Annotated in this window: 53 protein-coding genes (1 of these 53 running past the window's edge); 13 read left to right on the top strand and 40 right to left on the bottom strand. The window is 60.1% G+C overall.

Features of this window, described 5'->3' with window-relative positions:
* From mreC to BSP75_RS07470, 19 genes are all read right to left on the bottom strand, one after another.
* A protein-coding gene (mreC, locus tag BSP75_RS07560; RefSeq protein WP_042057160.1) for a rod shape-determining protein MreC crosses the window boundary here: on the bottom strand, positions 1-169 show its 5' end (the start). The gene continues 722 nt to the left of window position 1, outside the view; the window shows 169 of its 891 coding nt (coding positions 1-169); its start codon is at positions 167-169; its stop codon lies off the left edge, out of view.
* 42 nt (positions 170-211) lie between these two features.
* On the bottom strand, positions 212-1,252 hold the full coding sequence (locus tag BSP75_RS07555) for a rod shape-determining protein (protein ID WP_005340051.1): 1,041 nt from the start codon (positions 1,250-1,252) through the stop codon (positions 212-214).
* 204 nt (positions 1,253-1,456) lie between these two features.
* Positions 1,457-5,701, bottom strand: coding sequence for a DUF6701 domain-containing protein (locus BSP75_RS07550; RefSeq protein WP_253186617.1), 4,245 nt, complete (start codon positions 5,699-5,701; stop codon positions 1,457-1,459).
* Between the two features lie 173 nt (positions 5,702-5,874).
* Positions 5,875-6,285, bottom strand: coding sequence for an MSHA biogenesis protein MshP (locus BSP75_RS07545; RefSeq protein WP_148140652.1), 411 nt, complete (start codon positions 6,283-6,285; stop codon positions 5,875-5,877).
* Between the two features lie 37 nt (positions 6,286-6,322).
* Positions 6,323-7,252 carry a type II secretion system protein gene (locus BSP75_RS07540; protein WP_171971584.1) on the bottom strand — a complete coding sequence of 310 codons (930 nt, stop codon included), beginning with the start codon at positions 7,250-7,252 and terminating at the stop codon, positions 6,323-6,325.
* The gene (locus BSP75_RS07535; RefSeq protein WP_075112769.1) at positions 7,252-7,821 is read right to left on the bottom strand and encodes a prepilin-type N-terminal cleavage/methylation domain-containing protein; all 570 of its coding nucleotides are present in this window, start codon (positions 7,819-7,821) and stop codon (positions 7,252-7,254) included. Before BSP75_RS07535 ends, BSP75_RS07540 begins: the two co-directional genes overlap by 1 nt.
* Positions 7,808-8,305, bottom strand: a complete 498-nt coding sequence (locus BSP75_RS07530) for a prepilin-type N-terminal cleavage/methylation domain-containing protein (protein WP_075112768.1) — start codon at positions 8,303-8,305, stop codon at positions 7,808-7,810. The genes BSP75_RS07535 and BSP75_RS07530 overlap by 14 nt, the downstream gene beginning before the upstream one ends.
* Before the next feature lie 60 nt (positions 8,306-8,365).
* Positions 8,366-8,824 carry a prepilin-type N-terminal cleavage/methylation domain-containing protein gene (locus BSP75_RS07525; protein ID WP_075112767.1) on the bottom strand — a complete coding sequence of 153 codons (459 nt, stop codon included), beginning with the start codon at positions 8,822-8,824 and terminating at the stop codon, positions 8,366-8,368.
* Positions 8,825-8,838: 14 nt separating this feature from the next.
* On the bottom strand, positions 8,839-9,510 hold the full coding sequence (locus tag BSP75_RS07520; protein WP_042057142.1) for a prepilin-type N-terminal cleavage/methylation domain-containing protein: 672 nt from the start codon (positions 9,508-9,510) through the stop codon (positions 8,839-8,841).
* A 77-nt stretch (positions 9,511-9,587) separates the two neighbouring features.
* Complete coding sequence (locus BSP75_RS07515; RefSeq protein WP_058054206.1) at positions 9,588-10,049, bottom strand: hypothetical protein; 462 nt, start codon at positions 10,047-10,049, stop codon at positions 9,588-9,590.
* Positions 10,050-10,182: 133 nt separating this feature from the next.
* Complete coding sequence (locus BSP75_RS07510; protein ID WP_042057137.1) at positions 10,183-11,403, bottom strand: type II secretion system F family protein; 1,221 nt, start codon at positions 11,401-11,403, stop codon at positions 10,183-10,185.
* 3 nt (positions 11,404-11,406) lie between these two features.
* On the bottom strand, positions 11,407-13,116 hold the full coding sequence (gene mshE, locus BSP75_RS07505) for an MSHA fimbrial ATPase MshE (RefSeq protein ID WP_042057133.1): 1,710 nt from the start codon (positions 13,114-13,116) through the stop codon (positions 11,407-11,409).
* 74 nt (positions 13,117-13,190) lie between these two features.
* Positions 13,191-14,285, bottom strand: a complete 1,095-nt coding sequence (locus tag BSP75_RS07500; protein WP_075112766.1) for a tetratricopeptide repeat protein — start codon at positions 14,283-14,285, stop codon at positions 13,191-13,193.
* Between the two features lie 100 nt (positions 14,286-14,385).
* Positions 14,386-15,276, bottom strand: a complete 891-nt coding sequence (gene mshM, locus BSP75_RS07495; RefSeq protein WP_075112765.1) for an MSHA fimbrial biogenesis protein MshM — start codon at positions 15,274-15,276, stop codon at positions 14,386-14,388.
* A gap of 92 nt (positions 15,277-15,368) precedes the next feature.
* The gene (mshL, locus tag BSP75_RS07490; RefSeq protein ID WP_075112764.1) at positions 15,369-17,042 is read right to left on the bottom strand and encodes a pilus (MSHA type) biogenesis protein MshL; all 1,674 of its coding nucleotides are present in this window, start codon (positions 17,040-17,042) and stop codon (positions 15,369-15,371) included.
* 70 nt (positions 17,043-17,112) lie between these two features.
* The gene (locus BSP75_RS07485) at positions 17,113-17,442 is read right to left on the bottom strand and encodes an MSHA biogenesis protein MshK (RefSeq protein WP_005342886.1); all 330 of its coding nucleotides are present in this window, start codon (positions 17,440-17,442) and stop codon (positions 17,113-17,115) included.
* Entirely contained in the window at positions 17,435-18,082 is a 648-nt protein-coding gene (locus BSP75_RS07480; RefSeq protein WP_075112763.1) for an MSHA biogenesis protein MshJ, read from the bottom strand. The genes BSP75_RS07485 and BSP75_RS07480 overlap by 8 nt, the downstream gene beginning before the upstream one ends.
* A complete protein-coding gene (locus BSP75_RS07475; protein WP_042057115.1) occupies positions 18,082-18,675 on the bottom strand; it encodes a PilN domain-containing protein in 594 nt (197 codons plus the stop codon). Before BSP75_RS07475 ends, BSP75_RS07480 begins: the two co-directional genes overlap by 1 nt.
* The gene (locus BSP75_RS07470) at positions 18,675-19,538 is read right to left on the bottom strand and encodes a hypothetical protein (protein WP_058054213.1); all 864 of its coding nucleotides are present in this window, start codon (positions 19,536-19,538) and stop codon (positions 18,675-18,677) included. Before BSP75_RS07470 ends, BSP75_RS07475 begins: the two co-directional genes overlap by 1 nt.
* An 86-nt stretch (positions 19,539-19,624) precedes the next feature.
* On the opposite strand from BSP75_RS07470, the gene BSP75_RS07465 reads away from it, so the two are divergent.
* A complete protein-coding gene (locus tag BSP75_RS07465; RefSeq protein WP_075112762.1) occupies positions 19,625-20,548 on the top strand; it encodes a pyridoxal-phosphate dependent enzyme in 924 nt (307 codons plus the stop codon).
* 64 nt (positions 20,549-20,612) lie between these two features.
* Here BSP75_RS07465 and BSP75_RS07460 read toward each other — a convergent pair whose 3' ends face one another.
* A complete protein-coding gene (locus BSP75_RS07460) occupies positions 20,613-22,541 on the bottom strand; it encodes an EAL domain-containing protein (protein ID WP_042658134.1) in 1,929 nt (642 codons plus the stop codon).
* 502 nt (positions 22,542-23,043) lie between these two features.
* On the opposite strand from BSP75_RS07460, the gene BSP75_RS07455 reads away from it, so the two are divergent.
* The gene (locus BSP75_RS07455) at positions 23,044-24,573 is read left to right on the top strand and encodes an EAL domain-containing protein (protein WP_148140647.1); all 1,530 of its coding nucleotides are present in this window, start codon (positions 23,044-23,046) and stop codon (positions 24,571-24,573) included.
* Between the two features lie 201 nt (positions 24,574-24,774).
* The gene (locus tag BSP75_RS07450; protein ID WP_075112760.1) at positions 24,775-25,872 is read left to right on the top strand and encodes a calcium:proton antiporter; all 1,098 of its coding nucleotides are present in this window, start codon (positions 24,775-24,777) and stop codon (positions 25,870-25,872) included.
* Positions 25,873-26,016: 144 nt separating this feature from the next.
* Here BSP75_RS07450 and hutH read toward each other — a convergent pair whose 3' ends face one another.
* From hutH to ftsY, 10 genes are all read right to left on the bottom strand, one after another.
* Positions 26,017-27,549, bottom strand: coding sequence for a histidine ammonia-lyase (gene hutH / locus BSP75_RS07445; protein WP_075112759.1), 1,533 nt, complete (start codon positions 27,547-27,549; stop codon positions 26,017-26,019).
* A 4-nt stretch (positions 27,550-27,553) separates the two neighbouring features.
* Positions 27,554-29,263, bottom strand: a complete 1,710-nt coding sequence (gene hutU, locus BSP75_RS07440; RefSeq protein ID WP_075112758.1) for a urocanate hydratase — start codon at positions 29,261-29,263, stop codon at positions 27,554-27,556.
* 53 nt (positions 29,264-29,316) lie between these two features.
* A complete protein-coding gene (gene hutG / locus BSP75_RS07435) occupies positions 29,317-30,279 on the bottom strand; it encodes a formimidoylglutamase (RefSeq protein ID WP_075112757.1) in 963 nt (320 codons plus the stop codon).
* Positions 30,272-31,507, bottom strand: coding sequence for an imidazolonepropionase (gene hutI, locus BSP75_RS07430; RefSeq protein WP_075112756.1), 1,236 nt, complete (start codon positions 31,505-31,507; stop codon positions 30,272-30,274). The genes hutG and hutI overlap by 8 nt, the downstream gene beginning before the upstream one ends.
* 154 nt (positions 31,508-31,661) lie before the next feature.
* Positions 31,662-32,366: a histidine utilization repressor gene (hutC, locus tag BSP75_RS07425; protein WP_075112836.1), complete on the bottom strand. Its 705-nt coding sequence runs from the start codon at positions 32,364-32,366 to the stop codon at positions 31,662-31,664.
* A gap of 11 nt (positions 32,367-32,377) precedes the next feature.
* A complete protein-coding gene (gene can / locus BSP75_RS07420; protein WP_005339998.1) occupies positions 32,378-33,037 on the bottom strand; it encodes a carbonate dehydratase in 660 nt (219 codons plus the stop codon).
* Positions 33,038-33,162: 125 nt separating this feature from the next.
* Entirely contained in the window at positions 33,163-34,017 is an 855-nt protein-coding gene (rpoH, locus tag BSP75_RS07415; RefSeq protein WP_075112755.1) for an RNA polymerase sigma factor RpoH, read from the bottom strand.
* A 450-nt stretch (positions 34,018-34,467) separates the two neighbouring features.
* Positions 34,468-35,421 (bottom strand): permease-like cell division protein FtsX, encoded by a 954-nt coding sequence (gene ftsX, locus BSP75_RS07410; protein WP_033137698.1) that lies wholly within the window; start codon positions 35,419-35,421, stop codon positions 34,468-34,470.
* A complete protein-coding gene (ftsE, locus tag BSP75_RS07405; RefSeq protein ID WP_042057091.1) occupies positions 35,421-36,089 on the bottom strand; it encodes a cell division ATP-binding protein FtsE in 669 nt (222 codons plus the stop codon). Before ftsE ends, ftsX begins: the two co-directional genes overlap by 1 nt.
* A gap of 89 nt (positions 36,090-36,178) precedes the next feature.
* Positions 36,179-38,059 carry a signal recognition particle-docking protein FtsY gene (gene ftsY, locus BSP75_RS07400; RefSeq protein WP_075112754.1) on the bottom strand — a complete coding sequence of 627 codons (1,881 nt, stop codon included), beginning with the start codon at positions 38,057-38,059 and terminating at the stop codon, positions 36,179-36,181.
* 110 nt (positions 38,060-38,169) lie between these two features.
* On the opposite strand from ftsY, the gene rsmD reads away from it, so the two are divergent.
* Both rsmD and BSP75_RS07390 read left to right on the top strand, forming a co-directional pair.
* Positions 38,170-38,799 carry a 16S rRNA (guanine(966)-N(2))-methyltransferase RsmD gene (gene rsmD / locus BSP75_RS07395; RefSeq protein WP_075112753.1) on the top strand — a complete coding sequence of 210 codons (630 nt, stop codon included), beginning with the start codon at positions 38,170-38,172 and terminating at the stop codon, positions 38,797-38,799.
* Positions 38,783-39,094 carry a DUF1145 domain-containing protein gene (locus BSP75_RS07390; protein ID WP_042057085.1) on the top strand — a complete coding sequence of 104 codons (312 nt, stop codon included), beginning with the start codon at positions 38,783-38,785 and terminating at the stop codon, positions 39,092-39,094. Before rsmD ends, BSP75_RS07390 begins: the two co-directional genes overlap by 17 nt.
* An 853-nt stretch (positions 39,095-39,947) precedes the next feature.
* Here BSP75_RS07390 and BSP75_RS07385 read toward each other — a convergent pair.
* The 5 genes from BSP75_RS07385 to BSP75_RS07365 form a co-directional block, all read right to left on the bottom strand.
* Complete coding sequence (locus BSP75_RS07385; protein ID WP_042057084.1) at positions 39,948-40,934, bottom strand: WYL domain-containing protein; 987 nt, start codon at positions 40,932-40,934, stop codon at positions 39,948-39,950.
* Positions 40,935-41,224: 290 nt separating this feature from the next.
* Complete coding sequence (locus BSP75_RS07380) at positions 41,225-41,611, bottom strand: SirB2 family protein (RefSeq protein WP_075112752.1); 387 nt, start codon at positions 41,609-41,611, stop codon at positions 41,225-41,227.
* Positions 41,608-43,464 carry a monovalent cation:proton antiporter-2 (CPA2) family protein gene (locus BSP75_RS07375; RefSeq protein WP_075112751.1) on the bottom strand — a complete coding sequence of 619 codons (1,857 nt, stop codon included), beginning with the start codon at positions 43,462-43,464 and terminating at the stop codon, positions 41,608-41,610. Before BSP75_RS07375 ends, BSP75_RS07380 begins: the two co-directional genes overlap by 4 nt.
* Positions 43,465-43,528: 64 nt before the next feature.
* Positions 43,529-44,128 (bottom strand): NAD(P)H-dependent oxidoreductase, encoded by a 600-nt coding sequence (locus BSP75_RS07370; protein ID WP_075112750.1) that lies wholly within the window; start codon positions 44,126-44,128, stop codon positions 43,529-43,531.
* A 101-nt stretch (positions 44,129-44,229) separates the two neighbouring features.
* On the bottom strand, positions 44,230-45,072 hold the full coding sequence (locus BSP75_RS07365; RefSeq protein WP_075112749.1) for a LysR family transcriptional regulator: 843 nt from the start codon (positions 45,070-45,072) through the stop codon (positions 44,230-44,232).
* 142 nt (positions 45,073-45,214) lie between these two features.
* On the opposite strand from BSP75_RS07365, the gene BSP75_RS07360 reads away from it, so the two are divergent.
* The 7 genes from BSP75_RS07360 (at position 45,215) to BSP75_RS22155 (ending at position 53,474) form a co-directional block, all read left to right on the top strand.
* A complete protein-coding gene (locus BSP75_RS07360) occupies positions 45,215-45,937 on the top strand; it encodes an SDR family oxidoreductase (protein WP_075112748.1) in 723 nt (240 codons plus the stop codon).
* 88 nt (positions 45,938-46,025) lie between these two features.
* Positions 46,026-46,349: a hypothetical protein gene (locus tag BSP75_RS07355; RefSeq protein ID WP_042057077.1), complete on the top strand. Its 324-nt coding sequence runs from the start codon at positions 46,026-46,028 to the stop codon at positions 46,347-46,349.
* A gap of 45 nt (positions 46,350-46,394) precedes the next feature.
* Complete coding sequence (locus BSP75_RS07350) at positions 46,395-46,826, top strand: DUF411 domain-containing protein (protein WP_005348551.1); 432 nt, start codon at positions 46,395-46,397, stop codon at positions 46,824-46,826.
* 234 nt (positions 46,827-47,060) lie between these two features.
* The gene (locus BSP75_RS07345; protein WP_075112747.1) at positions 47,061-49,214 is read left to right on the top strand and encodes a S9 family peptidase; all 2,154 of its coding nucleotides are present in this window, start codon (positions 47,061-47,063) and stop codon (positions 49,212-49,214) included.
* A gap of 412 nt (positions 49,215-49,626) precedes the next feature.
* Complete coding sequence (locus tag BSP75_RS07340) at positions 49,627-50,598, top strand: TAXI family TRAP transporter solute-binding subunit (protein ID WP_042057072.1); 972 nt, start codon at positions 49,627-49,629, stop codon at positions 50,596-50,598.
* A 103-nt stretch (positions 50,599-50,701) separates the two neighbouring features.
* A complete protein-coding gene (locus BSP75_RS07335; protein WP_075112746.1) occupies positions 50,702-53,257 on the top strand; it encodes a TRAP transporter permease in 2,556 nt (851 codons plus the stop codon).
* A gap of 31 nt (positions 53,258-53,288) precedes the next feature.
* The gene (locus BSP75_RS22155; RefSeq protein ID WP_362858746.1) at positions 53,289-53,474 is read left to right on the top strand and encodes a hypothetical protein; all 186 of its coding nucleotides are present in this window, start codon (positions 53,289-53,291) and stop codon (positions 53,472-53,474) included.
* A 389-nt stretch (positions 53,475-53,863) separates the two neighbouring features.
* On the opposite strand, the gene BSP75_RS07330 is transcribed toward BSP75_RS22155, so the two are convergent.
* Positions 53,864-55,117 carry a phospholipase D family protein gene (locus BSP75_RS07330; RefSeq protein WP_075112745.1) on the bottom strand — a complete coding sequence of 418 codons (1,254 nt, stop codon included), beginning with the start codon at positions 55,115-55,117 and terminating at the stop codon, positions 53,864-53,866.
* A gap of 73 nt (positions 55,118-55,190) precedes the next feature.
* Between BSP75_RS07330 and BSP75_RS21795 the strand changes: the two genes are divergently transcribed.
* On the top strand, positions 55,191-55,367 hold the full coding sequence (locus BSP75_RS21795) for a hypothetical protein (protein ID WP_005339947.1): 177 nt from the start codon (positions 55,191-55,193) through the stop codon (positions 55,365-55,367).
* On the opposite strand, the gene BSP75_RS07325 is transcribed toward BSP75_RS21795, so the two are convergent.
* The 4 genes from BSP75_RS07325 to BSP75_RS21910 all read right to left on the bottom strand — a co-directional run.
* Positions 55,345-56,766 carry a lytic transglycosylase F gene (locus BSP75_RS07325; protein ID WP_083617097.1) on the bottom strand — a complete coding sequence of 474 codons (1,422 nt, stop codon included), beginning with the start codon at positions 56,764-56,766 and terminating at the stop codon, positions 55,345-55,347. The genes BSP75_RS21795 and BSP75_RS07325 overlap by 23 nt on opposite strands.
* 229 nt (positions 56,767-56,995) lie before the next feature.
* Positions 56,996-57,298 (bottom strand): YfcZ/YiiS family protein, encoded by a 303-nt coding sequence (locus tag BSP75_RS07320; RefSeq protein WP_005339945.1) that lies wholly within the window; start codon positions 57,296-57,298, stop codon positions 56,996-56,998.
* A 16-nt stretch (positions 57,299-57,314) separates the two neighbouring features.
* Positions 57,315-57,476 (bottom strand): twin-arginine translocase TatA/TatE family subunit, encoded by a 162-nt coding sequence (gene tatA / locus BSP75_RS07315; protein WP_042057064.1) that lies wholly within the window; start codon positions 57,474-57,476, stop codon positions 57,315-57,317.
* A 12-nt stretch (positions 57,477-57,488) separates the two neighbouring features.
* Positions 57,489-57,671 (bottom strand): hypothetical protein (locus BSP75_RS21910; protein WP_216219156.1); only part of this gene is annotated, 183 nt, incomplete at its 5' end.

Here is a 57,671-nt window from a genome sequence, read left to right as displayed (position 1 = left end):
CGGGCGCATTGGCCATGTATTGCAGGGGACTGACTAACGAACTGAGGTAGACGCGGACATGGGTAAACACACCGAAGCGGGAATCCGCGACGATGGCAGCGATGGAGATGATGACGGCGAGAAACAACCGTAACTGAAGCGAAGGGCCTCTACCAAAAATGGGTTTCATGGGTCGTCAAAAAAGAGCCGGCACGCTGGCCGGCTTTGGGTCTTATTCGTAGTGGAACAGATCGCCACCGTGCATATCGATCAGCTCCAGCGCCTTGCCGCCGCCACGGGCCACACAGGTGAGGGGATCTTCGGCCACGACGACAGGAATGCCGGTCTCTTCCATCAGCAGACGGTCGATGTCTTTCAGCAGTGCGCCACCACCGGTCAGCACCATGCCGCGCTCGGAGATGTCGGAAGCCAGTTCCGGCGGAGACTGCTCCAGCGCCACCATGACAGCCGCAACGATACCGGACAGCGGCTCTTGCAGCGCTTCCAGGATCTCGTTGGAGTTGAGGGTGAAGCTGCGCGGTACACCTTCGGCCAGGTTACGGCCACGCACTTCGATCTCGCGCACCTCTTCACCCGGATAGGCAGAGCCGATCTCGTGCTTGATGCGCTCGGCAGTGGCTTCACCGATCAGACTGCCGTAGTTGCGACGGACGTAGCTGATGATCGCTTCGTCAAACTTGTCGCCACCGATACGGACGGACTGGGAGTAGACCACACCGTTCAGGGAGATGATGGCCACTTCGGTGGTACCACCACCGATATCGACCACCATGGAACCGGTCGCTTCGGAGACCGGCAGGCCGGCACCGATGGCAGCAGCCATTGGCTCGTCGATCAGGTAGACCTCACGGGCACCGGCGCCCAGTGCGGACTCCTTGATGGCGCGACGCTCAACCTGGGTGGAGCCGCACGGCACACACACCAGCACACGCGGGCTGGGGCGGAAATAGTTGTTGTCGTGAACCTGCTTGATGAAGTGCTGCAGCATCTTCTCGGTCACGTAGAAATCGGCGATCACGCCGTCTTTCATCGGGCGGATCGCGGAGATGTTGCCCGGGGTACGGCCCAGCATCTGCTTGGCGGCATGACCGACAGCAGCGACCGATTTGGCGTTCCCGCGCTCTTGGCGAATGGCGACAACTGAGGGTTCGTTAAGGACGATCCCTTGATCTTTTACATAGATCAGGGTGTTGGCAGTTCCCAAATCGATCGACAGATCGTTGGAAAAGACGCCTCTGAGCTTTTTGAACATGGCTACGGGAAATCCTAAGAATTTGGAGGTGCAGAAAACCGGCTAACTTTACCAATGCCCACCCTAATGGGCAAGCGCTCAAACTGTCGCCAATCAATCAGGCGCGACAAAAATGCGAGTCATCACTCACTCGCACACGCTTGCAAACGCTAATAAACAAGGATTTAGGGGGATGCCGTTGCGCCAGCCCCCCTTACACATCATTTAGTGCAATACTTCGCGCCGATAAATAATTCTGTCATTACCCCGGCAGGAGCCGAAAATGGCCTCACCTTGCAGGTTGCCATCATTGGCACTCGTTGGGTCAGACAACCAGAGTGGCGAGGATGGCTGATTTGCCAATTCGACCTTGTAGGGAATGCGCACTGCAACATTCGGTGCACCAAAGTGAAAAACGATCTCACCTTGCTTTGCCCTGGCAGAACTGGCCGGAACCGTTTGACCACTTAACGTCAGAGTACTGCTATATGGTTTGGTTAATTGCGGGGGTACCTTGCCTGTAACCTCGTAAGAAGATGTCACACTATTAAAGCCAATTTTGCGATCAGGATCTTTAGGCTCTACCGCTGGCAGGGGATCAAAACCACTATTCGCCAGCGATAGCTGAGTACAGTTATCCTCATCATTGATCACCCAACCACCCAGATCGAAACGCTGCATCAATAACTTCAAAGGCAGATTGGCACTATCGACGCCACGATCCTTACCTGCCAGTAGGCGGCCATACAACAGCTTTTGCGCCCCCAGTTGCACCGCATTACACCCTTGCCCCGATTTGGAACAATCCCCTACTACAGCCGTATTCATATTCGGATTCGCCAACAGCGTAGTACCGCCATCCTGATCATCGACTTTGATACCAAAGCTCAACGTGGCAAACGGTGCTTCTGGACTAGTAGCACGATCAAAGCGGGTATTCAGCCCGAAAGGTGACTGCTGATTCACCCTTGCCACACCACTTGCCCAACTGAGCGAGGGAGATAGTGTAATACGCTTGTCACGCACAACCCCATCCAGAGCATTTGCCGCCACCATCTCAGCAACCCCTTTAGCGAACGCCCCCTGATAGTTCTGTGTCGTTCCTTTCTGCAGATTGCGCGCAGTGAGGACAAAGCCGCTGGCAAAGGGCTGACTCATGTATGTAAAGGCATTGCAGGCAGGTGTGATAAAACCACCGCTCAAACTGTAATCCCAGGGTACGAAGCGGCCCACCGGCACGCTGCTGGCGGGAGGGATGGTGTAGCCGAAATAGCCCGTAGATACAGTGCTTCCTTCTGGCGGCTTTGCCGCCGGTGGCGTCGCCGTCATCCGGAACACCCCCACCTCGCTGACTGACTGGGTGACCTTATTGAGATTGTTGATGCCCATCCCATTAGAGTGGTTATAGCTCGCTGTACCGACCTGCGCATTTTGCCCGGGAATCGGGGCAACCAGTTGAGTAGCAAGAGCGATGTTAGTCAAAGCAAAGTTGGGCGTAGTCTGATTCCCTACGCAGATATCCCCATCATTGGCCGACTCCCAGGCCATCGCCTTGATATCTACCTGAAACGTCTCCCCCGCTTTTTTGAATACCGGACAACTGCTATCACCTGCCACGCAGGCCCCTTGCGAGGGCGTGATGCACAGGCCGACCGGACGTGCCACAAACTTGTCGGACCCCGTCATCACCAGACCCGCCGTCTCGCCACTGCCATTATGACTGGCTGAAAGCTGCATCTGACCCGCATCTGGGTAGGTCACTTTTTTCAAGGTCGCCTTACCCTGATTATCGAAAGTCAGGTTAAGGGTGGTTGGCGTTGGTGAAGAAACACTGCCGGCATAAGTTGCAATGGCGTTGCCATCGATGGAAATCTTGCTACCAAAGCTATTGGTATTTGGATTGTTGTACGTTCCCCAAAAGCCGACAGACCTCACGCCGGTAAATCCGGGCACACATTGCTTGGTAATGTCGTCTTTTTTGACCGCACTTATAGTCACATCCTGAGGCTGGTTGGAATAGGTATCCAGCAAATCGAAGAAGAAACCGCTGTCGGCGAAGCTGAGAGTACAGGCGGTGGCGCTCAGGGCGCCGCTGCCCGCTCGGCACAGGGTGGTGCTGAGCGGCTTGGTGGACGGCGTCGAGCCGCTTACCCCCACCGTCATGGAGCTCGCCAGATTGTTGCGCAGCTGCAAGCTGGTGGTGCCGCCGCTGAAACTCACTGTAGCGGTGTTGCCGCTGTAGCTCACCTGGTTGCCGGCTACCCAGCCATTGCCGCCATTTTTAAGCGGCGTCAGGGCGGCGCTTACCGGATCCGTAAACAGCTGGCTGCAACTGGCGTTGGCGCAGGCCCGTATGGTCATGGTCTCGGGGGTGCAGGTCAGGGCTTGGCCTGAGTGATCGAACTCGAAGTGATCGATCTGGGTGCCCACCGGGCTGGAGTTGAGGGCGCAGATACGGACGTTGTCGATCTGGTGGGCGTTGGTCGCATCCCCGGTCGAACCGGTCAGCGACAATAGCAGATTCTCGGGAATGGCCGCCTGGCCGCTCTGGGTGGCTGCATTGAAGCTGTCGATTAGGGTGCTGTAGCCGCCCCCTGTGTTGCGCTCCACCTTGACCATGGACTGGCCGCCGATGCGCGAGTCTATGGTCAGTCGATAACGGTGAGGGCGATTGCTGTCCGAGCCGCTGTCCACGGTTGGCGAGAGGCAGTCGCCGTTGGCGTTGTCAGCACCATCTTTGCAAGTCCCTTTGAGATAGTTGTAGCCGCTGGTGCCCGAGCCCGAGCCACGCACTACCACGGACTGCTTGCGCCGCCCCTTGTTGGTCGCCCCACCTTCGCCGGAGAAGTTGCCGTACTCATCTATTCCCACCCCGAGCCAGCCACCGGCAAAGCCATTGACCCCCGTCTTGAAACCATATCCGAGGGGCCCACCGAAGGCGCCAGGCTGGGGGGTCACCCTAGCATCCGAGAGCACCACCGCCATGCCGTCCGCCCCGTTGCCGCCGTGGGAATACTGGTCGAATTCTATGGTCACCAAGTTGTTGGCAGCGGGGAAAAGCCGCTGATAGGTGGCCGAGGTGGATTGCCGGGTGCTGGCCTCGGTCATGCCGAGCCTGCCATTGACGATGGCGGGGGTAAAATTGCCGCTGCTGCGGGCCACCACCCAGTTGTTGCTGAGAGCGCTGGCGGAGAAGTCGTCGCTGAAGCAGGGCAGATCCTCTTCACAGATACCGGGCCAGTCACCGGTGAAGGGCTCATGGATGACCATGCTGTTGTTCGTCATGGTGACATTCACCGCCGACACGGCCCCCGTAAGCTGGGCCTGTCCGCTCATGGCCAGATCGCCCGCAATCACATACAGAATGGCGTTGAGCTTGGCATTGCTGCTCATGGTGACCTTGCCAAAGTGGTAGAACATAAGGTCGTTGGCCATGCCCCCAGCATTGACCTCCATCTGGTCGCTCAGGATCAGGTCACTCTTGAGGTAGAGCTGGGTGGCGAAACCGGTATCGAAGATCAGCTTGTCGTTGCTGCCAAGCTCCAACTTGTCGATCCAGTGGCTGCCGCCACGGAAGTAGAGCCGGATGTCAGACGTACTCTGATGCTTGAAGGTCTTGACGTAACTGGCCTGCAGATAGCCATTGATGACGCCGTTGTCGCTCACCTCCAGGGTCTGATGCAGTTTGAGGGTCAGATCGCCGCGACTGCCCGCGGCCGTGATCTTGCCCTGCCCCTTCATCTCTAACTCGTAGACACTGAGGGTACTCTGTCCCTCCAGCGTCATGACGCTGTTGTCCTCGACCGTCAGTTCCCTGATGGCCCAGTCCCCCGCCGCCATGGGCATCTGGCTCTGCCCGCTCAGGGAGACCGCTTTGGCATAGTGGGGCTGAAAGCGGGCAGTGACGTTGCCAATCGAGCTGGTCGACAGCGCTAGGTTGTCATAAACGGTGACGTTCGCACCGGAGAGCTTGCCGTTGCCGGAGACCGTCAGCTCATTGACGTGGAGGTTGCCACTCCCCTTGATGCCATCCGAGTTCCCCGTGACCAGCACCGTCCTGGCATAGACGGTCGCACCGTTGAGGTTGAGCACGGCGCCTCCAGACAGGGAGAGCGCCTCGAAATAGTACGTTTGCCCAGCACGCAGGGTGGCCTCGCAGTTCTGATTGCTCCAGTTGGCATCTCTGTATTGCCTGGCGATGGGGGAGATGGCGCCGGTACACGCCAGGTCACGCTGGCTGCTGAAGGAAGGGAATCCACCAGGATCAGCCGGGAAATCATCGGGGTCGCTGATAAATGCCACATCCTTGAGCGGACTGGCCAGAGCGCCGCTGACGTTGCAATTGGAGATCCAGGTACTCCCGTTCCAGTAACCACTATTGTTGCAGTTGGCGTTCGGCTGGATGGTTTTGCCAAGGAAGGGATAATTGGTATTCATGGTAGCGCTGACGATCTTGCTTTCTCCACTCATGGCGAGCAAACCGGGAGAAGCATGGCTCTGAACCGGGTAGGCGAAAGCTGCAGTACACTGGCTGGCGGCCTGTACCGAAGCGGAGCACCAAACCAACGCCAACAAAAAATAAGCGCTCGAACGGAGCATCATGAATTCTCACTCCTTATTTGGGATCTCACTGCGTCACTCCATCAATAAGCTTCGACCATCAGGGTTCTGCTTACAACAAAATCAGGGTTGGCACTGTTGAGGTCCGAGTTGCCACAGGTGCCGATACTCTCGAGGCGATAGCCATTGGTCACAGATCCGTTATAGGTCACCGGCACCGTGGCGCAACGAACCACAGCCCGACAGTTGGTCAGCCCGGGATTACTGGCAAAGTTCAGTGTGCTGGTTACTTGGCACACCGCTGGTGGCGTCGGTTGAGCAAGTGTACGGTTGGGGAATAGTCGATAGAGCGCCACTTCCAGCCCGCTCTGGGCGGCCAGCAGGGCGCGCACGCTGCGCACCTCCACGGTATTTTTCTCGCCGCTATCGACCAGAAAACGGCCCATGGCAGCCGCCAGCAGCGCCATTACCACAATAACAAACAGGGCGATCATCAAGGCGCTGCCTCGCATCCGACCGAAAGCATGTGGATCAGGGCACATTGAACACCTCTATCTTGTGGTTGAAGGTGACCGACTCCCCCTTGCGCTCAAAGATAAAGCGCATGCCAAACTCCCCTTCGGCGTTAAACGCCGAGGCTTCCCGATAGAAGGTGCCAATATGAAGGGAATCGGCCATCAACACGCCTTGCGAGGGTAAAGGTGCACCAATGGCCGCGCTGGCACGGGTCAGCGTGTTTCCTTCCACACAGTAACGTACCTGCTGGTTGGCAAAGTAGACACGGCTGCCTGGAGAGAGGCCAGCCAGACTCTCGGTGCTGGTATAGCGGATGGTTTGCGCCCCGGAAACGGGAGTCAGCACATCGGTAACCCTGGCCACACAACGGCCATAATCGCAGCCTGCCGTGAGCGAACCGGCATTTTTGTCCGGCACGGGGAAGACGATCAGCTGATCATCCTTTTTAACGGCGGTGGCATCCACATCCAGTGGATTGGCCGCAGAGGCCGGGGTGGCCATCACCAGTTCAAGGGTGGCCGTGCTCCCCGACATGGCGCGGTTAAGCGCAAAATAGCGGCTGGAGGTGCTGATAGGCCAGAACCGCAAACAGGCGCCCGAGTCGACCCATGCACCGCCAGTGGTCTCTATCCGCTCCGATCCTGGCACTGCATCGCGCAGTTCGCGGTTAAGCCGCTCCATGGCGAAGCGGGCATCGCTCATCAGCTGCTCACGGCTGCTGGCATCGCCATAAATCTGGCTGCCGATACCAATAAACTGGCTGCTAAAGGTCGCCATGATCCCGAGCAGCAGGATCACCATCACCAACTCGACCAGGGTAAAGCCACTGTTACCCCGAGGTTTACGGTAGGTTCGATTAGCCGGTCGGCGTAATCGGACGCTGGAAGTAGTTACAGGCGCGGACATTCGGACAGGCAGGCAAGACCCGACAGCGGAGCGATCCATCAGTAGTTCCCCCGATAAAAGGAGAAGTCGAGCACGCTCTCATCCGGCAGCTTGATCTGCAGATCGATGCGTTTGCCCACAGAACAGGGCGCTACACAACTCTTGAAGCTGCCATCGCTAAAATCTGCGGCGCTTACTGCAATCCTGACCTGATAGTTGCGATATTCATCATCATTATTCGTAACCCAGCTGGTTTGCGTAAACCGGCTGGCCTGCTGCCAACTGCCCGCGGTATCAAAATCATCCACATCGTTATAGGTGTAGGACTCTGACTCGCCGGTGCCATCAGGACCATAACTGCTGGAACAAGGGGAGATGGTCACCCCCGCCACCTGCTCGCCACAGCGATAACGGCCACCGTTATGATCGGAGTTTTCATCAAACGATTTTTGCAGGATCTCGCCGGCCAGCCGCTGGGCCAGCTGGGCGGCTCGCACCTGCTGCACCGGATCCACCGCCTGTGGTGCCTGATTAATCAGCAGTCCTAAAATACCGGTCAGCGCCACCGCCAGCAGAACGATACCGACGATCAGTTCAATCAGGGTAAAACCGCGCTTAAGGGCTCTCATGGATAAACCCCTCTGACTCAATCTTGATGCGACTAGTTTCGCGACCATCACTCACCAGCAAGGTACAACCGGCAGCGCAAGTGCCCAGCGGTCGCCCCATCTGATCGAAGCGCAGCACGAAGCGGTTGTTGTTATCAAGGGAGATGGAGATACCGACAGAGGGCGTAACCAGTCGACCACGGGTCTCCAACTGGGGAGTCCAGCCACTACTGGTATCCAGGTCATCACTGGCGGGACACGCCGCATAAGTACGGTGGGCAAAACGGGGAGAGGCCACCACCAGCTGGGTACAGCGGTCGGCAGGCTCATGCATATTGACGGTCTGTACCAACCGCAGCCGGGTTAGCAACTCATCACGCAAACTTTGAGTTTCAAAGCCGCCTTTGCCCAGCCATTTGGGCACAGCAAAGGCGGCCAGAATCCCGAGTAACAAGACTACTAAAACCAGTTCAATAAGAGTAAAGCCTCGGTTTTGTTCTGGCATATGTAGACCTTTAAAAAGATGGAGAGACATACTCTCTCCATCTTTGTGCGTGCATCAGGCTTATTTGCAATCTGTAACTGCTGTAGTCGGCACAGAGCCAGATCCAGCTTGTGTATAAGTAACAAAGCAATTGGTCGCAGTACCCGCAGAAACACCTGCAGGGAAAATCTTAATACTGCTTGATGCTGGAGTACCAAAACTCCAATCGCCAGAGCTCAATTCCAGTACCTTTTTAAGATCCGCTTCAGTTGCCTTAGGGTAGCCATAAGCAATCCCGACGGTAACTCCGTTACCAATATCCAAAGTAGTGTCAGCCGACTTATCATTACCGGCGATAACTGATTTGCTGTAAACCATCGCACCTGCGGAGTTCAGAGAACCCTCCACACCTTTTAGAGTTGATGTACGCGCATCATCCTGCAGATTCAGGAACTTGGGTGCAGCGGTGACCGCAAGAATACCCAGAATGATGATCACGATAACCAGTTCGATCAGGGTAAAACCCGCCTGTTTTTTCATTTCACTTTCCTCTGTTAATTAATATTGGTGGTCACCTGACCGGATGCCGGACGGTAACTGAAACTCATAAATGCATCAGTCTTGCCTTGCGGATCCTGATACTTGCCATCACTGCCCTTACTCAAACTATTGACCAGATAGTAGCGGCAGACCGAATCAAGCCCGCTACCGCTCACGGTGGCATAGTATTTCAGGTCATTCCCGCTACCACGCACTTCATTGAAGGTGGCCGTAGCCTTGGGCGGGTTTTGCAGCAGCCCCTCCCAAATATTGAGACAACGCTCGGCTGTCAGACTGGCCGGATCCACATTAGGATTGCCGCTGGCAGCGGTATCCATGGGATAGCCGGGCGACAGCTCGCCGTTGCTGATCTGGCTGTCAGTCGGAGTAGTCAGATAGAAGCGGCTGCCGTCATAGAGCACGGTATTGAGACTGTCCTGTTTGGCGCGACCTTCCGCCTCCCATTGAGCCCGCACCAGCGAAACGCCGGTAGCAAAACCGCCAGAGACCCCTTCCACGCTGGCCTTTTTCGCTTCGTCAGTCACATCGAGAAAGCGCGGCAGCGCAGTCACCGCCAGGATCCCCAGGATCACGATAACGATCACCAGCTCAATGAGGGAGAAGCCAGCGGCCCGTCTCATCATCCCGTTTTCCGGCATTGTTGGTGCTATTGGTTTCATTGTCATGCTCCCTCCGTAATGCCCCGCATTATTTCATGCAGGCCCAAAAAAATCATGTAGTTGGGTCATATGATTAGCTTCATTCAAGGCTTTTTCATCACCCGCCCGTCAGAAAACTGATAAATCAGCCAATAACCATCCCACCCCATCTCGCAACCACTGCCATCGGGGCGGGCCAGAACCTGCAACGGGGGCATGCCGCCGTCCGTCTCACCCACCAGTGCCAACCACAACTGGCGGCAATTTTCCGAAGGGGATTGCAGCGGCACCAGCCCGAGTGGCCAACCACGCGCATCAAATTGCCAACCCTGACCCGCACTATGCAAGGTGTCGGGACGTCGCTCGTCGAGCCAGAGGCCGTGCAAACGCTGTGCCCGCTCGGCAAATTGCTCTCCCAGCAGAGTGAGCGCCAGTTGCTGCGCCTCTTCCCGATGGACCTGATAGCTGCGCACCAGGGTGGCGACGATCACCATCAGCAGGATCACCACGGCGATCCGCCGATATCCGGTCAGCCAGCGATCATCCTGCTGCGTCTGTCTGCTCATCCCGTCCTCGACTCCACCGTGCTCTTGCCTCTTACGATGCTCATAGTGCCCCGCCAATCAGGCGGTTACTTGCCTCTTACGGCTCCCATCACGTCCCACCATTCAGACGTGAAGATATCCAGTTCCAGCAAGATTACTTGCCTCTTACGGCTCGCATCATGTCCCACATCGGCGTGAAGATACCGAGCGCCAGGATCAACACCATCACCGCCACGATCCCGATCAGGATCGGCTCGATGCGGGCGGTAAGGCTCTTGAGGTCATAATCCACCTCCCGCTCGTAATACTCGGCCGCTTCATGGAGCAGGTCATCGACCTGACCGGTCTCCTCCCCCACGGCGATCATCTGCATCACCAGCGGGGTAAACAGGCCGCTGCTGCCAGCGGTGCGCAGCAGGCTCTCGCCCCGCTCGATACCGGCGCGCATATCCCGCACTCGCCCCGCCATATAAGCGTTATCCACCGCATCAGCCACCAGGGTCAGCGCCGTGTTGAGCGGCACCCCGGCTTTGAGCATCATGGAGAAACTGCGAGCAAAACGGGCCAACAAAGAGCGCTCTATGATGGTGCCGACGATCGGCAACTTGAGTTGCCAGCGATGCCAAGTCAGCTTGCCCTTGGGTGTAGCGACCCAGCGACGCCAGCCAAACACCATCCCCGCCAGAATGGCGAGCAGCAGCCACCAGTAGTGGACAAAAAAGTGGGAAGTGGCGAGCAGAATGCGGGTCGCCAGCGGCAACTCCACCCCGAATTTGGCGAACATGCCGGCAAACACCGGGATCACCATGATATTGAGGATCACCATGGCGATACCAATGGCGATCATCACGAAGCTGGGGTAGCGCATCGCGGTCTTGATCCGCTTGCGGGTCTCCAGCTCCAGCTCGAAATAGGTGGCGAGCTGCAAAAAGGCCTCTTCCAGCTGACCGGTGTTCTCACCCACATGGATGATGGCGACGAACAGGCTGCTGAATACCTTGGGGTGCGCCTGCATCGAGCTGGAGAGCGGCCGACCGTTGCCGAGATCTTCCCCCAGCGAATGAAGCGCCCGCTTGAGCGGCTTGCTGTGAGTGCTCTCCTCCAGCCCGGAGATGGCGCGCAGGATCGGGATCCCGGCCCGGGTCAGGGCATACATCTGGCGGCTGAAGATCACCAGCTCGTCCAGCTTGACGCCCCCTTCCAGCAGCAGTGACCAGTCGATGGCGGCGGATTTGGCCTTGCCCGGTTTGAGCTCGGTCGGCATCACCCCGCGGCGCATCAGCTGCTCGGCGGCAGCCATCTCGTTGGCCGCTTCGACCACGCCACTGGTGGCGTTGCCCTGGCTGTCACGCCCCTTGTAGGCAAAGTTAGCCATCGCTTACCCCAAATCCTCGGCCAGTCGCAGCACCTCGTCCACCGAGGTGATCCCCTGCCGGGCATAATCGAGGGCGGTGAGGGCCAGCGGCCGGTAGTGTTCGTGTTGACGGGCCGCCTTGGCGAACCCTTCCGCATCGTTACGGCGCAGGGCATCCATCATCGGCTGATCCAGCTCCAGCAGTTCGTAGACCCCGATCCGGCCGGAATAACCGGTAAAGTTGCAGCTCTGGCAACCCCGTCCCTTGTGATAGGTGTGCTGGCCGGGCGCCTCGCCGGAGAGCACGGTAAGCCAGGTGGCCTGCCCTTCGTCCGGCGCCTTCTCCTCGACGCAGTGCTCGCACACCCGCCGCACCAGCCGCTGGGCGACCACCGCCCGCAGGGCGCTCGCCACCAGATAGCCGGGCGCTCCCATGTCGATCAGACGCAGGGCACTGGTCACCGCATCGTTGGTGTGCAGAGTGGTCAGCACCAGGTGACCGGTGATGGCGCCACGCAGACCGATCTCTACCGTCTCGTTGTCCCGCATCTCCCCCACCAGCAGGATGTCCGGATCCTGACGCAGGGTGGAACGCAGCACATGAGAAAACGTGAGGCCGATCTTGGGGTTAACCTGTACCTGATTGACGCGGGGCAAGCGATACTCCACCGGGTCTTCTACCGTGATGATCTTGTGGCTGGACTGGTTGAGCTCGGAGAGAGCGCCATAGAGGGTGGTGGTCTTGCCGCTCCCGGTCGGGCCGGTCACCAGGATCATGCCGTGCGGGCGTTTGAGCTGGCGGCGGAAACGGGTCAGGATCTCAGGCGGCATGCCGGTCTCGGTCAATGACAGGATGCCGGAGGATTGATCCAGCAGACGCATCACCACCGACTCGCCATATTGCACCGGCATGGTGGACATCCGCACATCCACATCGCGGCCGCGCACCTTCATATTGAAGCGACCATCCTGCGGCAAGCGCTTCTCGGAGATATCGAGCCCCGCCACCAGCTTGAGGCGCAGTACCAGCGCCTGGGCGATGCGCACCTCGTTCAGGATATTTTCGTGCAGGATGCCGTCGATCCGCTGGCGAATGCGCAGCACCTTTTCGTCCGGTTCGATGTGGATATCCGACGCCCCCACCTGCACCGCATCCTCGAACAGGGAGCGCAGCAGCTTGGCCACCGTTGCCTCCCCCTCGTCATTGGCCCCCAGATTGCTGGAGCCCAGCTCGAAGCCGGAGTCCTGATACTCCTCCTGCAGCTGTTCGGCGAAGCTCTCGATCTCGCGAGTACGGCGATAGAGGCGGTCGAAATACTCCAGCAGTTGCCCTTCCCGCGCCACCGCCAGCACCATGATGCGCGGGCTAAGCAGGGCGGCGATGGCATCCAGTGCGCTCAGATCCGCAGGATCCGACATCGCCACCGTCACCTTGTTGTCGGTGAGGTTGACCGCCAGCGCCCGATAACGGCGCGCCTGCACTTCGGGCAGCAGCGGCACCGCGGCGGCGTCGATGGTGAGGTTGTTGAGATCGAAGAAGGGCACATCCAGCTGGCGGGCGAGGAACTGCAGCAGCTGTACCTCGCTGATAAAACCGAGATCGATCAGGGTGGTGCCCAGCTTGCGGCCGGTCTGACGCTGCTGCTGCAGGGCAAGCTGCAACTGATCATCAGAGATGATCTGCTCTTGTACCAGCAGGTCGCCGAGGCGCATTTTCAGTCTGGGTTGTGCCATGTTTGCTCCGATATCTGTTGCTTCACACCCGTTGTCGTATTCGATTAGGCTTCGCTAATCGAACCTGCGGTTTATCAAGGGGTTAGTTGGCCAATTCGTTGTTCCAGCCAGTTGGTCGATGCCTCGCCGAGGTTGCCGTGCAGCAGGGCGTTGCGATAGGCATCGAGCGCCCGCTGACTGTGCCCCTGACCATCCTCGGCCACGCCGAGGCCAAGCCACCAGCGGCCCTGATCCGGCTGCTGGCGCAGCAGCTTCACATAGAGCGCCGCCGCATCGGCATTCTGGCCCAGCTCCTGGGTCAGCCCCGCCCAGGTGGCGTAGTAGTCCATGTTGCTGGCGAGATCCGGCTGATAACCGGACAACCAGCCAAGGGCCTGCTGCTGCTGTCCCTCGCTGATGGCAAGACGGGCCAGCAGCAGACGAAAATCGGCCTGCTGGGGATCAAGCCGGATCCCCTCCTCCAGCAGCTGACGCGCCTCGGTCAGGCGGCCCTCGCCGTAGAGCAAACCGGCCAGCTGCTCCCGCGCCCCCTGGTTGTAGGGATCGTGGGCCAGCACGTCGTAATAGTTGTCCTGCGCATCCCGCAGGCTTCCCTTGGCCATGGCGGTGGTCGCCTTGCGCTCCGCCAGTGCCGCCAGCTCCTTGGCCGACAGCTCCACCGTCTCGATCTTCAATACGCCCGGTTTGCGCGGCGCGCTGGCGACGGCCTGCTGCTCTGCCGCCAGTTCTGCGTAAAGCTCGGGCTGCAGCTCTTCATCGGTCGGCTCCGACTCGTCAACATCGCTGGAGGCATCAAAGGACGCACCGTCGGCCGTGTCGCCCGAGTCACCTTCTCCGGCCTCGTCATCTACCTCATCCTGACTTGGCAGCGGCAGCGCAGCCGCCACCTCGACCGGCTCGGACTGACTGACAGGCGCTGCGGCCCTTGTCACCACATCGGGAGCCACCGCATCAGGGGAGACCGCTTCGCTGGTAGCCGTGACGGTATGGGTCTGCTGCCAGTAGATCCAGGTTCGCCAACCGAGGATCCCCAGTGCCAGACCGCAGATCAGGGTCAGCAGCAACATCCACCATCCCTGCTGACGCGCAGGGGCAATATAGACGGCAGCACCATCGGATCCTTGCTGGCGCTGATCCAGATCTTTCAGCATCTGGTTGATAACGCTCATGGCCAGACTCCATAAGCCAGCATAGGTATCCGCCAGCCCCATGTTGACGCACAACGCAGCTGGGGCGCTCTCATATCCCCGAGCATCTGGTTGATCTCGTTCATGGCCAGACTCCATAAGCCAGGGCGCACCCCAGCAACAGTAACAGGGGCCACCAGCGCCGTGGCGCAAAGCGGCTGGCATCGTCGGTATCGCGAATGGCGAGCCGCACCAGACGGCTATCGATCTGGCGCACACCCTGACCATAGGCCAGCATCAGGCACTTCTGCGCCAGGATGTTGATAAGTCTCGGGATCCCTCGCGAGGCCCGCCACAACAGACGCATGGCTCGACCTGCAAACAGCGGTGCCCCGCGATACCCGGAGACCTGCAATCTGTGCTCCAGATAGGCGCGGGTCTCGTCAAAGCGCAGCGGCCGCAGGCAATAGGAGAAGCCAATCCGCTGGCGCAGTTGGCGCAGATGCGGCTTGGCCAGTCTGGCATCCAGTTCGGGCTGGCCGAACAGTACGATCTGCAGCAGCTTGCTCGACTCGGTCTCGAGATTGCCGAACAGGCGGATCGCCTCCAGCGTCTCGTCCGGCAGCGCTTGCGCCTCGTCGATCAGCACCACCACCCGACTGCCCTGCTGGTGCAGGCTGATCAGGTGACGATGGATGCGATCGGTGAGATCCAGCTCGCTCTGATCCCGCACCGCCAGACCCAGCTCCAGCGCCAGCGCGATGCGCAGCTCGGCCGGGGTGAGATGGGGATTGGGCAACCAGGCAAGCCGCACCGGGCGCGCTTCCGAACCCAGCTCGCTGAGCAACTTGCGGCAGAGCAGGGTCTTGCCGGTGCCCACCTCGCCGGTCACCTTGATAAAGCCCTCTCCCTGCGCCAGCGCCCAGTTCAGAACCTGCAGCGCCTCTTCGTGAGGCGGCAGACCGTAGTAGAAGCCGGTATTGGGGGTGAGGCCAAACGGCGCCTCCTGCAGGCCGAAGTGGGTCAGATACATGAGACCTCACCTGCCACGGCGAGCACGCGGCCTGTGCTGGCAAGGCCGCACAGGCCGTTCGGGATAAGGATGACCGCATCTGGTGTCATGGTTCAGCCCTTGGCCGGATACCACTTGTCGAGCAGCTCGGAGGAGCGTTGCAGCTCGTTTTGCCAGGTGTCTTTCTCCACCACGGTCGGTTTGAGCATGATCACCAGCTCCACCTTCTTGGTACTCTCGCGGCGGTTGGTAAAGGCTTCGCCCACCCAGGGAATATCCCCCAGCAGTGGCACCTTGCTGACGATCTCCTGCTTGTCGGTCTTCATCAGACCGCCGATGACGATGATGTCGCCGTTATTGGCCTGCACCACGGTATCGGACTCGCGGATCGAACTCTTGGCGAGCGGCAGCTCCAGCGGTTTGGCGGTGCCGACGTTGATGATCTTCTTCTGCTCTTCGGTATCGATAACCGAGGGGTGGATATGCAGCAGCACCCGACCCTCTTCATCGATCTGCGGCGTCACATCCAGCGCGATGCCCGAGAAGAAGGGGGTCAGCTCCACATTGGGGGTCACGATAGGTTCGGCTGTGCCGGTCGACGTCACTGTGGTGGTCGAGGCGTTGGTGACGAAGTACTCGTCCGTGCCCACCTTGATCACCGCCTTCTGGTTGTTGGTCGCGGTGACACGCGGGCTGGAGAGGGTATTCACGTCCCCCTGGGTCTTGAGCAGATTGACCGCCACGTTAAAGTTGCCATCAGAGATCTTGAAACCGGCGCCGCCCCCCAGCGCACTGAAGATCTGGTTGGGGGTGGTGGGCAACTGGGTCTTGGCCAGCGACTCACCGCCAGTGATCCCCTTGCCGCCATCCCAGCTGGCAGAGAGGCCACTCCAGTCCACCCCCTGCTCGTACCCTTCGTTGAGGGCGACTTCGATGATCCGCGCCTCCAGCACCACCTGACGCTTGAGATGACTCTCGGATTGACTGAGGAATTCACGCACCGCCTTGAGCTCTTTCGGATAGGCGCGGATGGTGACCAGACCCGCCTGCGGGCTGGTGATCACGGCGCGACCATCACCACTGCCGATCAGGGTCTGCAGAGAGTCGCGCAGATCGGTCCAGTAGTCGCTGTTGGTATCGGTCTCGATACGGGTGCCGTTACTGCTGTCGCCGCTCGAGTTGTTGCTGGAGGAGTTGTTAGAGCTGTTGTTGTTGGACGAGTTGTCGAAGCTGCCGTTGCTGTCGTTGTTGCTGTCATTGGCGGTCACCCCGCCGGTACTGACCGAGGTACGGGAGAGGCCACGGCGGGACATCATCAGGTAGTTGACCGGAATGGTTTCGGTACGCAGGCCAGCCGGATAGATATGGAAGACATTGCCCTTGCGCTGCACGTCAAAGCCATACATGTCGCCCACCACTGCCAGCACTTCCGGCAGGGTTACATCTTTCAGCTCGACGGAGACCAGCCCGGCCACCCCGGGGTGAACCGCCACGCTGTAGCGGGAGCCCTTGAACAGGGAACCGAAAAACTCCACCGCCTCCACATCGTGAGCCGCGATGCGCAGCCGCTTCTCCGGCATGCCGACCGGCATCTGTGGCCGGTTCAGTTGCAACAATTCACTTTGCACCGATTTGGGCAAGGCGGTCAGCGGGGCAGCCTGCTTCTGCTGGTCGTTCATGGCCTGCTTGAGCGCATCCTTGGCCTGAGTCGGCTCGGGGTGCTGATACGTGGTACAGCCTGCGGCCATCATGGCCACGGTGATCAGACAGAGACGGTGTTTTTTCATGTAATTAGGGCACCCTGACTTGCAATTAAACTCGATAAAGCCGGCTCACCTGCCAACGGGCAGCTGCGACTCAAACCCGGATCTTGCTGGCAAACAGTGTTACCGCATGGCGTTTTCCCGCCTTTTCCAGCACCACGGCATCGGCATTGATGGCCACCAGTGTATAGCCGTCCACCTGTTGTCCGACCCGATAACTCTTGCCATTGAGCACCGCCAGTGCCGGACCATTGCCCAGCACCACGCTCTGCAGCTTCGGCAAACCGGCGCTGCTCTCGCCGGTCGCACGGGCGCCAACCGCCACATCCGCCAGCGGCGCGGTGGGATCCTGCAATACTTCGACCTGCTCCGCCTGCACCAGCAAGCTGAACAGGCAACAGCACAATGCAAACACTCTAGCCACGGATAAACTCCTTGCTGGTACTCAGGGTGTAGATCTCCATCTCCACCACCGCGCCGGGATAGGCTTTGACCTGATAGTCGAACTGCTTCCAGTAGAAGTGGCGCGGCAAGGCTTCCAGCGCTTTAAGATATTGATACACATCGAAATAGCCGCCTTCAAGCTGAAGCCGGATACCGTGTTTGTAGAGATTGACCTTCTGCTCCCCCGCCATCAGCGGGGTCGGCTCCAGCGAACTGAGCGCCAGCATATGGAGATTGGCGGAGCGGGAGAGCAACGCCTCCAGCACCAGCGGCATCTCGTGCGCCGGGATCAGATCCACGGTCTGGGCCTTCAACTCACCGTCGATCCGGGCCAGATCGGCTTCCACTTGCGCCAGCTGGTCGTGAACCCCCTGATTGGGATCCCGCTTGAGGCGAGCCTGTTTGCCGAGGTTCTCCAGCTCCATGATCTCGAGGTCACGCTCGGCGGCGCTCAGGGCCATGCGATCCTGCTGCAGGCGGGCATCGGCGCCCTCGAGCCAGCCGTAAATGCCGGCCGCGCCCAGCAGTACCAGACCGGTCAGCAGGATCAACACCCGCTCCCGCTGGCTCAACACGGCGATACGCTGGCCCCATGCCTGCCATTGTGCTTTCAGGTTCATCAGGGTTTCTCCCGCGCAATGCCGCTCAACTGGAAGGTCAGGCGACCCTCCTTGTCACGACTCAGGGTCAGTTCACCAAACTCCTTGCCCACCAGACTCGGGGTCTGCTTGAAGCGATTGACCCAGGCCGGTACATCCTGACTGCGGCCAGCAAAGCCGGAGAGGTTGATCCGCCCTTCGTTGATCTCGATGCGCTGCAACGAGAGGTTGCTGTTGCGAATGCGGGAGAGATCCGCCATCACGCTGGCGTAGCCCTGGGATTTTTGCAGAGTCAGGCTGCCCAGTTGGCGCATCAGCCCCTGCTTGGCCGTCAGTTCATCCTGCTTGTTGACCAGTTGCTGTTGCAATCGGGGATCTGCCTGATGGCGCGCCAACTCGGCATCAAGCCGTTGCGCCTCGCTGCGCTTGAGCTCCAGCTCGGCATGACGCTGTGCCAGTGCCCGGCTGACCTGTTGCTGTTGCCAGCCGTAACCGACTCCCACCAACAGCATCAGCAGCAGCGCACAGCCCCACACCAGCGCCATCTGGTTGAGGCTGGCCCACTGCCGTTTGGGGCGAAACTCGGCGCCATAGAGGTTTATCTGACGTTTCATCACGCATCCTCCCCGATGGCGGCGGCATAGGCCGAAAGGTATTCGACGCCGGCCAGGACCGCTTTGTTGGCCATGGCGGAGACGGCAAAGCCGAAAGTCTGCTCCATATGGCGCACCAGAGTACCGATAAAGGGCGAGGCGACGGCAAACTGCATCTGCCCCAGCTCGGGCAATTTCAGCTGGCCCGCCAGATAGTCGAGGGAGCGCTGGATCTCCAGCGCCAGTGAATCGAGTTGCATGCTGTCCGGCTCATGCTCACCGGTCAGGCTGGAAAAACCGCGCAGCTGGCGAGAAAAACAGAGCCCCCCCTGATGGAAGACCAGCAACTGCAGATCCAGCCCCTTGGGCTGCCACAGCAGCATGCGCACCACATCATCTGCCTCATAGAGAGAGGTGAGCGCCAGCTCGTCACTGATGATGGATTGCAGGGTGGCGATGCCGTTGATAGCATCGGCCAGCTGTTGCACCCGGCTCTTGGGCAGGCAGATCACATTGATGCGCGGGCGACCGGCTGGCGGGGTGGGCAAATCCACATAGTCCATCGCCAGTTGCAGCACCGGTTCGCTGACATAATCCTTGACCGCCCAGGGGAGTGCCCCCGCCATCTCGGCGTCAGGCACGGCAGGCTTGTCGATCTGGATCTGCTGATAAAGGCTGGCGGCGAGGGCCACCCGCACTCTGGACTTGGCCAGACCATGACGGCTGAACAGCTCGTTGATGGCCACCGCCCACTCCTGCGGGCCGTTGATGGTGCGCGTTGCGAAGACGGGGGGATTGCCCACCGCGGCCAGCATGATCCTGTCATTGGCCAGCAATAGCCCGACCTGGCGGCTTGGCGTCGACCGTCTGAACAGTTGTTTCATGTAAGCCCGCCCATCATAATTGGTTAAATGATTGAAATATTAACATAAACAGCAGATTAGCCTCCAGATAAAAGACGGACTCACCATTGCAAGCCAGCCTTTCAAGCGAGCCGGATGGCCATGCCACCCTGCCCTCCCCCCTGCAACGCCTCCACCACCCGTTGCTGACCCGCTATGGCGTCGAGCTCTGGTGCAAGCGGGATGACCTGATCCATCCGGCCATCTCCGGCAACAAGTGGCGCAAGCTCAAGTACCACCTGCTGCATGCCAGAGAGCACGGCAAACAGCACCTGCTCTCGTTCGGCGGTGCCTACTCCAACCATATCCACGCCCTGGCTGCCGCCGGATATCAGACCGGTCTTCGCACTACCGGTATCATACGGGGCGAAGCCGATGCCGTCAGCAATAGCACCCTGAGGGATGCCAGACGCTGGGGCATGGATCTCGTTTTCGTCGACCGCCAGAGTTACCGGCGGCGGCAGGATCCCGACTGGCTGGCCCAATTCGATGCACCCGATACCCTGATCGTGCCGGAAGGGGGCAGCAGCCCGCTGGCCATCCCCGGGGTGGCCGAGCTGGTCGGCGAGGTGCCCTTCTCGCCGGATCTCTGGGTACTGCCCTGTGCCAGCGGCGGTACCCTGGCGGGACTCATCGCTGGCAAACGGGATCGGGAGCAGATCCTCGCCATTGCGGTGCTGAAGGGGGGCGGCTTTATCGCCGACGAGGTGTGCCGCCTCCATCCCGCTGCCGCCAGCATCCCCGGTTGGCGGATCGCGCTCGATCATCACGACGGTGGCTACGCCAAATTCAGCCCGGTGCTCTGGCAGTGGGTAGAGGATTTCTGCGCCGACACCGGCCTGCCGCTGGAGCCTATCTACAGCGGCAAGGCGATGTGGGGGCTGTTTCGCGAGCTGGCGGCGGGCCGCATCGCCCGCGGCAGCAAAATCGTCTTTATCCACACCGGCGGCATGCAGGGGCTGGCCGGGCTGCGGGAGCAGGGGCGGCTGTGAGCCCCGCCTGACGGCAACCGCAAACGAGAGAGGGTCGCCCCAAGGCGACCCTCTCTCGTTTATCTCACGCGCCAGCCGGTTCCGGCACCAGCCGCTGGGGTTCGGCAAACCAGGGTCCCTGCCCGGCATGCACCCCGAGGTGGCGCAACATCTTCCACTCGTCGCCACTCTCCACCCCCACCGCCAGCACCCGGGTGCGGGTATTGGCGCAGCCCCCCACCAGACTGCGCACCGCCATCTGGTTGACCTGACGGGCGTGGATCTCCCGCACCAGACTGGGGTGCAGCTTGAGGAAGTTGATCTCGAACTCCTTGATGTACTGGGTGCTCACCACATCCTGACCGGCATGATCGATGGCCAGCTGACAGCCAAGCATCCGCAGGGAACGCAGCGGCCGCTTGAGCGCCTCGAAGTGACGGGTCACCTGGGATTCGGAGAGTTGCAGGATCAGCCGCTCGTTGGTGCTGCGCGGCAGCTGGAACAGGGCGAAAAAGAGCCAGCGCTGGAACTCGCGGTTGAGCAGGCTCTGGGCACTCAGGGTCAGGCTGATGGGGCAGCTCTGCTCGGAGCGCTGGCGCAACAGGGCGAGGGTCTGTTCCGCCACCAGCCGATCCAGTTGCAACAACAGCCCGACCTTCTCCGCCATCGGCATGAAGATCCCCGCCTGCAGGGCTCGCCCCTGTTCGTCGTGCAGGTAGGTGAGCAGCTCCAGCTGCAACACCACCTGTCCCCGATCCTGCTGGATCGGCTGGGTGTAAAATTCGATGCCGTGCTCTTCGAGGCGGCGGCTGATCAGGGTACGCCAGCGCACTGTGCCCTTGCTGCTCTGCTCCTCATCCAGCTGCTTCTCGTAGAGGAACCAGCCGTTGTGCCCCTGCAGACGGGCGCTCTTGAGGGCCAGCTCCGCCTCCTCCTGCACCTTGAGCAGGCTGTCTTCGGCCTGATAGCAGACGGCACCGAGATAGACCGCCGTGTCGGGATTGATCTCCTGTGGCCAGTGCAGTCGTTGCAGGCTCTTGAGCAGCTGGCTGGCACTATCCACCATCTCGCTCTCTGACATATTGGGCAGCAGCACCGCAAAGACCTGACCGGCGTAGCGGGCCTGCAGGGCGCCGTTATGCTTGCGCACGAAGGCGCCGATGGTGGCGCTCGCCTCCAGCAGCAGGTCGTGCCCCAACAGCTCGAACTGTTCGGCCTCCAGATCCTCCAGACAGGCGAGATCGATCAGCAGCACGCCGCCGCTCATCACGCTCGCCTCCATGATGGCGCTCTCCAGCCGGTTGTCGAAAAACAACCGGTTGCCGATGCCGGTCATCTTGTCGACGAAGGCGTTACTGCGAATGAAGTTGTCGAAGCGGCTGCGCTCCTTGCGGGCATCCGCCAGCTCCGCCAGCAGATGGTCGAGGGCCTGACTGGCGGCTACCGGCCACTCTTCGGCGGGGTCGTGGCTCAGCTTGGAGAGTTTGTCATCGAGGATCAGCTGGGCGCGAATGCCCAGCAGTTCGGCACCGCGCAACTGCTGGCGCAGCCAGCGAATGGAGTACCAGAGGCCGAACACCACGATAAAGACGCCGAACGAGATACCGGACATCGCCCTGATGGAGTATTCCGCCTCCTTGAAGGGACGCTCCAGCTTGAAGTTGGCCTGCATGCCGGTCTGATGGGGCAGCGGGTGGCTGTATGGTTGCAGCAACTGTTCGTCGACCGGATTGCGCACATCGCGGAACCAGTAGACCCGCTGGTCGTTCTGGCGCACCTCCAGCTCCACCACATGAGCGGCCCGCAACAGGGTGGGCAGCCAGCGACTCATATCCTCCATGTCGTGAGCGACATCGAGCTGCTTGTCGATCACTTCGACCAGCGCATCGACCTTCTTTTGCTGCAACTCCATGCCCAGCTCGCGAAAGCTGAACACCCCGCCAATCAGCACGGTCGCCATGGCCGCGATCACGCACAGGGTGATAAATGAGACAAGCTGTGTTGTGAGTTTCATGCGCCTTTCCGTATGCCCGGCATCATCCATTGGAGCTCATGGTAGCAGCGGCAGAGTCACCATCACTATGGACGGGGATCCCGCTTCTGCAATTTAAGCGGGCAAGCATAACTCAAAGCTGAGGGAGAATACCAAGGATGACGGGCTGCGAAAGCGGGAGAGGACAAAGTGACGGGCAGAAAAATGGTCCCTCAAAGGGGACCAAAAGGAACACTCATATCAAAACTAACACTCTGTGCTACTGACAAAAAACAGATACAGGAGTATTGAACACACGGTGAGTCAAACCGCAGGGCTACTCTAATGCAGTTCGGATAAGCTGGGCAATTGTCATTTATGACAGGTCAGCGATTGAATCTTGCCAAAGTTAATAATAAAAACATTTAAAATCATGTAGTTAAAAAATCAATCAACAAGTGAGACACGTCTGACTCAAATTGATTGCACTAATGCACTATGATGACCCATCCCATTTGTGTCTCATGAAACAGGCAGGTACCCCTTGTTGCGCATCTCATCGGTCTGGATCTCTCTGCTGCTGTTTACCCTGCCCATCGTGGCCAGCCAGTCCCTGGGGTTATGGCTTGCCAAACCGTTGGCCGACTACCTGCTGGAACAGAAAGTGGCCGAGATAAAGCAGGCGCTGGAAGAGCGTCACAAGGAGCTCGATACTGCGCTAACGGAGCAGTTGGCGCAATTTGACTTTGACTGTGGCCCAACGGATATGGCACTGCTGCGCGACCCCCGCTACTACAGCGCCCACATCCGCCTGCAGGGGCTCACTCTGGCATCCGGTGCCAGCTGCTCGAGCCTGGGGCCGGGGCTTCCCATTGTCATCACGAGTCATCAAGATGATATCCGGCTCGGCAACTTCGGCTTAACCGCGACACCGGCCAAATTCAATACCGAACAGGAGCTGGTGGCCTACTACCAATCTGGCGAAAATATCGCCTACTGGGTGCTGGATAACAGCTGGAGCCACCAACTGCTGCAGCACCCCTGTGCCAACTGCTTCTATCTGGAATTCAGTGAGCAGGATCCCGAGGTGACCACCACCTACTTCCCCCGCGGCGACAAGACCATCAAGAGCGAAGAGGGACGCCGCAGCCTGAGCTTCACCGATCCGGCCGTGCTGACCAGACAGACGGTCTGGGCAGGCAAGGCGCTCAATCAATATGCTCTGCAGCAAGTCAGACTTTACGGTCTCTGGGCTGGCACCCTTCTGGGCGTGGTGCTGACAACAGGTTATTGGTTATTGCGCAACTACCGACGCTCTCTCAAGGGGCTACTGCAGGCGGGACTGGCACGACAACAGTTCATCCCCTTCTACCAGCCCGTGGTGGACAGCCAAAGCGGCCAGGTTGTTGGATTCGAGGCGCTGCTGCGCTGGCAACGGGGCAACGAACTGATACCGCCCGGCGCCTTTATCGACTATGCGGAAGAGCAGGATCTGATCCTGCCGATGACCAGCCAACTGCTGGAAAAAGTGATCGCGGATCTGCCCCGACTCGCACCCAATCAGTGGGTCAGCGTCAACATAGTGGCCGCCCATCTCGAACAATCACACCTGCACGATTTGCTGCTGCGCCATCAATGGCCCTCTCCTGCCCGGCTCACCTTCGAACTGACCGAGCGCAAGCCCATTATCGACATCGGGGCCGCGAGCAACCAGATCTCCGCCCTGCAGGCAAAGGGCTATCACTTCAAGCTGGATGACTTCGGGACCGGCTACGGCGGCTTTGCCTACTTGCAAAGCCTGGGGATCCGCCAGATCAAGATCGACAAGATGTTCGTCGACACAATAGGCACCGACGACCTCAAGCGCAGCGTACTGGATGCCACCATCGCCTTTGGCCGGGAATCCGGCATGGATATGATCGCTGAGGGAGCAGAACGTCAGGAGCAGGTGGACTATCTGCAGCGACACGGCGTTCATCTGATCCAGGGTTATGTCTATGCCGCGCCGATGCCGCTGAACAAGTTGACGCTCTGGTTGCTGGCCTGGCAGCAACATCACTCGAAGGCGGCATAAGTACTCCCCGCCGCACAGGCAAGCCTTGATCAATCGGAAGTCGGGTGGCAAAACCCGACCTCCTCATCTCTTGTAACAAAATGATTTTTCCTTGAGCAGGCAATCGCCTTTATCATTGGCGGGGCCGTCACCCCGGTGACTCGGCCCCACTTTCTCCATACCCCGTCGGTTTAGACCGCCCAGAGATGAGAACCATTGCCTATGAAGACAGTTATCCGGCAAGAGATTGCCCTGCCCGTCGGCCTGCTGACCCTGCTCTTTTTCAAGACCCTGGGCAGCGACCTGCTGACAGAGACAACTCCGCTCGGGATCTATCTTCCGGTATCGGCGGGGCTGCTGGCCATCGTCACCTGGGCCATCTTCTCTGTGGTGCGCCACTCCGATGCCCTCGCCATCAAGCTGGGCGAGCCCTTCGGCACCCTGATCCTCACCCTCTCGGTCATTTCGCTGGAGGTGGTGATGATCTCCTCGGTGATGCTGACCGGCGAGCCCAACCCCACCATGGCCCGCGACACCATGTTCGCCGTGGTGATGCTGGTGACCAACGGCCTGGTGGGCTTCACCCTGCTGTTTGGCGGCTGGCGCTACCACACCCAGAGCTTCAATCTGGACGGGGTCAAATCCTATCTGGTGGCCATCATCCCGCTGGCGCTGCTCTGTCTGGTGCTGCCCAACTTCACCCGGGGCGGCACGGTCGGCAGCATGTCGAGCGCCATGTCCTGGATGCTGATCATCATCTCGATCCTGCTCTACGGCGTCTTTTTGCTGATCCAGACCCGCAGCCACAGCCACTTCTTCGTCGATAGCGATCACGAGGATTACGAGGAGCACCACGGCCCGCTGCAGAGCAACGTCTACCACACCATCTTCCTGCTCGCCTACCTGCTGGTGGTGATCCTGCTGGCCAAGACCCTGGCCGTGCCTATCAACTTCGGCGTGAAGATCATGGCGGCGCCTCCTGCGCTGGGGGGCTTTATCGTCGCCTGTATCGTACTGGCGCCCGAAGCGGTCGGGGCCATCAAGGCCGCCTTCAACAACCAGCTGCAGCGGGCGATGAACCTCTACTTCGGCTCGGTGCTGGCCACCATCGCCCTCACCGTGCCTGCCGTGCTCTTTATCGGCGCCATGCTGGGTCAGGAGGTGCGCCTGGGCCTCTCCGCCGCCGACATGGTGCTGCTGGTCACGACCTTGATGGTGTGCAAAGTGACCTTCAGCAGCGGCCGCACCAATGTGCTGCACGGCGCCACCCATCTGGTGTTGTTCGTGGTCTATCTGTTCCTGATGTTCGAACACGAATAACCGCGTTCAACCAACGTCAGAAACGCAAAGACCGCCCGATTGGGCGGTCTTTTATCATCTACTCCCGGATCTCACGGGCGCCAGTGAAGCGGCTTCTCCCTCATCCCCAACCCTTCTCCCGCATGGGGAGAAGAGGGCCAAGGCTTACAGGCTGGGCAGCACCCCGGCCGGGATCAGATCGTTGTAACTGGCGCGGCCCAGCAGGGCGGCGGCGGCTTCGATATCCGGCGCGAAGTACCTGTCCTTGTCGTAGAAGCTCACCTCTGCCCGCAGACGTCCCTTGGCCAGCTCGATCAGCTCGGTACTGCGCAGCGGCGCGCGGAAATCCAGCCCCTGTGCCGCCGCCAGCAGCTCCACCGCCAGAATGCCGCGGGTGTTCTCCGCCATGTCTGCCAGCCGACGACCGGCGAAGGTCGCCATGGAGACGTGATCCTCCTGATTGGCGGAAGTCGGCAGGCTGTCCACCGAAGCGGGATGGGCCAGGGTCTTGTTCTCGGAGGCGAGCGCCGCCGAGGTGACCTGAGCGATCATGAAACCTGAGTTGACCCCGCCGTTGTTGACCAGAAACGCCGGCAGACCGGACATGCGCGAGTCGATCAGCAGCGCCATCCGCCGCTCTGACAGCGAGCCGATTTCAGCGATAGCCAGCGCCAGATTGTCAGCGGCGAAGGCGACGGGTTCTGCATGGAAGTTGCCACCGGAGAGGATCTCCTCGTCATCGGCAAACACCAGCGGGTTGTCGGAGACCGCGTTGGCCTCGCACACCAGCACCTCGGCGGCGTGGCGGATCTGGGCCAGACAAGCCCCCATCACCTGCGGCTGGCAGCGCAATGAGTAGGGATCCTGCACCTTCTCGCAGTTGTGATGGGACATGCCTATCTCGCTGCCATCCACCAGCAGGTGACGGTAGCAGGCGGCCGCGTCGATCTGTCCACGCTGACCGCGCACCGCGTGGATGCGGGCATCGAACGGACGACGACTGCCCAGCGCCGCCTCCACACTCATAGCACCGATGGTGATAGCACCGGCGAACAGATCCTCGGCGTGGAACAGCCCCTCCAGCGCAAAGGCGGTGCTCGCCTGGGTGCCGTTGAGCAGCGCCAGCCCCTCTTTCGGCGCCAGCGCGATGGGCTCCAGCCCGGCAATTTTCAGCGCCGTGGCGGCGTCGATCAGCTCGCCGTTGTGGCGGGCCTTGCCTTCACCGATCAGCAGGCAGCTCATATGGGCCAGCGGCGCCAAATCGCCGGAGGCGCCGACGGAGCCCTTCTTCGGCACCACTGGGTAGACTTCGGCGTTGATGAGGCGCATCAGCGCCTCCAGCACAGTCAAGCGGATGCCGGAGAAGCCCCGCGCCAGCGAGTTGAGCTTGAGCACCATCATCAGCCGCACGGTGGCGTCATCCATATAGGTGCCAATCCCTGCCGCATGAGAGAGCACGATGGAGCGCTGCAACTCGTCAAGCTGCTCCACCGGAATGCGGGTGTTGGCCAGCAGGCCAAAGCCGGTGTTGATGCCATACACCACCCGGTTCTGCTCGATCACCTTGGTGACCACAGCTGCGGAGGCGTGGATCCCCGGCAGGACGGCCGGATCCAGTGAAATATGTACCGGCTCGCGGCTGACGCGGCGCAGGGTGGCAAGATCCAGCTCGCCCGGAGTAATAGTCAATTCAAACATGGTGTTACACCTTTCCTTTGACACCGTGGGCGCCGTCAATCATCGGCAGATCCAGTTTCGCCTCGTGGGCACAGTTGATGGCAATCTCGTAGCCCGCATCCGCATGACGCATCACGCCAGTGGCCGGATCGTTGCGAAGTACCCGACCGACGCGGCGGGCCGCATCGTCGGTGCCGTCACAGACGATCACCACGCCGGAGTGCTGGGAGAAGCCCATGCCGACCCCGCCGCCGTGATGCAGCGACACCCAGGTCGCGCCACCGGCGGTGTTGAGCAGGGCGTTGAGCAGCGGCCAGTCGGAGACGGCATCGGAGCCATCCATCATCGACTCGGTCTCGCGGTTCGGGCTCGCCACCGAGCCGGAATCCAGATGGTCACGGCCGATGACGATAGGCGCCTTCAACTCGCCGTTTTTCACCATCTCGTTGAAGGCCAGACCGAGCCGCACCCGATCCTTGACCCCGACCCAGCAGATCCGCGCCGGCAGCCCCTGAAACGCGATGCGCTCGCGGGCCATGTCGAGCCAGTTGTGCAGGTGAGGATCATCGGGGATCAGCTCTTTCACCTTCTGATCGGTCTTGTATATATCTTCCGGATCGCCGGAGAGGGCCACCCAGCGGAACGGGCCGATCCCCTCGCAGAACAGCGGGCGGATATAGGCGGGGACGAAACCGGGGAAATCGAAGGCGTTCGCAACCCCCTCCTCCAGCGCCATCTGGCGGATGTTGTTGCCGTAATCCAGCGTGGCGGCGCCACGGGCTTGCAGGGTCAGCATCGCCTCAACCTGACGGGCCATGGAGCGGCGGGCAGCCAGATTCACCTCCTGCGGGGCGCTCTGTTGCAGCTCGCGCCACTTGGCAACGCTCCAACCCTGTGGCAGGTAGCCGTGGATCGGATCGTGGGCGGAGGTCTGGTCGGTCACAACGTCTGGGGTGATGCCACGGGCCACCAGCTCGGCGAAGACGTCGGCGGCGTTGCCGAGCAGGCCGACCGAGACGGCAGTGCCGCTCTGTTTGGCTTCCTCGACCATGGCCAGCGCCTCATCCAGACTGTGGGCCTTCTTGTCCACATAGCGGGTCTTGAGGCGAAAATCGATGCGGGTCTCGTCACACTCCACGGCGATCATCGAGAAACCGGCCATGGTCGCGGCCAGCGGCTGGGCACCACCCATGCCACCGAGCCCACCGGTGAGGATCCAGCGGCCCGCAGGCGAGCCGTTGAAGTGCTGGTTGGCCACCGCGAAGAAGGTTTCGTAGGTGCCCTGCACGATCCCCTGGGTGCCGATATAGATCCACGAACCCGCGGTCATCTGGCCGTACATCATCAAGCCCTTCTTATCGAGCTCGTTGAAGTGCTCCCAGTTGGCCCAGTGGGGCACCAGATTGGAGTTGGCGATCAACACCCGAGGTGCATCTTTGTGGGTCTGGAACACCCCGACCGGCTTGCCGGACTGCACCAGCAGGGTCTGATCCTCCTCCAGCCGAGTCAGCACCTCGACAATCTTGTCATAGCAGGCCCAGTTGCGGGCGGCGCGGCCGATACCGCCATAGACCACCAGCGACTGGGGATGCTCGGCCACCTCGGGATCCAGATTGTTCATCAACATCCGCAGCGGCGCCTCGGTGAGCCAGCTCTTGGCGGTCAGTTCGGTGCCGCGCGGGGCACGGATCACGCGGTTAGGATCATGACGGGGATCCTGCTGTTGCACAGACATACACACTCCTTGTTGTATCAATAGGGTGCCTTCGGCGACGGGCGGCCAAAGGGTTAACGGGTCAACAGATGAACCAGTCGCGCGGCCACGCGGGCACTGCGGTTGTCCTGATCCAGCGTCGGGTTGTACTCGGCCAGATCGGCGAGCCTGAGCTTGCCACTGGCCCGGATATGGGCAATGAGCGGTTCGATCACCGCCAGCTCCACGCCACGGGCGGCGGGGGCACTCACTCCCGGCATCAGGTTGCCGGGCAGCACATCAAGGTCGATGGTCAGATAGAGGTGATCACAATGGGCGATAAAGGCGTCCAGTCCGCTTAGCAAGGCTGGCAACTCGGTCTGAGTCATCGCCTCGTCCAGCACATGCCACACACCCAGCGCCTCGGCACGGGCAAACAGGGCTTGGGTATTGGCGGTCTCGGCCACTCCGAGGCAGGCGTAGTGAAACGGCGTGCCCTCGGCGGCGCACTGCTCGGCGATCTGGAAGAAGGGGGTGCCGGAGCTGGCCTGCTCCAGTTTCATTCGCAGGTCAAAGTGGGCGTCGAAATTGATAATGCCGACCTTGCCACTCCCAGCCAGATGGCGGTTAAGGCCACTCCAGCTGCCGAAAGCAACCTCGTGACCGCCCCCCAGCACCAGCGGGAAATGGCCCAGATCGAGCGCAGCGGCGACCCGTTCGGCCAGTCGGCCGTGGGCAGCGTCGAGATCGCCATCGGGGCAGCCCACATCCCCGCCATCGTAAACGGGTCGAGTCAGATGCCAGGCGGTGTTGGCCAGCAGCTTGCGCACCGCTTGCGGCGCACCGGCAGCACCAATGCGCCCCTTGTTGCGGCGCACCCCTTCATCGCAGGCAAAGCCGAGCAGCACCACACCGGCAGCCTCTTGTGCCCCGGCATACCAGGGCTGCACCTCTTGCCAAGGCAGAACTTTGTCGTGCCAGCGCAGGGCCAGCTCACCATCTTCCGGATCCTGCCGCCCCTGCCAGAGCGACATGTCGCTCGGGTTGAACTTATCCATGGAGGGTCTCCTCGCCGTTGAAGATGCGGCCAGCCAGCTGATCGACGCCGACCATGTAGCTCAGCTCGGCCGGATGGGCGCAATTCCAGATCAGGAAATCGGCCGCCATACCCACCCTGAGCTGGCCAAGATGATCCTGCTCACCAAGCGCTTTGGCGGCGTGGCGGGTGACCCCGACCATCGCCTCCACCGGCGTCAGGCCAAACAGGGTGCAGGCCATGTTCATCGCCATCCGCAGCGAGACGATGGGGGCGGTGCCCGGGTTGATGTCGGTGGAGACCGCCATCGCCACACCCGCCTTGCGCAGGGCTGCGACCGGCGGCAGCTTGGTCTCTTTGAGGAAGTAAAAGGCGGTGGGCAACAGGGTGGCGACCACCCCACGGTGGGCCAGCGCCAGGATCCCTTCCGGATCCAGGTACTCCAGATGATCCACCGAGAGGGCGCCAAAGTTGGCGGCCAGCGTGCTGCCCCCCAGATTGGAGAGCTGATCCATGTGCCCCTTCACCGGCAGGCCGTACTGATCCGCCGCCAGATAGACCTGCTCGGTCTGGGCCAGCGAGAAGCCGATATGCTCGCAGAAAACGTCCACCGCATCGGCCAGACCCGTCTCGGCGGCGGCCGGGATGATCTCCTGACAAATGGTCTCGACCCAGCAGTCAGGATCGTCGCGATACTCCGGCGGCACCGCATGGGCCGCCAGCAGAGTGGTCTTGACCCGGATCGGCAACGCCTCACCCAGTCGGCGGGCGACCCGCAGCATCTTGAGTTCGTCATCCAGCGTCAGGCCATAGCCGGACTTGATCTCCACCGTGGTGACCCCTTCGCGGATCAGGGATGTCACCCTCGGCAGCGCCAGTTCGAACAGCTGATCCTCACTGGCTGCGCGGGTAGCGCGCACCGTGCTGATGATGCCGCCGCCCCGACGGGCGATCTCGGCATAGGGCACCCCCTGCTGACGCTGCTCGAACTCCTCGGCACGGCTGCCAGCGAAGATGAGATGGGTGTGACAATCGATAAGACCGGGGGTGACCAGCTTGCCCTGCATATCCAGCCAGTGGGCGGGATGGAGTCCCTTCAGTTCTGCCATCGGCACCAGCGCGTGGATCTTGCCGTCCTTCACGCCGATGGCATGGGGCGGCAACATGCCGTAGTCGGCCAGCTCATCACTCAGGGTGGCGAGCGTCACGTTGAGCCAGACCCGCTCGCAGTTCAACAGTTCCTTGTTCATAGCGACCTCAAATGTATATACATATCCTTATAGTCGATCTCTATGACGAAAGAAAGAGCGGCGTTCACATCCTGATAACAGCATCAAACTTAGAGTTTAAGCACAAAAAAGCCCACCAGGAGGTGGGCTTTGCAAAATCGAGTTGTATAGACATTTACTCCAGCTGAGTCTTGGAGCTTAGCTTGTAGCGGGAACCTGGGGAGAGCAAACGGGCATAGGAGACCAGATGCCCCTCCGACCAGGTACGCCGGTGCAACAACAGGCAGGGGGAATCTACGCGGATTTGCAACAATCCCGCCTCACCGGCGCTCGGCAGCACGGCTTCCACCACGTGCTCCATCTCGGAGAGGGGGCAGACATCCATCAGATAGCGGTTGGGAGTTTGCAGGGTGAAATCCTGCTCGCCATAGCCTGGCAGGCGCCCGGCATCGACGAAGCGCTCCTCCAATTGCAACGGCTCCCCATCGGCCTGATGGACGATCAGGCTGTGAAAGATGGGGGCGCCAACCCGCAGCCCCAGTTGTACCGCCACCTTCTCGTCGGCGGCCAGCCGCTGCAGCCGGATCACCCAGGCGCTGTACTCGCCGCCACGCTCGGCGATCTCGTCGGCAATATTGCGAATAGCCAGCAGCGGCGACTCGGTGCGCCTGTCCGCCACGAAGCTACCGGAACCGGCGGTACGCACCAACCACCCTTCCGCCACCAGTTCCCGCAGCGCCCGGTTGACCGTCATCCGGCTCACAGTGAACTGCTCGCACAGGGCCGCTTCGGTCGGGATCCTGTCCCCCGCCTGATAGTGGCGTTCGCGGATCCCGTCCAGAATATGCTGCTTGATCTGCAGATAGAGAGCTGGCGCCACCATGAAGCTCCCTAGCGCCGACGGTGGGGCGGACGCATGTCCGGCCAGGCGCGATAGACATCGGGGATCTGATCCGGCCCGCTGATGCAGAGATCGAGATCGTGCAGCAGACCGTCTTTAATCCCGTAGATCCAGCCATGCACCGCCAGCTCCTGCCCCTTGCGCCAGGCGTTCTGGATGATGGTGGTGTGGCAGACGTTGGCGACCTGCTCGGCCACATTCAGCTCGCACAGATAGTCGAAGCGCTCATGCTCATCCTCGATGGCCTCGAGCTCTTCACCATATTTGAAGTAGACATCCTTGATATTGCGCAGCCAGTTGTCGATGAGACCCAACTCCTGGTTCTGCATCGCGGCCTTGACGCCGCCGCAACCGTAGTGACCGCAGACGATGATGTGCTTCACCTTGAGCACTTCTACCGCGTATTGCAGCACGGAGAGGCAGTTGAAATCGGTATGTACCACCAGATTGGCGACGTTGCGGTGGACGAAGACATCCCCCGGCAGCAAGCCCATCAGCTGGTTGGCGGGGACCCGGCTGTCGGAACAACCGATCCAGAGGTATTCGGGGGCCTGCTGGGCAGAAAGAGTGGCAAAGAAAGCGGGATCTTCGGCCTTGATCCGTTCGGCCCACTCACGGTTGTTGGTAAACAGGTCGTTCAACAGTTTCACTTCTGCTCTCCCTAATGTGGCAGTGGCGGCAACATAACACACTCAAGGGTAACCAAAGCAAGGCCGACCAGATCCCTGCGAAACAAAAACAGGGCCATCAGGCCCTGTTTTTATGAGAGGAAGCATCAGGCTTCCATGGCATCTTTCAGCTTCTTGAGTGCGTTTTTCTCAAGCTGACGCACACGCTCGGCAGAGACGCCGTAGGTATCGGCCAGCTCCTGCAGAGTGGTCTTGCTGTCATCATCGAGCCAGCGGGCGCGGATGATGTGCTGGCTGCGTTCATCCAGCGTAGCGAGGGCCGAGCTCAGGCGACGGGTCGCGTGATCGTCCCAGTTATCGTTCTCGATGGTAGCGGCCAGATCGGAGGATTTGTCCTCCAGATAGTGAACCGGAGCGAAACCGCCCTCTTCCTCATCGTCACCAACCAGATCGAACGCCTGATCGTAGTTGGCCATCCGCGCTTCCATCTCGGTCACATCGGTTGCGGAGACGCCGAGATCGGCCGCCACGGCCTGAACCTCTTCGTGGTTCAGCCAGCCCAGACGCTTTTTGGATTTGCGCAGATTGAAGAAGAGTTTGCGCTGGGCCTTGGTGGTCGCCACCTTGACCATGCGCCAGTTGCGCAATACATATTCGTGGATTTCGGCCTTGATCCAGTGCACGGCGAAGGAGACCAGACGCACGCCGACCGTCGGGTCGAAGCGCTTGACCGCCTTCATCAGGCCGATATTGCCTTCCTGTACCAGATCAGCCTGAGGCAGGCCGTAACCGGCATAACTCTTGGCGACATGAACGACAAAGCGCAGGTGCGACATAACCAGCTGACGGGCAGCCTCGAGATCGCCATCCTGCTGCAAACGCTCAGCCAGTTCACGCTCTTCCTCTGCGCTCAGCACCGGAATAGAGTTTACTGCCTGGATATAGCCTTCCAGACTACCTTGCGGAATCAAAGCCATAGTGCGCTGCAATGAAGTTCCCATCTGTTACCTCTTACTTTTCAATCGAATCAGTCTAACACCCTGAGAGGGTCTGTCTACTGACCGGATGCCATTCTGCGGCGTGTATCAAAGAACATGCCCAGTTTTAGACCGGCTTATCTTAAGCCTGCAGGATGAATCATGAATGAACAGTCAAAAAAAGGGGGTCACAATGAAGGACCCCCGAAAAGTAGCATGCTAAGTCCATTGTTGCGGAGCTCGCAACCTTCACATGCTTGCCAAGTCTGACGAGCAAGGCAGAGGGGCCACACTCGTATAAATGCTTCAGCTTAATAGACTGCTTATAAATCAGAAGGTTCCACGGATCCAGCAAAGATCCGGAAGATCATTGTTATTCAGAATACTCTGACTATGGGGGCCAAGCCAGAAACGGCCCCTTTTTTACTTGATCCACCTCGCAAAATCCAGCGATTTACCCTGATGATAAAGTAATCAGGATGGTTCGATATCGCGAATGTGGCGATGAACCGAGAACCAGGAGGCGATCAGCCCCAGCAGGGCCCCCAGCAAGATCAGATTGATCCCGTCTACCGCCCCCATGCCGACCAGCCGGAAGTTACTGTTATACAAGCCCGCCAGCTCCTTCACCACCCCTTCGCTCCAGATCACCATCACTTCGGTCAGCCACCAGGCCAGCATGCCGCCGATCACCCCGAACCAGATGCCGGTATAGAGGAAAGGACGATGAATAAAGGAGTCGGTCGCCCCCACCAGCTTGAGCACTTCGATCTCGGAACGCTGGTTGAGGATGTTGAGACGCAGGGTATTGCCGACGATCAGCAGCACGGCAGAGAGCAGCAGCACCGCGATACCGGTAATGGTGTGGCGCAGCAGGTTCATGATCCCCTGCAGTCGGGTCAGCCACTGCAGATCCAGCTTGCCCTGTTCGACCCCATCCTCGTTGTTGAGCTTGCCGAGCAGCTCCGCAGCCCCTTCCGGGTTCTGCCAGCGCGGATCCGGGATAACGCTCAGCACCGGCGGCAGCGGGTTGCTGTCGAGATAATCGAGCGCATCGCCGAAGCCGGAGATCTCGCGAAACTCCCGCAACGCATCGTCACGGCTCAGATAGGTGACCGAATCCACCTCAGGATAGAGCAGGATCCGGTGCTGCAGATCGAGAATGCTCTGCTCCGGCAGATCCTTGCGCAGGTAAAGGGAGATCTGGGAGCTGGTCTGCCAGCTTCCCTCCACCACCTCGGCGTTTTTCAGCAGCACGTGGAAGCAGGAGGGCAGCGCCAGACTGACCCCGAGCACCGCCAGCGTCATCAGCGAGGCGAGCGGATTGCGCCACAACTCCCCGAGACTGGCAAACGCCTGCCGCACATGGTCAACCCCGTACATCATCAGACGGCGCAGCGGCGGTTGTTTATGACGAACGATAGCCATCAGAGCTCCTCCCCGGCCGAATACATGCGGCCCGCCTTGAGGGTCAGGGTGCGATAGCGCATGCGGGCGATCAGCCCCAGATCGTGAGTGGCAATCAACACCGAGACCCCAAAATTGTTGAACTCCTGAAATAGCCGCATGATGTCCATGGAGAGCTGGGGATCCAGGTTACCGGTCGGTTCATCCGCCAGCAGCAACGGCGGCTTGTTGACGATGGCACGGGCGATACCAACCCGCTGCTGCTCACCACCGGAGAGCTGGCGCGGCTGGTAACGCTCCTTGCCGAGCAGCCCCACCTTGTCCAGCGCCGCAGCGACCCGCTTGTTGATATCGGCGTGGCTGTAGCCATCGATCACCAGCGGCAGTGCCACGTTGTCGAACACGGTGCGATCCATCAACAGCCGGTGATCCTGAAAGATCATCCCGATCTGGCGGCGGACATAGGGGATCTGGCTGCGCTGGATATGGCTGACATCGTCGCCATGAAAGAAGACGCGACCATCGGTCGGGCGCTCCATCACGCTGATCAGTTTGAGGAGGGTACTCTTGCCCGCCCCCGAGTGCCCGGTCAGAAAGGCCATCTCCCCCTTGCGCAGGTGAAAGCTGACCTTTTGCAGCGCCTGATGGCCGCCGCTGTATACCTTGCTGACCTTGTCAAAACGAATCATAACGGTTCCCTGAAATTGACAAACCCCGACCGGAGTCGGGGTATGGAACACTTACTCATCACGGCTGAGCTGACTCATCGCGGCCGGACTTATTCATCGCGGCTAAAGAGCGCCTCGATGAAGTCATTGGCAACGAAGGGACGCAGATCGTCGATCCCCTCGCCCACCCCGATGTAGCGGATCGGGATCTGGAACTTGTCGGCCACCGCGAAGATGACGCCGCCCTTGGCCGTCCCATCCAGCTTGGTCAGGGTGATACCGGTCAGGCCCACCGCCTCGCTGAACAGCTTGGCCTGGCTCAACGCATTTTGCCCGGTGCCAGCATCCAGGGTCAGCATGACCTCGTGAGGGGCCTCTTCGTCCAGCTTCTTCATCACCCGCACCACTTTCTTGAGCTCTTCCATCAGGTTGCTCTTGTTCTGCAGGCGACCGGCGGTGTCGGCGATCAACACATCAGCGCCGCGGGAGCGGGCAGCCTCGATGGCGTCATAAATCACGGAAGCGGAGTCGGCACCGGTATGCTGGGCGATCACCGGAATATTGTTGCGCTGACCCCAGACCTGCAACTGCTCGACTGCAGCGGCACGGAAGGTGTCACCCGCCGCCAGCATCACACTCTTGCCTTCGGCCTGGAACTGCTTGGCCATCTTGCCGATGGTGGTGGTCTTGCCGACACCGTTCACGCCGACCATCAGGATCACGTAAGGCTTCTTGTTGGTGTCGATCACCAGCGGCTGCTCGACCTTAGCCAGCATCTCGCCCATGTCCTGTTTGAGCAGGCCGTAGAGCGCCTCGGCATCCTTGAGCTGTTTGCGATCCGCATGCTGCACCAGGCCTTCGATGATGCGAGTGGTGGTATCCACGCCGAGATCGGCGGTCAGCAGCTGGGTCTCCAGCTCTTCGAACAGCTCATCGTCAATCTTCTTGCCACGGAACAGCCCGAAGAAGCCGGAGCCGATATTCTCCTTGGTGCGCACCAGACTGCGCTTGAGGCGGGCAAAGAAGCCCTCCCGCTGCGGTTTGTCCTGAGTGTCGTCGTCCACCTTGGCAGCCAACGGCAGGGCAGCCAGTGCGGCGGCCTCAGCCTCCATCGCGGCTACCAGGCGCAGGTCTTCCGCTCGCTGGGCCTCTTTGGCGATACGGGCTTCTTCCGCAGCCTGAGCTTCGGCGGCAATACGAGCCTCTTCCGCAGCGCGGGCTTCGGCAGCAATACGAGCCTCTTCTGCGGCGCGGGCTTCAGCAGCAATGCGAGCCTCTTCCGCAGCGCGGGCTGCGGCAGCAATACGTGCCTCTTCAGCAGCTTGGGCTTCAGCGGCAATGCGAGCCTCTTCTGCGGCGCGGGCTTCGGCAGCAATACGAGCCTCTTCTGCTGCGCGGGCTTCGGCGGCAATGCGAGATTCTTCCGCGGCGCGAGCCTCGGCGGCGATACGAGCATCTTCTGCAGCGCGGGCTTCGGCTGCAATACGAGCCTCTTCCGCAGCGCGGGCTTCGGCTGCAATTCGGGCCTCTTCCGCGGCGCGGGCTTCGGCGACGATACGAGCTTCTTCCGCAGCCTGCACTTCTGCGGCAATACGAGCAGTTTCGGCAACCTGTGCTTCTGCCGCAATACGAGCGGCTTCGGCAGCGTGCGCCTCTGCGGCAGCACGTTCCTCTTCGGCGAGCAGCGCTTCGTTGACGATCACCGGCTCCAGATCGGAGGCGCACTCCTCCACCACCAGCGGGCCACGGTCGTCCAGCTCGGTCGGCAGGCAGCAATCATCTTGCAAAACGGTATTGTGTGCGCTGGCAGGCACTTCGGGGGCAACAGCCGGCGTACTATCGGAAACAGTTGTATCGGAAACAGGAGCGGGGGTAGCAGCGACCTCAGGCTCAACGGTAACGGGGGTGGCTTGGGGTGTCTGTGGTTGGACAGCCTCAGCCTCTTCTTTCTTGCGGCCGAAACCCAGCCAGGAAAACAAACCTTTTGCCATCTAAAAATACTCACATCAAAGGCTGACTGCTAAGATAGCCGTCCCTTGGCGGGTCGGCATAAAAATGAACCGCCTTATACTACCACTTTATTTTCTGACGATGAAACGCGATGCCCAGAGTGAAATCCAGCCGTAGCAACCCGAGCAAGAGTCCCGCCCCGCAAGGAAAATCGGGCTTTGTAAGAATCATCAGCGGCCAGTGGCGAGGCCGCAAATTGCCGGTCAAGGATGTGGAAGGGCTCAGACCCACCACGGATCGCGTCAAGGAGACCATCTTCAACTGGCTGGCTCCCCACATCCGCGGCACCCGCTGCCTCGACCTGTTTGCCGGCAGCGGTGGACTCGGCCTGGAGGCGCTGTCGCGCTATGCCGAGCAGGTAACCCTGATCGAGATGGACAAAGGAGCCGCCGACCAGATCAAGAAGAATTTGGCCGCCCTCGGCAGCAGTCAGGGTCAGGTGATCCAGTCAGATGCAGTGAGCTGGCTGCAAGGCCCGGCCACGCCGTTTGATCTGGTGTTCCTCGATCCGCCGTTTCGCCGCGAGCTGCTGCCGCAAGTTTGCGAGCTGCTGGAGCAGCGCGGCTGGCTGGCGCCGGATGCCCTGATCTATCTGGAGCGGGAAAAAGAGATGGCCGATCTGGCGCTGCCTGCCAGCTGGCAGTTGCTCAAAGACAAACAGGCAGGTCAGGTCTGCTACCAACTCTATCTAAGGGAGGTAAACAATGAAGCGAGTCTTTAATCTGCTGGCGATGGGGCTGGTACTGTTCTTCTGGTTTGGCGTGCTGGTGAGCCTGATTGCCCCGCTGCCCGGCAAACTTAACGGTTTTCTGCCGGTCTGCGGCGTGATTGTCGCGCTGCTGCACTGGCTGCAGGCCAGCATGATCAAGGCGGCTTGCAAACGCTACTTCGCGGTCACCAAGACCGAGTTTGTCACTGTGCTGATATTTGGTGTGTTTGGCATGGTCGACATTCGTCAGCGCCTGCAAGAGATCGTCAACGCCGCCCAGCGCGGCAATCTCTCCGGCAAACCATAAAAGAAAAGGGGACGGCGGTAGCCGTCCCCTAGAGTCGTGTCGTCCTGTCCGTAGAACTGCAATGCTCCCTGCAATCCCTGACGTTATCCTAATCCTTTGGAATATCCCCTTTCCAATCCGTTGGCGTGTCCTGCGGCGTTCCTGGCCTGGCAATTCATCCTGAACTGCTTCACTGTCTCCGTCCTGGAGGTGTCCATTACCACGTCCTGTGGGGGTCCTTGCGTCGTCCTGACCGATAACCATCCGGGTTATCTCACTTCATCCTGAAGTATTCCTCTCGCATCCGGCGAGGTCCTGTTCATCCTGAAGAACGAGGTTCCGTTCGTTCTGCTCTCATCCCGAGAGTGTCCTGCCGCGTCCTGCGGTGTTCCTTTATTCATCCGTGACGATAATCATCCTGATTATCGAGCTCATCCTGAGGTGTCCCTTGTCCACATCCTGCGGACTATTCCATCTTTATGCGCTGCCCTGCATCCTGCCGGACCAGCTCCGTCCTTGTGAGACCCATAGTAAGGAAATGCGCCCCTCGAACAAGGGCCATCCGATGATAAAGATCTGATGCCGCTCCCATTTCAAAAAACAAACTTAAAAACTAACCCTTTAATATCAGCCAGTTAATTAGTTTCACAGGAAAGCTCGATCATTCTGGCATGGCTTCGCGTACGGTTCAAAGCGCCAGCCTCTTACAGTGGCTATGGCAGATCTCTTACACGGGTTTCGCCCCCAAAAACGGGGCAGGAAAACGGTTCAATCCTGTCGTTAAGACTTAAAAATTAGTTGAATAAATATGCTTAAAAAAACAGCAAAAAAAAGAGCCGAGACCAGGCTCGACTCTTCACATGCAATTTCTTAATCAGCTCAAGCGGTTGGCCGGATTGAGATAGGCCTTGCGCAGCGATTCCGGTGCCAGCACCTCCAGTTCACCGCTGATGTTGTTCAGCCAGCTGCGAAACTCCGGGGTGTCCTGCACTTCGGTCTCCACCACCACGCTGCGCTTGTCATAGCGGGTCATGCGCGGATTGTTGCCGGGGATCTGGTTATCCACCAGCGACTGGCTGTTGGCATCGATCCGGCCGACGAAGCGGATCGGGCCGCTCACATCCTGATAGCCCTGATCGCGGATCAGCTTCTGGATATTGAAATCCTTCGGCTGGGTGGCGCTGAAGTTGGTCAGCTCCACGTTCTTGATATGGTCAAACGGGATGCCGTAGACCTTGGGATCCAGCTCGGAGAGGGTGCAGAGCAGGATTGGACCGTCCGGCTGATTGAGAATGCCGAGCGGGTTGATACGGTCGTAGCAGAGCCACACGGTGCGCTCTTTGATCACGCGCTGGATCTCGGCACTGAACTTGCGACCACGCCAGAGCGCATCGCGGATCAGGGTGCTGCGGCGGATCTCCGGGTTGCCGGCAAACGGACGCGGTGACTGGTGGACACTCTCCAACCAGCGTTCGGCCAGTTCACTCTGGCTGTCGCGGATCACCTGGCTCGCCTTGTCGACCAGCGGGTTCAATTCGGTCAGTACACTCGCCGGCAACAGTTGGCTCGCCTGATCACTCCAGGTTTTCAGGGCCACCGCCAGCGAGAGCGGCATGATATTGGCAAAGTCATTGAGGCCGTGGCGCTCGAAGCACCAGCCATGGGGTTTGCTGCGCTCGTCCGAGGTGAGGTCGAACAGTCCCATGCCGGACATCTCCTCCAGGTCCCGTTGCACGGTACGCAGACTGACGTGGATACCTTCCTCTTCCAGTTTTACCTGGAGTTGGCTGGCGGTCAGCTTGTAAGGGCGGTGCGGGATGCAACGCGCCAAGGTCAGTTGTCGTAACAGCTTCTTGCTCATGGTGCTTGCCTTCACTGGTTTAGCGTTGACTGTATGCTAGTCGCGACTTGCGACAGTCTATGTCGCAAGTTTTGCTACGACAACTGTCGCCATTTTCATACAAATACAACCATGATATTGATATATAAGAGAAAAGATGAAAAAGGCAGGGGCGGAGAGGGATAAAATCAGCAACAAAACCATCAAATTAAAGTTCTAGGGGATGAACTTGCGACAGGTAAACAATCCAAAATAAAATAATTAAACAGAATAATATCTCGATAGGGGGAGGCGTACCTCCCCCGACTCATTTACAGCAGCCACGACCAGGCTGATTTGGTGACGGCTGCACCGACCATGTAGCCAAACACCGCCAGCGCCGCCACACCGGCCACCAGCTTCTGACCGCGGGCCGGGCGCTTGAGCGCCATGACACCCAGACCGATATAGAGCACCAGTGCAATCAGCTTGGCCATCAGCCAGGGTTGTTGGCCGGGGCTCAGCTGCAAGGTCACCGCCAGCAGCACGCCAAACAGCAGCAGGAAGGTGTCGTTGATATGGGGCAGGATCTTCAGCCACTTCTGCTGCAACCGATCGCTGCCGGCCAGCGCCAGACTCCAGCGATAGATAAAGAGCAGCAGGCTGACCAGCGCCAGCGTCATATGCAGGTGTTTGAACATGGGGTAATAGGCAATCATTTTGCTTCCTTGTCGTCGTCGGGTAGCCCGCTGTTCCAGTTGTGGGCATGGATACGCTCCTGCCCCTCCTCGTCGTCTTGCAACAGATCGGAGAGGATCTCTCGGTATTGCAGGCTCTTGTTGATATAAGTGTGTTCGTCGTCCAGATAGTTGACCTGCTCGCGCAACAACCAGTTATCGTGCTGCTTGAAGGTCTGCCCCGCCCGCCAGGCCTGGTTGGCTCTAAACCCAAGCTGGGTCAGGGCCTCCACCCCCAGATCGACCGCCGAACCCAGGGTTTCCCGGTGTACGCTCTCGACCCCGTGTCGCAGGATCTCGTGGGCATGGGGTCGATCCAGCGCTCGCGCCAGGATCTTCAGGTGCGGGAAGTGCTTCTGCACCATCTCAATCACCGCCAGCGAGGTGGCGGGATCGTTGATGGAGAGCACCAGCAGCTTCGCCTTGTGCGCCCCTGCGGCATGGAGCAGGTCGATCCGGCTGGCATCGCCATAGAACACCTGATAACCATACTTGCGCAGGGTCTCTATCTGGCTGGCATCCTGCTCGAGGATGGTGGTTCCGATGCCGTGACCATGCAGCAGACGCCCTACGATCTGACCAAAACGGCCGAAGCCCGCGATGATCACCGGATGCTCCACCAGCTCCGGCTGCTCATGCTGCGGCGCGTCGCTCTGGTTACGGTAATCGAACCAGGGCTGGATCACCCGATCGTTGAGGATCAGCAGCAGCGGGGTCAGCGCCATGGAGAGCGCCACCACCAGCGTCAGCAGCGAGATGGTCTCACCGGGCAGCACCCGGTTCTGGGCGGCAAACGAGAAGAGTACGAAGGCAAACTCGCCCCCCTGCGCCAACGCCAGCGCGAAGGTCCAGCGTTGACTCGGCGAGATGCGGATGATGAAGCCGAGTGCCATCAACACCAGCCATTTGAGCACCATCAGCCCCACCACCAGCGTCGGGATGAGAAAAGGATGTTCGGCAAACAGGCCGAAGTTGATGCCAGCCCCCACCGACATAAAGAACAGGCCGAGCAGCAAGCCCTTGAACGGCTCAATGTCTGCCTCCAGCTCGTGGCGATATTCGCTGTCGGCCAGCACCACACCGGCGAGGAAGGAGCCAAGTGCAGGCGAGAGCCCCACCGACTCCATCAGCACGGCGATAGCGATCACCAGCAGCAGGGCGGCAGCGACGAAGATCTCCCGCATGTGGGACTGGGCGATGGCCCGGAACACCGGCCGCATCAGATAGTGACCACCCAGCACTATGCCGGAGATGGCTGCGACCACCAGCAGACCATGCTGCCAACCTGCCAGCTCGGAGCCACCATTGCTGGCGACCGGCGCCATGGCCAGCAGCGGCAGCAGCGCCAGGATCGGAATGACGGCGATGTCCTGAAACAGCAGTACGGCAAAGGCGGAGCGACCGCTCTCGCTCTGCATCAGCTTGCGCTCCTGCAGGCTCTGCAGAACGATGGCGGTGGAGGAGAGCGCCAGGATCAGGCCAATAGCCAGCCCCTGTTGCAGCGGCAGACCAATAAGGTGTACGACTCCAGTCAGCGCGGCAGTAGTGAGCAACACCTGCAAGCCACCTGTGCCGAGGATCGGCCCTTTCAGCTGCCACAGCAGCGCCGGTCTGAGCTCCAGGCCAACCAGAAACAGCATCAGCACCACGCCAAACTCGGCGAAGTGCATCACATCCTTCTGTTCCCCCACCAGCCCCAGCAGGAAGGGGCCGATGATGATCCCCGCCAGCAGATAGCCGAGCACCGAGCCCAGCCCCCAGCGCTTGGCCAGCGGCACTGCGATGACGGCGGCAGAGAGGTAGATAAAGGCATCAAACAGGATCCCGTGGCCCATCAGTCAGCCCTCCGTGTGAACATCTGGTCTGGCTCATGAGCTCGGCCAACAAGCTGCCCGTGTTTCATGAGATCACCTCCAGCAGATCGCGTAGATAAGGGCGCCCGGCCAATTGCTCCGGAGTCAGCTGATCGTCACGCAGGGCGCAGAGCAGCTGGCGGTAATCCTGACCGCAGCGGCGCAGGGCGGCGGGATCCTTGATCTTGTGAAAGGAGTGCAGCACGAAAGGGGGCAACCAGTTCATGCCGCACAATCTGGCAGCTTGTTGAAATGGCAGCAGAAAATCGAGCAACGGTCGGCTGTTGTACCCCTCGCTGCAGTAGGACTCCGGCGCCCCGCCGGTGGTGATGGCGCTCAGCCACTGCTTGCCCTTGAGAGCGTGGGCCTCGGGGCCGTAGGCGTAACCATACTCCAGCACCAGATCCATCCACTCTTTCATGATGGCCGGGCAGGAGTACCAGTAAAACGGGTGCTGAAAGACGATGATATCGTGCTCGGAGAGCAACGCCTGCTCCCGCTTCACATCGATGAACATGTCGGGATAGTGCTGGTAGAGGTCGTGAACCGTGACCCCCTCCAGCCCCTCAATCGCCTGCAACAGCTGCTTGTTGGCCCGCGAGCTCTGCAGAGCGGGATGGGAAAAAATAACCAGAATGCGTTTCATGACCACATCACCCGAACAAAGCCTTGCGGCGCAAGGCGCGGTAAACAGAAAAGGGGAGTCTGGGAAGCTGCATCGTAAAGGTGCACAGGAAAGCGACCTTATCAGGAAGCGCCATAGCCTGCCAACTCGGGGATCAGCTCCCGCAGCGCCGGATTGAGGGTCTGGTGGGCGGGATAGCAGAGGCCGATCCGGCGAAACATCCGCGGCCCGCTCACCGGCAGGGTACAGAGCCCCGCCTCATCCTCCACCAGCCCGTCCGGCAGAAAACTGATGCCGACCCCCGCCAGCACCAGCGCCATCACCAACCCCTTGCTCTCGGCCTTGGCCACCAGATTGAGGGTAAGCCGGTCACAAGCCAGCAGGCCTATGGTCTGCTGGTGCGCCTCGCAAGGCGGGCACTCAATAAAATCATAATGTTGCAGCTCGGCCAATTCGATCCTCCCGCGACTGGCCAATGGATGGTCGACCGGCACGCAGAGCACGTAATCCTCCTCCCACAGCGGCAGGAAGATCTCGTCCTCCCGACGCAGGGCATCGAGCGTCAAGCGACAGTCGGCGGGCGTGGTGTAATCGGAGAGGGTGAGATCCAGCTGCGGCAACACGCGCTGTACTTGCTGCAGCAGCCCGGCCACCCGGCGGCGACTCAAGTCCGGCATGATGGCGATATTGAGCCGCGCACGCGTCGCTTTTTGGCGAAACAGCTCCGGCAGACGGCGCGCCTCCTCCACCAGCTTGACCGCGTGGGGATAGAGATAGTGGGCCGGATCTTTCGCCACCACCCCCTTCTTGCCCCGGACAAACAGGCTGTCACCGAGCGCCTCTTCCAGCTGGCGCAGCCCTGCCGAGAGGGAGGGCTGGCTGACGTGGCAGCGCTCGGCCGCCGCCGTGATGTTCTTCTCTTCATAGATGGCGATGAAAAAACGCAGCAATCTCAAGTCCAGCATAAACCAACCATAGTTTTTTCAGATGATAACCAGCGGAAAACAATATTTATCACTTATAGATGCAGTGACTATAGTGATTGGGTTCCGTGCTGGCCAGCCACCTGTTTGCTCAAACCGACTCTTGAATCAGAAGGAAAGACCCATGTCCAAATCTCTCGTCGTGATCACCGGTGCCTCCGCCGGGATCGGTGCCGCCATCGCCCGTACCTTCTCTGCCGCCGGTCATCCGCTGCTGCTGCTGGCCCGCCGGGTCGAGCCGATGCAGGATCTCGGTCTGCCGAATACCCTCTGCATCGGGGTCGATGTCACCGACACCGCCGCCATGAAAGCCGCCGTCCAGCAGGCAGAAGCCAAATTTGGCCCGGTGGGCTGCATGGTCAACAACGCCGGTGTCATGCTGCTGGGTCAGGCCGATGTGCAGGATCCCGCCGAATGGCAGCAGATGCTCAACATCAACGTGATGGGGGTGCTGAACGGCGTCCACGCAGTGCTGGCAGGCATGAAGGAGCGCCGCAGCGGCACCATCATCAACATCAGCTCCATCGCCGGTCGCAAGACCTTCCCGAACCATGCTGCCTACTGCGCCACCAAGTTCGCCGTGCACGCCCTGACCGAGAACATCCGGGAAGAGGTGGCCGATGTCGGCGTGCGGATGGTGACCATTGCCCCGGGTGCGGTCGAGACCGAGCTGCTCAGCCATACCACTGACGAGAGCATCAAGGCCGGTTACCACGACTGGAAAGATCAGATGGGCGGCGTCATTGCGCCGGAAGTGATCGCCGATGCCGTGCTCTACGCCTGGAACCAGCCTGCCAACGTCTGCGTGCGCGAGATAGTGCTGGCGGCGACCCGTCAGCAACCTTGAATCCAGCTGACTGACACCATGGGGAGGGCTTGACCCTCCCCCGGGGCACAGGGTTACCATGTGCCCCTTGTTATTTCCGAGTCATTCCATGGTTCTCACCCGTCGCCAACTCGCTCACGCCCGTCGCTGGCTCCCCTTGTGGAGTCTGGTGCTGGTGTTGATGTCGTTTGGCAGCCGGGCCGCAACCGACCTCTGTACCCTGACCACCCACTGCAGCCAGAGCGAGCGCACGCTGGAAAAAGCGATGCCCTGCGGCAGCTTTACCACCGCCCTCTCGATGACGCTGGTGGGCAGCGACAGCCTGACGGTCGCCGTGCTGGAACCGGATACCCCCGACTTCGCCTCCCCCTCTCTCTATATGCCGGACGCCCCGTGCGAGCGGCTCGAACGTCCCCCTCGCCCCCAGATCTGAAATTCATCCCGTATCGGGCAACTTTTCTTGAATCTGAGGTGAGTAATGTACAAACCCCTGTTACTGGCCATGCTGGCCGGTACCGTCAGCTTTTCGGCCCTCGCGGCCGAAAAGATGACCGTCTACAAATCCAAATATTGTGGCTGCTGCCAAAGCTGGAACGAGCACATGGAGCAGAATGGCTTCGAACTGGACGTCATCGAAACCGAACAGCTCGGCGCAGTGAAGCAGCAATACGGTATCGCGCCGGAACTGGCCTCTTGCCATACCGGTATCGTAAATGGCTATGTGATCGAGGGGCATGTACCGGCCGCCGATGTGCAGAAGCTGCTCAGGGAAAAACCGGCGATCCGCGGCCTGACCATTCCGGGCATGCCCCAGAGTGCGCCGGGCATGGATATTCCGGGCCATCCCTATGAGGTACTGAGTATCAGCAACGAGGGCGCGACCAACCGCTGGTCGAGCTACCCCGGCTGACGAAAACTGGTCATGAGAGGGCACTCCCATATCATGTGAGGCACACCTGAGCGGACTCTTGCCGCTCATGGCCAGAAAGAGGGCCGCTATCGCGAGATAGCGGCTTTTTTTGATTACATTTCCTGCAATAACAAGGGATTGCTTGCAACCTCCGGCAACAAGGGGCAGATTTAATGCCAATTCATGGAGCCGATGCTCAGGTCTACCAACCCTTTCCAGCGCCAAGGATGCGACATGTTTACCTTTTCCCGAGGAGTTCTGCTGCTAGCCTTTCTGACAGTTCTCCCCCCCACTTATGCCAATGAAGAGCCCGTCATGCTGACAAGCGAACATCCAATCCAGCCGCCCGTGGCCGCCAAACATCCCCGCACCCTGAAAAAACACGGGGATACCCGCATCGACAACTACTACTGGCTACGCGACGACCAGCGTCAGGCGCCGGAAGTATTGCAGTACCTCGAGGCCGAGAACGCCTATACCGAGGCCATGCTCAAGCCGACCCAGCCCCTGCGCGAACAGCTCTACAAAGAGATGGTGGCCCGCATCCCCCAACAGGATGAGTCGGTGCCCTATGTGAAGAATGGCTACCGCTACCAGACCCGCTATGAGCCGGGCAAGGAGTACGGGATCTATTCGCGCACCAAGCTCGGTGAAGAGCAGTCAAGTCTGCTGCTCGACAGCAACCTGCGGGCGGAAGGGCACGAGTTCTATGCCCTCGGCGCCCTTGAGGTGAGCCGCAACAACCGCTGGCTGGCGGTGGCGGAAGATTTCCTCTCCCGCCGTCAGTACCAGATCCAGTTCCTCGATCTGGAGAGCGGCCAGTGGGCCACCGACAAACTGGAAAATACCTCCGGCAATCTGGTGTGGGCCAACGACAACAAGACCGTCTTCTATGTGCGCAAGCACCCGCAGACCCTGCTGCCTTATCAGGTCTATCGCCATACGCTCGGGACGGATCCGGCCACGGACAAGCTGGTCTACGAGGAGAAGGATGACTCCTTCTACGTCAGCCTCTACGCCACCACCTCGGAAGATTTCATCGTCATCGCCCTCTCCAGCACTACCACCGGCGAAGCGCGGCTGATCGATGCCAACCAGCCGGAGCACGCCCCCCGCCTGTTCCTGCCCCGTCAGGTGGATCACGAATACAGCCTGGATCACTACCGCGGCCGCTTCTATGTGCGCTCCAACAAGGACGGCAAGAACTTCGGCCTCTACGAGACCAAAGAGAGCCCGGTTGATCGCTGGAAGGCGGTGATCGCCCCCAATCCGGACGTGCTGCTGGAGAGCTACGCCCTGTTCAAGGATTGGCTTGTATTGGAAGAGCGCAACAAGGGGCTGACCCGACTGCGCCAGATCAACTGGCAGAGCGGTGACGAGAAGGAGATCGCCTTCGACGATCCCGCTTATGTCACCTGGCTCGCCTACAACCCGGAGCCGGATACCAGCGCCCTGCGCTATGGCTACTCCTCCATGACCACCCCTGCCTCCACCTATGAACTGGATATGGCGAGCGGCAAGCGCACCCTGCTCAAGCAGCAGCCGGTGGCAGGCTTCAAGGCCGACCAGTACGCCAGCGAACGACTCTGGGTGACCGCCCGCGACGGCGTAGCGGTGCCGGTGTCGCTGGTCTATCGCAAGGACAAGTTCAAGAAAGAGCAGGCCGATGCGCCCAAGAATCCGCTGCTGGTCTATGGCTACGGCTCCTACGGCGCCAGCATGGATCCCGACTTCAGCAGCTCGCGCCTGAGCCTGCTGGATCGCGGCTTCGTCTACGCCATCGCCCATATCCGGGGTGGTGAAGAGCTGGGCCGTCACTGGTACGAAGATGGCAAACTGCTGAAAAAGCAGAACACCTTCAATGACTTCATCGATGTCACCAAAGCGCTGGTGGAGCAAGGCTACGGTGCCAGGGATCAGGTCTACGCCATGGGGGGCAGCGCCGGTGGTCTGCTGATGGGAGCGGTCATCAATCAGGCGCCTGAACTCTATCGCGGCGTGGTAGCGCAGGTGCCGTTCGTCGATGTGGTCACCACCATGCTGGACGAGTCGATTCCCCTCACCACCGGGGAGTATGACGAGTGGGGCAACCCGAACCAGAAGCGCTACTACGACTACATGAAGAGCTACAGCCCCTACGATCAGGTCAAGGCACAAGCCTACCCCAACCTGCTGGTCACCACCGGGCTGCACGACTCGCAAGTGCAGTATTGGGAGCCAGCCAAGTGGGTCGCCAAGCTGCGCGAGCTGAAAACGGATGATAACAAGTTGTTACTGAACACCGACATGGACGCCGGCCACGGTGGCAAGTCGGGCCGCTTCAAAGCCTACGAGGATATCGCGCTGGAATACGCCTTTATCCTGGATCTGGCCGCCCCGGCCAACTGATCCATCATGACTCCGGCCCTTGTCACGCAAGGGCCGCATAAGAATCCCCTCGTAGTTTTTCCCTCTTCCATTTCCCTCCATATCAAATTAATCTGCGGCTAGAAAATGAATGATCGAGGTCATGTTTCTCAAGATTTAACTCCGTGATTTTGCCATTTCGTTTGATTTATGTTGGGTGAATGTGCTTAATCGGAGTGCTTGCAACTTTTTATTTGGCCCCTCAGGGGCCAATTTATCTTCGACCGACAGGAGGTCGGTAGCCTCACCACAGGATGGGGGTGACTGCCGGAAAGGGGTGATCAACTCCCCCGCTTTCGTGCAACGAGAAGAGTGGGCAAGCCCGGCGCAGAACGGGGTTGCCATCAATTTATCCGGGGAACGGATAAACAAAATCAAAGAAAAGGGAGAAAAAATGAAAGGATTAACTTTGGCGTGCGCCCTGTCGGCGGCTCTGGTCGGTGTCTCATTCGGTGGTCCGGTACAAGCGCAGGAGCGCTTCGTGACCATAGGCACCGGCGGTCAGACCGGCGTCTACTATGTCGCTGGCCAGTCGATCTGCCGCTTCCTCAATCGCGGCGCTGCCGATCACCAGATCAAGTGCAACGCCCCGGCCAGTGGCGGCGGCGTGGCCAACGTCAACGGCATCCGTAGCGGCGAATTCAACTTCGGCATCATGCAATCCGACCACCAGTTCAAGGCGATGAAAGGGCTGCCGCCGTTCCAGGCCGAAGGGGCCATGGATGACATTCGCGCCGTCTTCTCCCTGCAGAGCGAGGTGTTCACCATCCTGGCTCGCCGCGATGCCAAGATCGCCAGCTTCGACGATCTGAAGGGCAAGCGCGTCAATATCGGCAACCCGGGCTCCGGCCAGCGTGACACCATGGAAGAGATCATGGCGGTCAAAGGCTGGAAGAAGGGTGACTTCGGTCTGGTCTCCGAGCTGAAACCGGCCGAACAGGCCTCCGCCCTCGGTGACAACAACATCGACGCCATGAGCTACTTCGTGGGTCACCCGAACGGCGCCATTCAGGAAGCCTCCACCACCACCGATGCAGTACTGGTACCTGTGACCGGCGCCGACATCGACAAGCTGCTGGCCGAGAAGAGCTACTACAGCAAGGCCGAAATCCCGGGCGGCATCTACAAGGGCAGCGACAAGCCGACCCCCTCTATCGGTGGCAAAGCGGTGCTCTCCACCAGCGCCAAAACTGATCCGGAAGTGGTCTATCAGCTGGTCAAGTCGGTGTTCGACAACCTGGATCGCTTCAAGCGCCTGCACCCTGCTTTTGCCGACCTGAAAGAGGCCGACATGATCAAGGTGGGTCTCTCTGCACCGCTGCATGAAGGGGCTGCCCGCTACTACAAAGAGCGCGGCTGGCTCTGATTGAAGGCCCCGGGGCCTTTGTCACTCTCTTCGACACCCGTCTGCCGCCTGATTGCGGGGGCGGGTGTCGCTCTTGTTGTACTCGTTGGCACAAGTTAACCCTATGCAAGATAAACAACTCTCTACCGAGGAACTGATCGCCCAGGATGTGGGCGCTCGCCTGCCGCTGGGCCCGCTGGGCTGGATCATCACAGCACTGGCGCTGGCCTGGTCGCTGTTCCAACTCTGGATCGCCTCGCCACTCCCCTTCATGGTGGGATTTGGCGTACTCAATGACACCGAAACCCGCTCCATTCACCTCACCTTTGCCCTGTTGCTGGCTTTTCTGGTGTTCCCGGCATTTCGCTCCTCGCCGCGAGATCGGGTCCCCCTCGGCGATATCGCTCTCGGCCTGATTGCTGCTGGCGCCGCGTCTTACCTGTTCGTGATGTATGAAGCGCTGGCGCTGCGTCCCGGTACCCTGACCACCGCCGATCTGGTGACCGCCTGCATCGGCATTCCGCTGCTGCTGGAAGCGGCGCGCCGCGCGCTGGGGCCGGCACTGGCAGTCATCGCCATCGTCTTTCTGGTCTACAGCCTGGCGGGCCCCTGGATGCCGGGGCTGCTGGCGCACCGTGGGGTAAGCTTCAGCGCGCTGGCCAACCACCAGTGGATCACCACCGAAGGGGTATTCGGCATCGCCCTTGGCGTCTCAACCAGCTTCGTGTTCCTGTTCGTGCTGTTTGGCGCCCTGCTGGAGCGGGCCGGTGCCGGTCACTACTTTATCCAGCTCGCCTTCAGCCTGCTCGGTCACCTGCGCGGCGGCCCGGCCAAGGCGGCAGTGGTCGCCTCCGGCCTGACCGGTCTCATCTCCGGCTCGTCGATTGCCAACGTGGTGACCACCGGCACCTTCACCATTCCGATGATGAAGAAGGTAGGCTTCAGCTCAGAGAAGGCGGGGGCTGTCGAAGTGGCCTCCTCGGTCAACGGCCAGATCATGCCACCTGTGATGGGGGCTGCCGCCTTCCTGATGGTGGAGTATGTGGGCATCCCCTATGTAGAGATCATCAAGCACGCCTTCCTGCCTGCCGCCATCTCCTATATCGCGCTGCTCTACATCGTTCATCTGGAGGCGCTGAAACTTGGCATGCAGCCCATCGGTAACCATCAGCCCAAACCCTGGCTGCGCCGCCTGACCGGCTTCGCCTTTGGCGCGGCCCTCATCAGCGGCCTGTCACTGGCGGTCTACTATGGCCTCGGCTGGCTCAAACCTGCGCTGGGTGACTACGCCCTGCCGGGGATCTCGGTACTGCTGGCTGCCACCTATGTGGCCCTGTTGAAGATCGCCGCCAGCAATGAACCGTTGCCCGCCGAAGATCCCGACAAGCCGCTCACCGAGTTGCCCGATACCCGCGCCGTACTGCTCTCCGGTCTGCACTTCCTGCTGCCGGTGGTGGTACTGGTATGGTGCCTGATGGTGGAGCGCCTCTCGCCGGGGCTGTCGGCCTTCTGGGGTACCGTGATGCTGGTGATCATTCTGCTGACCCAGCGCCCGCTGCTCAACTGGCTGCGCCAGGATGGCAAGCACGACTACGGCACTGTCGTGGACGGCGTGGTGGATCTGCGGGAAGGGCTGGTCGCCGGTGCCCGCAACATGATTGGTATCGGCATTGCCACCGCCACCGCGGGGATCATTGTCGGTGCAGTATCCCAGACCGGGGTCGGTCTGGTGCTGGCGGATCTGGTGGAGTTCCTCTCCATGGGCAATCTGCTGCTGATGCTGCTGCTGACCGCCCTGCTGAGCCTGATCCTCGGCATGGGGCTGCCCACCACCGCCAACTACATAGTGGTGTCCAGCCTGCTGGCACCGGTGGTAGTGACGCTGGGGCAGCAAAACGGGCTGATCGTGCCGCTGATCGCAGTGCACCTGTTCGTCTTCTACTTCGGCATCATGGCAGATGTGACGCCACCGGTGGGGCTGGCCTCCTTCGCGGCAGCCGCAGTCTCCAAGGGCGATCCCATCAAGACCGGGATCACCGCCTTCTACTACAGCCTGCGTACCGCGGCGCTGCCGTTCCTGTTTATCTTCAACACCGATCTGCTGCTGATCGACGTGGACTTCGCCCACGGCGTGCTGATCTTCATCGTGGCGACCATCGCCATGCTGATCTTCGCCGCCGCCACTCAGGGCTGGTTCCTGGTGAAGAGCCGCTGGTACGAGAGCGTGCTGCTGCTGCTGGTCGCCTTCACCCTGTTCCGCCCGGGTTTCTGGATGGACATGGTACACGATCCCTATCGCGAGACCCCGCCAGCCCAACTGGCCCAAACCATGGGCGAAGTGGAAGCGGAGAGCACCCTGCGGCTGCGGATCCTCGGTGAAGATGCGGTGGGCAAACCGCGCAAGTTCACCCTGCTGATCGCCGTACCGGATGGCGCGGATGGCGAGGAGCGGCTGGCCAATCTGGGGCTGAGCCTCTATGAGCAGGATGGCAAGACGCTGATCGACAACGTCGCCTTTGGCAGCCCGGCCGCCACCATGGGGCTGGAGTTCGATCAGGAGATCCTCACCGTCAAGGCGCCAACCGAGCGTTGGACCAAGGAGTGGATGTGGATCCCGGGCTTCCTGCTTTTCGGAGTGATCGTCTGGCTGCAGCGTCGCCGCAGCATCAAGGCCGGTTAATCCACCGGGCAGATGAGACAGAGGGCCGCTATTGCGGCCCTCTTTTTATTGCCTTGCCCTCTGCGGCTCTTGCGATGGGCGATGGGCGATGGTCGATGGTCGATGGTCGATGGTCGATGGTCGATGGTCGATGGTCGATGGTCGATGGTCGATGGTCGATGGTCGATGGTCATGGAAAAGGGTAAACGATGGCGAGCAGCCAAAAAAAGTGGGGTGACATGTCCATGTCACCCCCTCGCAAATAGCATGTTCCATATTGGAGTCCGGCCACGCCGGGTCTCTGTTTCACTTTCCGATAGTTCGCGACCCATCTGAAGTGTGCGCCCATTGCCGCGAAGCAACTGGCCAGCAACCCATTACAACCCTCGTCCACACGGCAGACAAGCCGCCGTGTTTGTCCTTGCAACTGAAATATTACGCAAAAAAACAAAATAAAAAACGTTTTTATGCCCATTCCATTCACATTGAAGTACAAAAAACAGCCCTATCATCACCACGAAATTGTTATAAAACAGCCAGATAGATTCACGCATGGTTATTCACCCGCAAGGGTCGTCTGCAATGGCTTACAAGGCTTTGCGAGATCTCGCACAAAAAATGGCCGCCTCACAGCCAGCGGCGCAGTGGCAACCAGTCGCTCAGGCGGGCGATCAACCGCCTTGACCATCCCTCGGGTTTGCGCGGCGATCCATCGGCCTGCTCCTGCCAGCGAGCCAGCCACATTCGCAGCGCCTCGCAGATCGGCGGGCAGTGCAGATGCAGCATCAGTTCGGTATTGAGAAACAGCGAGCGGGGATCGAGGTTGAGGCTGCCAAACAGCGCCCGCTCCTGCCCCAGCAAGATCAGCTTGGCGTGCAGGCTGCCGTGACCATGATCAAACTCGGCAACCCGGATCCCGCGGCGCTGCAACCAGCCGAGATAGCGCTGATAGGCGCCATAGACCAGCGGCACATCGGTACTGGCCAGCGAGTTGGTGAGAATGTCGATGGCGACCCCCTGCTGGCACAGCCGCGCCAGACGGTGCCGAAACCCGCGAGTAAGAATGAGGTAAGGGGTCACCAACCCCAGCGAGCCGGGATTGTCTGCCAACTGGCGCCACAGCTGACGGGCGGTGGTGGGACGGGAGATCAGCCCCTTGCCGGGACGGTCGAACCACACCTCGGCCCGCCCCTCATGCCACTGCAGCGGCACATCGCTCTCGTCAAACAGCGCTGCGGGCAGATCATAGACCGTCGCCACCGCCGGATCCGTCATGGTGAACAGGAAGTCGTTGACCACCTCTATTTCGGCGGGCAGCAGCTCACGGCGCAGCAGATGGCGGATGGGGTGGCTCCAGCGGCTGTGCCAGAACTGCTCGAACCCCTGCGCCATCTGCTGGCACAGCCCCCCCTGACAGGCGAGATCGAGATCCACGAAGGGGGCTTGCGGATCCAGACCGAAGTAGCGATCGCCGATGTTGCGCCCGCCGATCAGCGCCAGCTTGCCATCCACCAGCAGCAGCTTGTTGTGCATCCGGTGGTTGATGCGGCGAAAGCTGAGCAGCCCCTCCAGCAACAGTGCCAGCGGGCGCCAGCCCCGCAGCCAGAAGGGGTTGAACAGCCGCACCTCTATCCCCGGATAGTGAGCCACCATCTCCAGAAAGCGGTTGTCACCGGCATAGAGATCATCCACCAGCAGTTGCACCTTGACGCCACGTCGGGCGGCGTGGAGCAGCTCGCTCAGCAGCAGCTTGCCGCTGCTGTCCTCCTCCCAGCTGTAGTACTGCGCCTGGATCCGCTCGCGGGCATGGCGGATCCAGTGGCAACGCACCTTGAGTGCCAGCAGGGGATCGTCGATCAGGGCAAAGGATCCGGGGATCATGGTGTCATCCTGCTGTCATGGCCGGGTGTCATAACGCTGGCGAGCCTCTTCACATATTCAAAAGGAGTTGCTGATGGAACTGCATGATACCCCGATGTTGCGCTATCTGGGCCAGCTCAGCCAGCCAGATCTCATCCCGGCTACCGGCCCCGCCCACTGGTTTTTGCAACACAGGGACGGTGGCTGGCAATTGCCGACCGTGCAGGCAACCCTGCCGGTCAACCGGCTCAGGGCTGAGCCGCTTCGATAGCGGCAGCCTTGCCCTCAATCTGGGGCAGGCTGAAACGATAGGCCACGTAGTACTTGTAGATGGTGCCGACATAGTTGATCGGCCCCTGTCCGACCTCGTTGGCCACCAGCTGATCCACGTTACCGAACCAGACGTTGGGATCGAGCCCCAGCTTCTCTGCCTTGCCCCGCAGCGCCTGCACCCGGTTCGGCCCCGCGTTGTAGGCGGCGAGGGCAAACAGGTGGCGGTTGAGCCGATCCAGTTTGGGATCATTGAAGTAGGTATCGAGGATCAACCGCATGTAGCGGCAGGCCGCTTCCACATTGCCCTCAAGGGTGGTCAGTCTGGCGCCGTTGATGCCGACCTCCCGCCCCGTGCCAGGCAGCAGTTGCATGATGCCCACGGCCCCCTTGTGCGAACGCACCTTGGGATTGAGGCCGGACTCCTTGTAGCCGAGCGCCGCCAGCATCAGCCAGTCGAGATCGTATTGATTGGCGTACTTCTCCAGCACCTTGCGAATGGTCGCCAGTCGCCCCATGGGATCCGGCGCCAGGATATTGCTCATCTGATCGCTGTGAACCAGCAACCGGCGCAGGGTCATGTCGCTGTAGAGGCTGTTGCGGCTGACGCTCGCCAGATAGCCGTTGACCGCCTTGAGCAGCTCGGGGCTGTTCTTGCGTAGCGCCCAGGCGCTGGTGCCGTTGCTGCGCAGGGGGATCAGCTTGTGAGCCTTGAGGCCGGAGATCATGCCCCCCAGCCAGATCCGCCCCTTGTAGCTGTCGGTCACCGTCAGGGGAATGATGCCGGCAGCCACCATCTCCAGCAGATCGCCATCCTGCAGGTATTCGGGCACCGTTTCGATATAGACGGGGGGCAGCCCCAGCTCGCGAAACAGCCAGTTGAGCTGACGCAGACTCTCGTAGTAGCTGGAGCTGGCACGCACCCAGACCCGCCTGCCGGAGAGCTGGGTAATGCGGCTGAAGGCGGGCAGGCTGTTCTGGCTTACCACCCACTCCTCGATGGAAGAGATGAGCGGCCGGGAGAAGGCCACCTGTTCACGCCGGGTCGGGGTCACCGTCATGGTCGCCGCCACCAGATCGCCGCGCCCCTCGGCCAGATAGTCCAGCAGCTTGTCCTGGCGCACCGGGATGTAGACCACCTTGAGCTTGACCTTCTCCTTGGCGAGATAGGTCTTGTTCAGCCAGCGCTCGAACCCTTGCAGCTGATTGACCAGAATGCCGTACTGGGAGCCGCGATCGAGAAAATAGAAGCCGCGCTCATAGACCACCAGAGCCCTGAGTTCGCGTTTTTGCAGAATGCTTTCGAGATCCCCGGGTTGGGGCAGACGCAGTGGCTTGAGTTCAGCCGCCGGCAGGGGAAAACAGCAGAGGGCCAGCAGAGCCCAGATCCAGCGTCGCATCACGATGGCTGCCCCTGCGCTAACGTCACGCCTGCTGCGGGTTGGCAGCACGGATCACGATAGAAAGTGGGATTGGGGGCAGAGATCCATCGCTGCGTCATGATGTTTACGCCTTCTGTTGGCCGACTCGCGCCGGGCAAAAACGTCTGTGGGATAGAGTAACTATAGAACGCCGACCCACAGCAGAAGGGTCAACACGGCAGGCAAACCTGCCGCGTTATCAGACCACTCAGATAGAGCGGGCCCGCATTTCGAAAATCAGTTTTTCGGCGGTGCAGGTGAATTGCAGGCGGGCTTTCAGGATTACGCCGTTGGCGCCCTGGGTCAGTTCGCTGCTCACTTGAGCTTCGGCAGTGACCTGTTTGGCCAGTGCTTCATAGGCAGCCAGCTTGGCGCGGGCATCAGCCTCGGCCGCGGCTTCAATCACCAGATCCATCACATCGTCGCCTTCGCCGATGATGGTGCCGATCTCGGCAAAACAGCCGCAGCTGTCACAGGTTTCGTTCAGTTCAACTTTCTCATCTACAGACATTTTCTACTCCTACTGCTTATTTCGGATGATTTGCGTCGTCACGCATCGCCTTGCGAAAATCTTTGATGGCGGTACCCAGATCCTCACCTGCACCGGCAAGACGCTTGCTGCCGAAGACCAGCACAACGACCAGCAAGAGGATCAACATATGCCAGATATGAATTCCACCGAGTCCCATAGGGATACTCCCTCACAAAGAGATATCTGTTACTTGTATCAAAATAGAGCGCAGGGATTGTTGGGCAAAATCAAGGCAGGTGCAAGTGAGCAAATAAATCATAGCCAAAAAATAGGCTCTGTCCCAATTACGTGTTGAAAGGCTAATCTTGAAGTAGGCCATCACCTTGAGGTCTACCATCATGGATACCCCAGC

Source organism: Aeromonas sp. YN13HZO-058 (genome assembly GCF_001921245.1).
Classification (GTDB): domain Bacteria; phylum Pseudomonadota; class Gammaproteobacteria; order Enterobacterales; family Aeromonadaceae; genus Aeromonas; species Aeromonas allosaccharophila.
The sequence above is the reverse complement of the archived record's forward strand: the minus strand, read 5'-3'. Positions and strand labels throughout refer to the sequence as shown.

Bases quoted from the DNA above. Each gene is read 5' to 3' on its own strand.
- BSP75_RS07390 (WP_042057085.1), top strand. From the start codon at position 38,783: ATGAAGCGAGTCTTTAATCTGCTGGCGATGGGGCTGGTACTGTTCTTC.
- mshE (WP_042057133.1), bottom strand. From the start codon at position 13,116: ATGGCACAACCCAGACTGAAAATGCGCCTCGGCGACCTGCTGGTACAA.
- BSP75_RS07375 (WP_075112751.1), bottom strand. From the start codon at position 43,464: ATGGGCCACGGGATCCTGTTTGATGCCTTTATCTACCTCTCTGCCGCC.
- BSP75_RS07360 (WP_075112748.1), top strand. From the start codon at position 45,215: ATGTCCAAATCTCTCGTCGTGATCACCGGTGCCTCCGCCGGGATCGGT.
- hutU (WP_075112758.1), bottom strand. From the start codon at position 29,263: ATGTCTGTGCAACAGCAGGATCCCCGTCATGATCCTAACCGCGTGATC.
- BSP75_RS07530 (WP_075112768.1), bottom strand. From the start codon at position 8,305: ATGCCAGAACAAAACCGAGGCTTTACTCTTATTGAACTGGTTTTAGTA.
- rpoH (WP_075112755.1), bottom strand. From the start codon at position 34,017: ATGGGAACTTCATTGCAGCGCACTATGGCTTTGATTCCGCAAGGTAGT.
- BSP75_RS07320 (WP_005339945.1), bottom strand. From the start codon at position 57,298: ATGTCTGTAGATGAGAAAGTTGAACTGAACGAAACCTGTGACAGCTGC.
- BSP75_RS21795 (WP_005339947.1), top strand. From the start codon at position 55,191: ATGGAACTGCATGATACCCCGATGTTGCGCTATCTGGGCCAGCTCAGC.
- BSP75_RS07330 (WP_075112745.1), bottom strand. From the start codon at position 55,117: ATGATCCCCGGATCCTTTGCCCTGATCGACGATCCCCTGCTGGCACTC.
- BSP75_RS07370 (WP_075112750.1), bottom strand. From the start codon at position 44,128: ATGAAACGCATTCTGGTTATTTTTTCCCATCCCGCTCTGCAGAGCTCG.
- BSP75_RS07540 (WP_171971584.1), bottom strand. From the start codon at position 7,252: ATGGATCGCTCCGCTGTCGGGTCTTGCCTGCCTGTCCGAATGTCCGCG.
- BSP75_RS07355 (WP_042057077.1), top strand. From the start codon at position 46,026: ATGGTTCTCACCCGTCGCCAACTCGCTCACGCCCGTCGCTGGCTCCCC.
- BSP75_RS07550 (WP_253186617.1), bottom strand. From the start codon at position 5,701: ATGAGTGGAGAAAGCAAGATCGTCAGCGCTACCATGAATACCAATTAT.
- BSP75_RS07365 (WP_075112749.1), bottom strand. From the start codon at position 45,072: ATGCTGGACTTGAGATTGCTGCGTTTTTTCATCGCCATCTATGAAGAG.
- mshM (WP_075112765.1), bottom strand. From the start codon at position 15,276: ATGTATCTGACCCACTTCGGCCTGCAGGAGGCGCCGTTTGGCCTCACC.
- BSP75_RS07535 (WP_075112769.1), bottom strand. From the start codon at position 7,821: ATGAGAGCCCTTAAGCGCGGTTTTACCCTGATTGAACTGATCGTCGGT.
- BSP75_RS07515 (WP_058054206.1), bottom strand. From the start codon at position 10,049: ATGAGCAGACAGACGCAGCAGGATGATCGCTGGCTGACCGGATATCGG.
- mshL (WP_075112764.1), bottom strand. From the start codon at position 17,042: ATGAAAAAACACCGTCTCTGTCTGATCACCGTGGCCATGATGGCCGCA.
- BSP75_RS07350 (WP_005348551.1), top strand. From the start codon at position 46,395: ATGTACAAACCCCTGTTACTGGCCATGCTGGCCGGTACCGTCAGCTTT.
- hutI (WP_075112756.1), bottom strand. From the start codon at position 31,507: ATGAACAAGGAACTGTTGAACTGCGAGCGGGTCTGGCTCAACGTGACG.
- ftsE (WP_042057091.1), bottom strand. From the start codon at position 36,089: ATGATTCGTTTTGACAAGGTCAGCAAGGTATACAGCGGCGGCCATCAG.
- BSP75_RS07450 (WP_075112760.1), top strand. From the start codon at position 24,775: ATGAAGACAGTTATCCGGCAAGAGATTGCCCTGCCCGTCGGCCTGCTG.
- BSP75_RS07460 (WP_042658134.1), bottom strand. From the start codon at position 22,541: ATGAAACTCACAACACAGCTTGTCTCATTTATCACCCTGTGCGTGATC.
- BSP75_RS07555 (WP_005340051.1), bottom strand. From the start codon at position 1,252: ATGTTCAAAAAGCTCAGAGGCGTCTTTTCCAACGATCTGTCGATCGAT.
- ftsY (WP_075112754.1), bottom strand. From the start codon at position 38,059: ATGGCAAAAGGTTTGTTTTCCTGGCTGGGTTTCGGCCGCAAGAAAGAA.
- tatA (WP_042057064.1), bottom strand. From the start codon at position 57,476: ATGGGACTCGGTGGAATTCATATCTGGCATATGTTGATCCTCTTGCTG.
- BSP75_RS07335 (WP_075112746.1), top strand. From the start codon at position 50,702: ATGCAAGATAAACAACTCTCTACCGAGGAACTGATCGCCCAGGATGTG.
- hutH (WP_075112759.1), bottom strand. From the start codon at position 27,549: ATGTTTGAATTGACTATTACTCCGGGCGAGCTGGATCTTGCCACCCTG.
- BSP75_RS07470 (WP_058054213.1), bottom strand. From the start codon at position 19,538: ATGAAACAACTGTTCAGACGGTCGACGCCAAGCCGCCAGGTCGGGCTA.
- BSP75_RS07475 (WP_042057115.1), bottom strand. From the start codon at position 18,675: ATGAAACGTCAGATAAACCTCTATGGCGCCGAGTTTCGCCCCAAACGG.
- BSP75_RS07480 (WP_075112763.1), bottom strand. From the start codon at position 18,082: ATGAACCTGAAAGCACAATGGCAGGCATGGGGCCAGCGTATCGCCGTG.
- BSP75_RS07545 (WP_148140652.1), bottom strand. From the start codon at position 6,285: ATGATCGCCCTGTTTGTTATTGTGGTAATGGCGCTGCTGGCGGCTGCC.
- BSP75_RS07385 (WP_042057084.1), bottom strand. From the start codon at position 40,934: ATGAGCAAGAAGCTGTTACGACAACTGACCTTGGCGCGTTGCATCCCG.
- rsmD (WP_075112753.1), top strand. From the start codon at position 38,170: ATGCCCAGAGTGAAATCCAGCCGTAGCAACCCGAGCAAGAGTCCCGCC.
- BSP75_RS07380 (WP_075112752.1), bottom strand. From the start codon at position 41,611: ATGATTGCCTATTACCCCATGTTCAAACACCTGCATATGACGCTGGCG.
- BSP75_RS07520 (WP_042057142.1), bottom strand. From the start codon at position 9,510: ATGACAATGAAACCAATAGCACCAACAATGCCGGAAAACGGGATGATG.
- BSP75_RS07345 (WP_075112747.1), top strand. From the start codon at position 47,061: ATGTTTACCTTTTCCCGAGGAGTTCTGCTGCTAGCCTTTCTGACAGTT.
- BSP75_RS07325 (WP_083617097.1), bottom strand. From the start codon at position 56,766: ATGCGACGCTGGATCTGGGCTCTGCTGGCCCTCTGCTGTTTTCCCCTG.
- ftsX (WP_033137698.1), bottom strand. From the start codon at position 35,421: ATGGCTATCGTTCGTCATAAACAACCGCCGCTGCGCCGTCTGATGATG.
- BSP75_RS07500 (WP_075112766.1), bottom strand. From the start codon at position 14,285: ATGAGCGTTATCAACCAGATGCTGAAAGATCTGGATCAGCGCCAGCAA.
- BSP75_RS07510 (WP_042057137.1), bottom strand. From the start codon at position 11,403: ATGGCTAACTTTGCCTACAAGGGGCGTGACAGCCAGGGCAACGCCACC.
- BSP75_RS07525 (WP_075112767.1), bottom strand. From the start codon at position 8,824: ATGAAAAAACAGGCGGGTTTTACCCTGATCGAACTGGTTATCGTGATC.
- hutG (WP_075112757.1), bottom strand. From the start codon at position 30,279: ATGGATAAGTTCAACCCGAGCGACATGTCGCTCTGGCAGGGGCGGCAG.
- BSP75_RS07340 (WP_042057072.1), top strand. From the start codon at position 49,627: ATGAAAGGATTAACTTTGGCGTGCGCCCTGTCGGCGGCTCTGGTCGGT.